General features: G+C 70.8%; 50 protein-coding genes (2 of these 50 running past the window's edge). 20 read left to right on the forward strand and 30 right to left on the reverse strand.

Annotated features, from left to right (window positions below; genetic code table 11):
* The 4 genes from MZC64_RS34605 to arc all read right to left on the reverse strand — a co-directional run.
* On the reverse strand, window positions 1–1,276 hold the 5' portion of the coding sequence (locus MZC64_RS34605; RefSeq protein ID WP_247763819.1) for an FtsX-like permease family protein. The gene continues 1,247 nt to the left of window position 1, outside the view; only the first 1,276 of its 2,523 coding nucleotides appear in the window; it begins with the start codon at window positions 1,274–1,276; the stop codon falls past the left edge of the window.
* Between the two features lie 2 nt (window positions 1,277–1,278).
* Window positions 1,279–2,052 carry an ABC transporter ATP-binding protein gene (locus tag MZC64_RS34610; RefSeq protein ID WP_247763820.1) on the reverse strand — a complete coding sequence of 258 codons (774 nt, stop codon included), beginning with the start codon at window positions 2,050–2,052 and terminating at the stop codon, window positions 1,279–1,281.
* A 263-nt stretch (window positions 2,053–2,315) separates the two neighbouring features.
* Entirely contained in the window at window positions 2,316–2,975 is a 660-nt protein-coding gene (locus MZC64_RS34615; RefSeq protein WP_247763822.1) for a hypothetical protein, read from the reverse strand.
* An 84-nt stretch (window positions 2,976–3,059) separates the two neighbouring features.
* Window positions 3,060–4,850, reverse strand: coding sequence for a proteasome ATPase (gene arc / locus MZC64_RS34620; protein ID WP_247763823.1), 1,791 nt, complete (start codon window positions 4,848–4,850; stop codon window positions 3,060–3,062).
* Between the two features lie 435 nt (window positions 4,851–5,285).
* Here arc and MZC64_RS34625 point away from each other — a divergent pair, with 435 nt between their 5' ends.
* Both MZC64_RS34625 and MZC64_RS34630 read left to right on the forward strand, forming a co-directional pair.
* Complete coding sequence (locus MZC64_RS34625; RefSeq protein ID WP_247763824.1) at window positions 5,286–5,762, forward strand: hypothetical protein; 477 nt, start codon at window positions 5,286–5,288, stop codon at window positions 5,760–5,762.
* Between the two features lie 36 nt (window positions 5,763–5,798).
* On the forward strand, window positions 5,799–6,722 hold the full coding sequence (locus MZC64_RS34630) for a hypothetical protein (RefSeq protein WP_247763826.1): 924 nt from the start codon (window positions 5,799–5,801) through the stop codon (window positions 6,720–6,722).
* A gap of 562 nt (window positions 6,723–7,284) precedes the next feature.
* On the opposite strand, the gene MZC64_RS34635 is transcribed toward MZC64_RS34630, so the two are convergent.
* Both MZC64_RS34635 and MZC64_RS34640 read right to left on the reverse strand, forming a co-directional pair.
* Complete coding sequence (locus tag MZC64_RS34635) at window positions 7,285–8,115, reverse strand: tRNA (adenine-N1)-methyltransferase (protein ID WP_247763828.1); 831 nt, start codon at window positions 8,113–8,115, stop codon at window positions 7,285–7,287.
* A 93-nt stretch (window positions 8,116–8,208) separates the two neighbouring features.
* Entirely contained in the window at window positions 8,209–9,342 is a 1,134-nt protein-coding gene (locus MZC64_RS34640; protein ID WP_247763830.1) for a site-2 protease family protein, read from the reverse strand.
* 84 nt (window positions 9,343–9,426) lie between these two features.
* Between MZC64_RS34640 and MZC64_RS34645 the strand changes: the two genes are divergently transcribed.
* Together MZC64_RS34645 and MZC64_RS34650 are read left to right on the forward strand one after the other, a co-directional pair.
* Window positions 9,427–10,362, forward strand: a complete 936-nt coding sequence (locus MZC64_RS34645) for a RecB family exonuclease (protein WP_374205818.1) — start codon at window positions 9,427–9,429, stop codon at window positions 10,360–10,362.
* 156 nt (window positions 10,363–10,518) lie between these two features.
* Complete coding sequence (locus MZC64_RS34650; RefSeq protein ID WP_282106353.1) at window positions 10,519–11,322, forward strand: N-acetylmuramoyl-L-alanine amidase; 804 nt, start codon at window positions 10,519–10,521, stop codon at window positions 11,320–11,322.
* A 57-nt stretch (window positions 11,323–11,379) separates the two neighbouring features.
* Here MZC64_RS34650 and hisG read toward each other — a convergent pair whose 3' ends face one another.
* The 4 genes from hisG to MZC64_RS34670 form a co-directional block, all read right to left on the reverse strand.
* Window positions 11,380–12,225 (reverse strand): ATP phosphoribosyltransferase, encoded by an 846-nt coding sequence (gene hisG, locus MZC64_RS34655; RefSeq protein ID WP_185006699.1) that lies wholly within the window; start codon window positions 12,223–12,225, stop codon window positions 11,380–11,382.
* A gap of 27 nt (window positions 12,226–12,252) precedes the next feature.
* Entirely contained in the window at window positions 12,253–12,516 is a 264-nt protein-coding gene (locus MZC64_RS34660) for a phosphoribosyl-ATP diphosphatase (protein ID WP_247763833.1), read from the reverse strand.
* 66 nt (window positions 12,517–12,582) lie between these two features.
* The gene (locus MZC64_RS34665; RefSeq protein ID WP_247763835.1) at window positions 12,583–14,343 is read right to left on the reverse strand and encodes an FAD-dependent oxidoreductase; all 1,761 of its coding nucleotides are present in this window, start codon (window positions 14,341–14,343) and stop codon (window positions 12,583–12,585) included.
* Window positions 14,344–14,414: 71 nt separating this feature from the next.
* Window positions 14,415–14,999 (reverse strand): TetR/AcrR family transcriptional regulator, encoded by a 585-nt coding sequence (locus MZC64_RS34670; RefSeq protein ID WP_247763836.1) that lies wholly within the window; start codon window positions 14,997–14,999, stop codon window positions 14,415–14,417.
* A 132-nt stretch (window positions 15,000–15,131) separates the two neighbouring features.
* Between MZC64_RS34670 and MZC64_RS34675 the strand changes: the two genes are divergently transcribed.
* Entirely contained in the window at window positions 15,132–16,298 is a 1,167-nt protein-coding gene (locus MZC64_RS34675; protein ID WP_247763837.1) for an APC family permease, read from the forward strand.
* 4 nt (window positions 16,299–16,302) lie between these two features.
* Window positions 16,303–16,824 (forward strand): hypothetical protein, encoded by a 522-nt coding sequence (locus MZC64_RS34680; protein ID WP_247763839.1) that lies wholly within the window; start codon window positions 16,303–16,305, stop codon window positions 16,822–16,824.
* 78 nt (window positions 16,825–16,902) lie between these two features.
* On the opposite strand, the gene MZC64_RS34685 is transcribed toward MZC64_RS34680, so the two are convergent.
* Window positions 16,903–18,087 (reverse strand): MFS transporter, encoded by a 1,185-nt coding sequence (locus MZC64_RS34685; protein ID WP_247763841.1) that lies wholly within the window; start codon window positions 18,085–18,087, stop codon window positions 16,903–16,905.
* Window positions 18,080–18,811, reverse strand: coding sequence for a DeoR/GlpR family DNA-binding transcription regulator (locus MZC64_RS34690; protein ID WP_247763842.1), 732 nt, complete (start codon window positions 18,809–18,811; stop codon window positions 18,080–18,082). The genes MZC64_RS34685 and MZC64_RS34690 overlap by 8 nt, the downstream gene beginning before the upstream one ends.
* 147 nt (window positions 18,812–18,958) lie before the next feature.
* Here MZC64_RS34690 and MZC64_RS34695 point away from each other — a divergent pair, with 147 nt between their 5' ends.
* Together MZC64_RS34695 and MZC64_RS34700 are read left to right on the forward strand one after the other, a co-directional pair.
* Window positions 18,959–19,675, forward strand: coding sequence for a sugar isomerase domain-containing protein (locus tag MZC64_RS34695; RefSeq protein WP_247763843.1), 717 nt, complete (start codon window positions 18,959–18,961; stop codon window positions 19,673–19,675).
* A gap of 111 nt (window positions 19,676–19,786) precedes the next feature.
* Window positions 19,787–21,403, forward strand: a complete 1,617-nt coding sequence (locus tag MZC64_RS34700; RefSeq protein ID WP_247763845.1) for a penicillin-binding transpeptidase domain-containing protein — start codon at window positions 19,787–19,789, stop codon at window positions 21,401–21,403.
* A 91-nt stretch (window positions 21,404–21,494) separates the two neighbouring features.
* On the opposite strand, the gene MZC64_RS34705 is transcribed toward MZC64_RS34700, so the two are convergent.
* The 4 genes from MZC64_RS34705 to MZC64_RS34720 form a co-directional block, all read right to left on the reverse strand.
* Window positions 21,495–23,369, reverse strand: a complete 1,875-nt coding sequence (locus MZC64_RS34705; protein ID WP_247763846.1) for an ABC transporter ATP-binding protein — start codon at window positions 23,367–23,369, stop codon at window positions 21,495–21,497.
* 92 nt (window positions 23,370–23,461) lie between these two features.
* On the reverse strand, window positions 23,462–24,280 hold the full coding sequence (locus MZC64_RS34710; protein WP_247763848.1) for an enoyl-CoA hydratase/isomerase family protein: 819 nt from the start codon (window positions 24,278–24,280) through the stop codon (window positions 23,462–23,464).
* A 69-nt stretch (window positions 24,281–24,349) separates the two neighbouring features.
* Window positions 24,350–24,562 carry a helix-turn-helix domain-containing protein gene (locus MZC64_RS34715; RefSeq protein ID WP_086780855.1) on the reverse strand — a complete coding sequence of 71 codons (213 nt, stop codon included), beginning with the start codon at window positions 24,560–24,562 and terminating at the stop codon, window positions 24,350–24,352.
* 183 nt (window positions 24,563–24,745) lie between these two features.
* Window positions 24,746–26,377, reverse strand: a complete 1,632-nt coding sequence (locus tag MZC64_RS34720) for an ABC-F family ATP-binding cassette domain-containing protein (RefSeq protein ID WP_247763850.1) — start codon at window positions 26,375–26,377, stop codon at window positions 24,746–24,748.
* Window positions 26,378–26,593: 216 nt separating this feature from the next.
* Here MZC64_RS34720 and MZC64_RS34725 point away from each other — a divergent pair, with 216 nt between their 5' ends.
* Both MZC64_RS34725 and MZC64_RS34730 read left to right on the forward strand, forming a co-directional pair.
* On the forward strand, window positions 26,594–27,388 hold the full coding sequence (locus MZC64_RS34725; protein ID WP_247763851.1) for an SDR family oxidoreductase: 795 nt from the start codon (window positions 26,594–26,596) through the stop codon (window positions 27,386–27,388).
* A 3-nt stretch (window positions 27,389–27,391) separates the two neighbouring features.
* On the forward strand, window positions 27,392–27,754 hold the full coding sequence (locus MZC64_RS34730; protein ID WP_185006722.1) for a GntR family transcriptional regulator: 363 nt from the start codon (window positions 27,392–27,394) through the stop codon (window positions 27,752–27,754).
* Window positions 27,755–27,806: 52 nt separating this feature from the next.
* On the opposite strand, the gene MZC64_RS34735 is transcribed toward MZC64_RS34730, so the two are convergent.
* The 5 genes from MZC64_RS34735 to MZC64_RS34755 all read right to left on the reverse strand — a co-directional run bounded on the left by MZC64_RS34735 (window position 27,807) and on the right by MZC64_RS34755 (window position 34,196).
* Entirely contained in the window at window positions 27,807–28,697 is an 891-nt protein-coding gene (locus MZC64_RS34735; protein WP_247763852.1) for an alpha/beta fold hydrolase, read from the reverse strand.
* On the reverse strand, window positions 28,694–29,755 hold the full coding sequence (locus tag MZC64_RS34740) for a tartrate dehydrogenase (protein WP_247763853.1): 1,062 nt from the start codon (window positions 29,753–29,755) through the stop codon (window positions 28,694–28,696). Before MZC64_RS34740 ends, MZC64_RS34735 begins: the two co-directional genes overlap by 4 nt.
* A gap of 805 nt (window positions 29,756–30,560) precedes the next feature.
* Window positions 30,561–31,091, reverse strand: a complete 531-nt coding sequence (locus MZC64_RS34745; RefSeq protein ID WP_247763855.1) for a hypothetical protein — start codon at window positions 31,089–31,091, stop codon at window positions 30,561–30,563.
* 218 nt (window positions 31,092–31,309) lie between these two features.
* A complete protein-coding gene (locus MZC64_RS34750) occupies window positions 31,310–32,200 on the reverse strand; it encodes a LysR family transcriptional regulator (protein ID WP_247763856.1) in 891 nt (296 codons plus the stop codon).
* A 19-nt stretch (window positions 32,201–32,219) separates the two neighbouring features.
* The gene (locus tag MZC64_RS34755; protein WP_247763858.1) at window positions 32,220–34,196 is read right to left on the reverse strand and encodes an acyltransferase family protein; all 1,977 of its coding nucleotides are present in this window, start codon (window positions 34,194–34,196) and stop codon (window positions 32,220–32,222) included.
* 66 nt (window positions 34,197–34,262) lie between these two features.
* Here MZC64_RS34755 and MZC64_RS34760 point away from each other — a divergent pair, with 66 nt between their 5' ends.
* The gene (locus MZC64_RS34760) at window positions 34,263–34,655 is read left to right on the forward strand and encodes a hypothetical protein (protein ID WP_247763860.1); all 393 of its coding nucleotides are present in this window, start codon (window positions 34,263–34,265) and stop codon (window positions 34,653–34,655) included.
* On the opposite strand, the gene MZC64_RS34765 is transcribed toward MZC64_RS34760, so the two are convergent.
* The 3 genes from MZC64_RS34765 to MZC64_RS34775 form a co-directional block, all read right to left on the reverse strand.
* Window positions 34,652–35,323, reverse strand: a complete 672-nt coding sequence (locus MZC64_RS34765) for an acVLRF1 family peptidyl-tRNA hydrolase (protein ID WP_247764036.1) — start codon at window positions 35,321–35,323, stop codon at window positions 34,652–34,654. The two genes, MZC64_RS34760 and MZC64_RS34765, sit on opposite strands and share 4 nt — an antisense overlap.
* Window positions 35,320–35,877: a hypothetical protein gene (locus MZC64_RS34770; protein WP_247763861.1), complete on the reverse strand. Its 558-nt coding sequence runs from the start codon at window positions 35,875–35,877 to the stop codon at window positions 35,320–35,322. Before MZC64_RS34770 ends, MZC64_RS34765 begins: the two co-directional genes overlap by 4 nt.
* Window positions 35,878–35,999: 122 nt before the next feature.
* Window positions 36,000–38,723: a S8 family serine peptidase gene (locus MZC64_RS34775; protein WP_247763862.1), complete on the reverse strand. Its 2,724-nt coding sequence runs from the start codon at window positions 38,721–38,723 to the stop codon at window positions 36,000–36,002.
* Between the two features lie 325 nt (window positions 38,724–39,048).
* On the opposite strand from MZC64_RS34775, the gene MZC64_RS34780 reads away from it, so the two are divergent.
* On the forward strand, window positions 39,049–40,011 hold the full coding sequence (locus MZC64_RS34780) for an isopenicillin N synthase family oxygenase (RefSeq protein ID WP_247763863.1): 963 nt from the start codon (window positions 39,049–39,051) through the stop codon (window positions 40,009–40,011).
* Between the two features lie 21 nt (window positions 40,012–40,032).
* On the forward strand, window positions 40,033–40,590 hold the full coding sequence (locus MZC64_RS34785) for a DUF3558 domain-containing protein (protein WP_247763864.1): 558 nt from the start codon (window positions 40,033–40,035) through the stop codon (window positions 40,588–40,590).
* A gap of 12 nt (window positions 40,591–40,602) precedes the next feature.
* Here MZC64_RS34785 and MZC64_RS34790 read toward each other — a convergent pair whose 3' ends face one another.
* Both MZC64_RS34790 and MZC64_RS34795 read right to left on the reverse strand, forming a co-directional pair.
* Window positions 40,603–43,218, reverse strand: coding sequence for a S8 family serine peptidase (locus tag MZC64_RS34790; protein WP_247763866.1), 2,616 nt, complete (start codon window positions 43,216–43,218; stop codon window positions 40,603–40,605).
* A 202-nt stretch (window positions 43,219–43,420) separates the two neighbouring features.
* The gene (locus MZC64_RS34795; protein WP_247763867.1) at window positions 43,421–44,995 is read right to left on the reverse strand and encodes a deoxyguanosinetriphosphate triphosphohydrolase family protein; all 1,575 of its coding nucleotides are present in this window, start codon (window positions 44,993–44,995) and stop codon (window positions 43,421–43,423) included.
* 131 nt (window positions 44,996–45,126) lie between these two features.
* On the opposite strand from MZC64_RS34795, the gene MZC64_RS34800 reads away from it, so the two are divergent.
* Complete coding sequence (locus MZC64_RS34800; protein ID WP_247763869.1) at window positions 45,127–45,831, forward strand: SDR family oxidoreductase; 705 nt, start codon at window positions 45,127–45,129, stop codon at window positions 45,829–45,831.
* Window positions 45,832–46,055: 224 nt separating this feature from the next.
* The gene (locus MZC64_RS34805; RefSeq protein ID WP_247763870.1) at window positions 46,056–46,574 is read left to right on the forward strand and encodes a lytic polysaccharide monooxygenase auxiliary activity family 9 protein; all 519 of its coding nucleotides are present in this window, start codon (window positions 46,056–46,058) and stop codon (window positions 46,572–46,574) included.
* Window positions 46,575–46,697: 123 nt separating this feature from the next.
* Here MZC64_RS34805 and MZC64_RS34810 read toward each other — a convergent pair whose 3' ends face one another.
* Together MZC64_RS34810 and MZC64_RS34815 are read right to left on the reverse strand one after the other, a co-directional pair.
* On the reverse strand, window positions 46,698–47,027 hold the full coding sequence (locus tag MZC64_RS34810) for a multidrug efflux SMR transporter (protein ID WP_247763872.1): 330 nt from the start codon (window positions 47,025–47,027) through the stop codon (window positions 46,698–46,700).
* A gap of 131 nt (window positions 47,028–47,158) precedes the next feature.
* Window positions 47,159–47,995, reverse strand: a complete 837-nt coding sequence (locus MZC64_RS34815) for a kelch motif-containing protein (protein ID WP_247763874.1) — start codon at window positions 47,993–47,995, stop codon at window positions 47,159–47,161.
* Window positions 47,996–48,196: 201 nt separating this feature from the next.
* Here MZC64_RS34815 and MZC64_RS34820 point away from each other — a divergent pair, with 201 nt between their 5' ends.
* Complete coding sequence (locus MZC64_RS34820) at window positions 48,197–51,982, forward strand: AAA family ATPase (RefSeq protein ID WP_247763876.1); 3,786 nt, start codon at window positions 48,197–48,199, stop codon at window positions 51,980–51,982.
* An 82-nt stretch (window positions 51,983–52,064) separates the two neighbouring features.
* On the opposite strand, the gene MZC64_RS34825 is transcribed toward MZC64_RS34820, so the two are convergent.
* Window positions 52,065–52,772 carry a GntR family transcriptional regulator gene (locus MZC64_RS34825; protein ID WP_247763878.1) on the reverse strand — a complete coding sequence of 236 codons (708 nt, stop codon included), beginning with the start codon at window positions 52,770–52,772 and terminating at the stop codon, window positions 52,065–52,067.
* Between the two features lie 121 nt (window positions 52,773–52,893).
* Between MZC64_RS34825 and MZC64_RS34830 the strand changes: the two genes are divergently transcribed.
* From MZC64_RS34830 to MZC64_RS34845, 4 genes are read left to right on the forward strand one after another with little or no spacing between them, the layout of a single operon-like run.
* Entirely contained in the window at window positions 52,894–53,514 is a 621-nt protein-coding gene (locus MZC64_RS34830; protein WP_247763880.1) for an allophanate hydrolase subunit 1, read from the forward strand.
* On the forward strand, window positions 53,511–54,425 hold the full coding sequence (locus MZC64_RS34835; RefSeq protein WP_247763881.1) for a biotin-dependent carboxyltransferase family protein: 915 nt from the start codon (window positions 53,511–53,513) through the stop codon (window positions 54,423–54,425). The genes MZC64_RS34830 and MZC64_RS34835 overlap by 4 nt, the downstream gene beginning before the upstream one ends.
* Window positions 54,422–55,747 (forward strand): MFS transporter, encoded by a 1,326-nt coding sequence (locus MZC64_RS34840; protein ID WP_247763882.1) that lies wholly within the window; start codon window positions 54,422–54,424, stop codon window positions 55,745–55,747. Before MZC64_RS34835 ends, MZC64_RS34840 begins: the two co-directional genes overlap by 4 nt.
* A 31-nt stretch (window positions 55,748–55,778) precedes the next feature.
* Entirely contained in the window at window positions 55,779–57,053 is a 1,275-nt protein-coding gene (locus tag MZC64_RS34845; protein ID WP_247763884.1) for a pyroglutamyl peptidase, read from the forward strand.
* A 39-nt stretch (window positions 57,054–57,092) separates the two neighbouring features.
* Here MZC64_RS34845 and MZC64_RS34850 read toward each other — a convergent pair whose 3' ends face one another.
* Window positions 57,093–57,671, reverse strand: partial view of a JmjC domain-containing protein gene (locus tag MZC64_RS34850; RefSeq protein WP_247763885.1) — the final stretch only. It continues 594 nt past the right edge of the window; only the last 579 of its 1,173 coding nucleotides appear in the window; the start codon falls outside the window, past its right edge; its stop codon occupies window positions 57,093–57,095.

The following is a 57,671-nucleotide window of genomic DNA, read 5'->3' on the forward strand; positions in this document are numbered from 1 at the left end:
GACTGCCCGTGCCGCCCGGTTTGACGAACAGCAGACCGACCGCGGCGAGGGTGAACAGGCCCATGAACACGATCCGCGCCGTGCTGCGCCCGCTGCCGGCCTCACTGACCCGCGCCGCGCCTAGCGCGGCCACCGGCGGCACCTTGGTGCCCTGGATGGCCGGTCCGACCGCCGCGATCACGGTGACCACGGTCGCGGCCAGCACGCACCACACCAGGCTGAGCCAGGAGACCTGCAACGACGGCAACGGATCGTCGACCTGGGTGTTGATGATCCCCAGCGCCCCGTAACCCAGCGCCAGCGCCAGTCCGGCGCCCAGCAGTCCGGCGACGAACCCGGAGATCCCGGCCTCGGTGAGCAGCGCGCGCAGCACCTGCCTGCGGGAGGCGCCGACGCAGCGCATCAGCGCGGTGCGCCGCCGCCGCTGCGCGACCACGATCCGGAAGGTCGAGGCCACCACCAGCGCCGCGGCCAGCATGGACAGGCCGGTGAACACGCTCAGGATCATCAGCGCCTGATCCGCCGCGCTGCCCAGCCGATCGGTGTCGATCTTGCGCTGTTCGGCCCCCGTCCGAACAGTGGACATGGCCGGTCCGAACTTGGCCTTGACCGCGGCCACCAGCTGCTCCGGCGAGGTGCCGGGCGTGGCGGTGAGTTCGTAGGTGTACCAGGAAGAACGCGGTTCCAGGGCCCGCACGGTGGCCGGCGGGGCGACCAGGGTCCGGTCCGCGCCACCCTTGAGCTTGACCACGCCGGTGACGGTCAGCGTGGCCGCCTTGGCGCCGCGCTCACCGGCCAGCGTCACGGTCGAGCCGATCTTGAGGTCATCGCGCTTGGCCGCGGCCTCGCTGACCCCGACCTCGTTCAGCGCCACCGGCATCTTGCCGCTGAGCAGTGCGGCCCGCGCCAGCGCGCCGGGCGTGTCCGCCACCACCCGCCAGGACTGACTGCTGTCGGTGGGACTGGCCAGGTAGGCCGCGCCCTCCGGCGCCACCTCGGCCACGCCGGGGATCGCCTTGATGTCGGCGGTGTAGTCGGTGCCGGGCTTGTCCGGGTTCTTCGGGTCGTACTCGCTCTTCGGCGAGAGCACCGCCGCGGCCGCCTCCGGCGTCTTGGAGGCGGAGTTGGTCAGCGCGACCCGCATGGTGTCGGTGAACATCAGCGAGGCCGCGGCGAACATGGTGGCCACCACCACGGCCAGGCCGGTCAGCAGCAGCCGGGTGGGCCGCTGCTTGATCTCCTGGATCACGGTGCGCAGCAAGGGCGAACGCGCCACCGTCACACCCCCAGCTTGCGCAGCGCGTCCAGCACGGAGTCCGCGGTGGGCTGGTAGATCTCGCCGGCCAGCTTGCCGTCGGCCAGCAGCACCACGCGGTCGGCGTAGGAGGCGGCCACCGGATCGTGCGTCACCATGACCACGGTCTGCCCGAACTGGTGCACCGACCGCCGCAGCAGGTCGAGCAGCTCGTGCCCGCTCTTGGAGTCCAGGTTGCCGGTCGGCTCATCCGCGAAGATCACCTCCGGCCGCGACACCAGGGCCCGCGCCACCGCGACCCGCTGCTGCTGACCACCGGAGAGTTCGGAGGGCCGGTGGCTGAGCCGGGCGGAGATGCCCAGGATCTCCACCAGTTCGCCGAACCAGTTCCGGTCCGGCTGCTTGCCGGCCAGTTCCAGGGGCAGCAGGATGTTCTGCTCGGCGGTAAGCTGCGGCAGCAGGTTGAAGGACTGGAAGACGAACCCGATGCGGTCCCGCCGCACCGTGGTCAACGCCTTGTCCGACAACGAACTCAGCTCGGTCTCGCCGAGGAACACCGACCCACCCGAGCCGGTGTCCAGCCCGGCGAGCAGGTGCATCATGGTCGACTTGCCGGAACCGGAGGGCCCCATGATCGCGGTGAACCGTCCGGCGTGGATCTCCAGATCAACCCCGTCCAGCGCGCGCACGGCGGCCTCACCACGCCCGTAGACCTTGACCAGGCCGACCGTCCGGGCCGCGACCCGCAGATCGGCGCCCCGGTGCAGCGGTGGAGCTGACGTCACGAATTCCTCCATTGTCCGATTGGGACGGTTCGAACCCCAGACCGTCCCAAGTGGACGGCAACCGGCCATGAGTCTGCTGCGCCCCCACCCCGCCCGCCACCGGTGCAACCCCGGACTTACCCCGAGATACCCCCGAAAGGTCGTACGGGCCCTGTGGTCCCAACCACTCCGGAGTGTTGGCCGAACTCGTACGCCGAGTTGGCCAAAGTCGTACGCCCCGTTGGCCCAAGTCGTACGCCGAGTTGGCCCAACTCGTACGCTGGGCCCGCGGGCCGCTAGCCGCCGAGCAGCTCGCGCAGCACCGGCAGGCTCTCCCGGTACCGCCGCGCGTACCGCTGCGCCTGCCGCCCCCGCCAATACGGCCCCCCGTTGTACCGGGCCGTCAACTCCGCCCCCTGCTCCTCCGTCAGCTCCCCCGCGAACCCGGCCTCCCGCCGCAACCCGGCCAGGTGAATCGCCGCCACGTAGATCCCCTGCCGCGGCTCCTTCAGCGTCGCGATGATCTCCCGCCGCTGCCCCGCGCCCAGCGTCCCCGGGTCATAGCCCAGCGCCTCCGCGCCGCGCCGGACCTGGATCGCCATCGGCCCGTAGGAGGTGTAGTCCGGGTTCCCCGCCGCCCGCCCCGGCAGCAGCCGCTGCGGCACGTTCCGGCGCAGCCAGTCCACGAGGTCGTCCAGGACCATCGGTTTCTCGCCGACCTCCTGGTAGGCGACCCCGGCCAGCACCTCGGGCGGGAGGTCGTTGTCCTTGGCCGCGACCTCGATGATCTCGCGGTTCTCCCGCAACCAGCGGGCCCGGAACCGGGTGCGGCCCTCGCCGAGGCGGCACCACCACAGCAGGCAGTGCCAGGTGCGCCAGGTGATGGTGCCCCCCGGCAAGGCGGTGGCCCGGTCCCGCACCTGGCGCAGAACGGGCGAGATGTCCGACTCGCTCACGGGTTCCACGGTAGCGAAAGTGATCACGCCGGAAGGCCCGGCCACCCCCTAGGGGGATGACCGGGCCTTCGGGTGTCCGTGGTGTTACAGGTACTGGCCGGTGTTGCTGGCGGTGTCGATCGCCCGTCCGGCTTCCTGGTTCTTTCCGGTCACCAGGGTGCGGATGTAGACGATGCGCTCGCCCTTCTTGCCGGAGATCCGGGCCCAGTCGTCCGGGTTGGTCGTGTTGGGCAGGTCCTCGTTCTCGGCGAACTCGTCCACGATCGCGTCGTGCAGGTGCTGGACGCGCAGACCGGGCTGCTTGGTGTCCAGTACCGCCTTGATCGCGGCCTTCTTCGCCCGGTCCACGATGTTCTGGATCATCGCGCCGGAGTTGAAGTCCTTGAAGTACAGGATCTCCTTGTCACCGTTGGCGTAGGTGACCTCCAGGAAGCGGTTGTCCTCCGTCTCGGAGTACATCCGCTCCACCGTGTGCTGGATCATCGCCTGGATGCACGTCGACCGGTCGCCGCCGAATTCCAGGAGGTCTTCCTCGTGGATCGGCAGGGTGGAGGTCAGGTACTTGGCGAAGATGTCCTTGGCCGCCTCGGCGTCCGGCCGCTCGATCTTGATCTTCACATCGAGCCGCCCTGGCCGCAGGATGGCCGGGTCGATCATGTCCTCGCGGTTGGAGGCGCCGATCACGATCACGTTCTCCAGGCCCTCGACGCCGTCGATCTCGCTGAGGAGCTGGGGAACGATGGTGGTCTCGACGTCGGAGGAGACGCCGCTGCCACGGGTGCGGAAGATCGAGTCCATCTCGTCGAAGAACACGATCACAGGGGTGCCCTCGGATGCCTTCTCCCGAGCCCGCTGGAAGATCAGGCGGATGTGCCGCTCGGTCTCCCCGACGAACTTGTTCAGCAGCTCCGGGCCCTTGATGTTGAGGAAGTAGGACTTCGCCTGGCCGTCGGTGTCACCGCGGTGCGCGGCGACCTTCTTCGCGAGGGAGTTCGCCACCGCCTTGGCGATCAGCGTCTTGCCACAGCCGGGCGGGCCGTAGAGCAGCACGCCCTTGGGCGGGCGCAGCTCGTACTCGCGGAAGAGTTCGGCGTGCAGGAACGGCAGCTCCACCGCGTCGCGGATCTGCTCGATCTGCTTGAACAGGCCGCCGATGTCCTCGTACCCGATGTCCGGAACTTCTTCCAGCACCAGGTCCTCGACCTCGGCCTTGGGCACCCGCTCGTAGGCGAAGCCGGCCTTGGAGTCGACCAGCAGGGAGTCGCCGGGCTTGAGCGGCTGCTCGAGCAAGGGCTCGGCCAGCCACACCACCCGCTCCTCATCGGCGTGCCCGACGATGAGCGCCCTGGCCAGGCCCTCGCCCTCGTGCAGCACCTCGCGGAGCGCGCACACCTCACCGGTGCGCTCGAACGAGCCGCCCTCCACCACGGTCAGCGCCTCGTTCAACCTGACGCTCTGACCGAACTGGAGGCTCTCCGCTTCCACGGCCGGCGACACCGCGACCCGCATCCGGCGACCCGCGGTGAACACGTCCACCGTGGAGTCCTCGTAGCGGGCCAGGAAGACGCCGTAGCCACTGGGCGGCTGCGCGAGGCGATCGACCTCTTCGCGCAGGGCCAGCAGCTGACCGCGGGCTTCCTTCAGCGTCTCGACCAGCTTGGCATTGCGTTCTGTGAGCTGGCTCACACGAGTTGTGGCCTCGGCAAGTCGCTGTTCCAGCAGCCGCGCGTGCCGAGGCGACTCGGCGAGCTTTCGGCGTACCAGGGCCAGCTCGTCCTCAAGGAACCGAATCTGTGCACTGAGTTCAGCGGCCGTGCCACCGCTGATCCGCTCGCCACCCTCGTCGGGCTGGCTGCCGGGACGATCGTGCTGCATGTCGGCACCCCTCCTCCCGTGCTCTGTCCGTTCACGGTACCGGCGATCACCGACAACAACGTTGTTCTACATGGCAACCGGGCGTGGCGAAAGGTCACAACCGCCCACTCGGCCGGTCGAACTGCTCCATCTCGGTGTAAGGACCGGGCGGTCACCCACTACGGTGCGTCGGGTAGAGGTCGGTCAGCGCCCGAATGGGCGGATCGGCGGCGCGAGCGGTACCCATAGGAGATCCTGATGTCCGTCCCACCACCTCGGCCGGGACCAACGGGCCGGCAAGTTGGCTGGGGACAACAGCCCGGCGGCTACCCACAGCAACCGGTTTTGCCACCCCGCACTGGACCGGAGCAACGACCGGGTGGACTTTCCGCAGCGTACCAATATCTGGGACGAAAACTGCGGCAGCCGAAGCCGGCTCCCGAGGCCGGTTCCCCGGTGCAGGGCCCGCATACCGGCTACCCCCTGTCGCCGGGCCGGCACACCAACCCGCTCGCCTGGGTGATCGGCGGCGCGGGGGTGGCGGTGCTGGGCCTGGTGACCATCCTGGTGCTCGGTTTCACCGGCAACACCGGCTTCGCCACCGCGGAGGCGGCGGTGCAGGCGTACGTGAAGTCGGTGAACGAGGACATCGGCAACCCGGACCTGTACTGCCCCGCCTACCGCAAGCAGGCCGAGAGCGACGCGGCCAGGGCGCGGGAGCGTTTGGGCGCACGGAGCACCGCGACTGCCAGTCAGGTAACGGAGAACGGGACATCCGGTAGCGCTGTGGTCACGTTGGAGGCGCAAACCGCGGCCGGGTCATTGAGAATCAGGAACAAGCTCGCGCTGACCCAGGACGAGGGCTGGACGATTTGCGGGATCACCCCGGAAATCGACTTCCCCCGGCCGACGCCACCCGGCTCCGGCGGCTGACGAACGCGACACCACCGACGACGAAGGAGCGCCGAGGTGACCTACCCCCCGCAGGGCCCGTACGGCCAGGACCCGTATGGCCAGCAGCCCGGCCAGCAGCCGGACCCGTACGGGCAGCAACAGCCCGGGTACGGCCAGCAGCAGCCCGGGTACGGCCAGGACCCGGGGTACGGCCAGCAGCAGCCCGGCTATGGCCAGCAACCCGGGTACGGCCAGCAGCCGGGGTACGGGCAGGACCCGTACGGCCAGCAGCCCGGCTACCCGCCCAGTGGCGGCTTCCCGCAGCAGGGCTACGAGCAGCAGCCGCAGTTCGGCGGTCCGCAGTACGCGGCCTACCAGGCGGCGCAGGGCCAGCCCCCGAAGAAGAAGACCGGCATCATCGTGGCCGCGGCGGTCGCGGGCGTGGTGGTGCTCGGCGGCGGTGGCGCGGCGCTGTACTTCCTCAACCAGGGTCCGGACCCGCGCGAGCAGGCGACGGCCGTGCTGGCCAACTACCAGCGCGACTTCGACAAGAGCGTGCTGGACATCAACCCGGACAAGGACTACCAGCCGTACCTGTGCGCGGAGGACATGAAGAACCTGCGCGAGCGGCGGGAGATCGTGGAGAAGAACCGGTCCTCCAGCACCGCGACCCAGACCAGGACCACCACCGCGCACAACAGCAAGGCCACCATCACCATCACCGCGGTGGAGGCCAACGAGGACGCGGGCACCGGCACGGTGAAGGTGGACCAGGTCAGCACGGGCACCAGCGGCAAGGAGAGCAAGCAGGAGCGCAGCTTCAAGCTGGTGAAGGAGAACAAGGAGTGGCGGATGTGCGGCCTGATCGCGGCGGCGGAGAAGCCGGGCGGCGGCTCGGGTAGCAGCGCGACCCCGCGCCCGAGCATCTCGATCCCGCGGATCACCATCCCCAGCTTCACCATCCCCAGCCTGAGCCTGCCCCCCATCCCCACCAACTAACCCCGCTCCGCCCCGTACGACAACGGCCAACACGCGGTGCGTACCGCGTGTTGGCCGTTGTCGTACGCCGAGTTGGCCGTTATGGACGCCGGATTGGCCGTTATGGACGCCGAGTTGGCTGTTGTGGGACGGGATGGGGGTGAAACCCCACGACGAGGGTTCTCGTGTCTTCTCCGTACGGCCTGGAGCATGCAGACCACACCTCGCCGAGTGGCCCCTGCAACACAATCCGCCGCCAAAACCACCCAACGCGACCGGGGCCACTCGGTGAGGTGTGGTTGGCTGGCGGAAGGCCGTGCGGAGAAGACACGAGCCCTCGGAGCCACGCTGGATCCGGCCCCGGCAGCACACCCAGCCCCGCAACCTGCTCATCCCGGGGTTTGATCCGCCCCACCCCTCCGGTGGTCTGCCCGGCCGGCGAGGCCATCCTTTTTTGATCTTCACCCACAACGGCCAACACCGTGTACGACAACGGCCAACACACCGTCCACAACGGCCAACGTGGCGTACGACAACGGCCAACACGCGGTGCGTCCCGAGTGTTGGCCGTTGTGGGCGGGGGTCAGCTCTTGCCGGAGCGGCGTTGGGGCTTGGGGGTGACCACGCCCTCGGCCAGGCGGCGGGCGGTCAGCAGGAAGGCGGTGTGGCCGACCATGCGGTGTTCCGGGCGGACGGCCAGGCCGACCACGTGCCAGGGGCGCATCAGGGTCTCGAAGGCCTGGGGTTCGGTCCACATCTCCTGTTCGCGCAGGGCTTCGGTGACCTTGGACAGCTGGGTCGTGGTGGCCACGTAGACGACCAGGACGCCGCCGGGGATCAGTTTCTGCGCGATGGTGGGCAGGACGTCCCAGGGGGCGAGCATGTCCAGGATCACCCGGTCGACCTCGCCGCCGTCGTAGTGGCTGACGTCGCCCAGGGTGAGGGTCCAGTTGGCGGGGAGTTCGCCGAAGAAGCGGGTGACGTTGCGTTCGGCGTGTTCGCGGTGGTCCTCGCGGATCTCCCAGGAGGCGACGCTGCCCTTGTCGCCGACGGCGCGCAGCAGGGAGCAGGTGAGGGCGCCGGAGCCGGCGCCCGCTTCCAGGACCCGGGCGCCGGGGAAGATGTCGCCCCACATCAGGATCTGGGCGGCGTCCTTGGGGTAGATGACCTGGGCGCCGCGCGGCATCGAGAGCACGTAGTCCGACAGCAGGGGGCGCAGGGCCAGGAACGTGGTGCCGCCGACGGAGTTGACCACCGAGCCCTCGGGCTTGCCGATGAGCAGGTCGTGCGGGATGGCGCCGCGGTGGGTGTGGTACTCCTTGCCCTCTTCCAGGACGACGGTGTACTTGCGGCCCTTGGGGTCGGTGAGTTGCACCCGGTCGCCGGGCTGGAACGGGCCGCTGGTGGAACTCACCGGGTCTTACCTCCGCATTACTGGCGCCTCGTGCGCCCACACTGAACTCAAGCTGGCGCACGATCCTCGCAGATGGCCCTGGGCGGCTACGACCTAGCCCCGGCGTCGGCGCAGCGCGTCCCGCAGGTCCTCGCGGTGCAGCACCCCGGCCGGACGGCCGTCCTCGTCCACGACCAGGAACTGCCAGGCCGCGGTTCCGCGTACCCGGTCGATGATCTCCTCGCCGGGTTCGGAGTCCAGGATGACCGTTTCGGCGTTGATCGGTTCGGCCGCGCGTTCGGCCGGGGCCAGTGGGCTCAGCGCGGCCAGCCGGGCCGCGGCGGTGGCGTCGAGCAGGCCCGCGGCCACGCCGTCGGCGCGCACCAAGACCACTCCCCTGCCCGCTGAGGCGTCCAGGGCGTCGGCGACCGGGCTTTCCGCGGGCAGCTGGAGCACCGGGCGGACCAGGTCGGCCAGGGTCAGACCGGCCGGCCAGGTGCGCTGGTGTTCGTTGGCCATCTCCGCGCCCGCGCCGAGCACCACGAACCAGGCCATCAGCACGCAGACGGCCAGCCGCAGCCAGCGGTCGGGGGTGTTGCCCGCCAGGCCCATCACCGCCCACCAGATCATCGCGGCGGCCACCACGCCCGCGCCGATCACCGCGACCCTGGTGCCGGTCATCCGCTTCCCGGTGGCCGCCCAGACCAGCGCGCGCAGCACCCGGCCGCCGTCCAGCGGCAGGCCGGGCAGCAGGTTGATCACCGCGACCGCGGCGTTGGCCACCGCGAGCTGGGCGATCAACAGCCACAGCACCCCGCCGCCGGGGACCAGCAGCAGGCCGAGTCCGGCCAGCGCGGCCAGTCCGACCGACACCGCGGGCCCGGCCGCGGCGACCCAGCCCTCCTGACCCGGCTTCGTCGGTGTGCGCATGAGTTCGGCGGCCCCGCCCAGCAGCTGCAGCCGCACCCGCCGCACCGGCAGGCCCAGCCGCAGCGCCACCACCACGTGCCCCAGCTCGTGCAGCAGCACCGAGGCGGCCAGCAGCACCGCGAACACCCCGGCCATGATCGCCGAGACCACCAGGCTGGTGCCGGGCACGATCATCTCCACCAGCGGCGTGTACAGCACCACGATCACCGCCGCGAGCAGCCACCAGGAATGCGCGAGCAGCACCGGCACGCCACCGACCCGGCCCAGCAACAGACCGCCGTCACGCAGGCGCGGCCGTCGGCCGGGGAGGGTGGTCACGAACGGTGAGCCTAGACATCCCGGTGTGGTGTCGGGGTGACGGCGCACCGGCGGTGGTCGGCAGGGCTGTCGGGGGTCTGGCTTATGGTGCGGAGTGTGACGGACAGCGCGCGGGATGCGATCTCCTCGACCGAGCCGGCCCTCGGTGAGTCGACGGTGCCCGCGCCACGCAGGCCGGTGCGCAGGCTCGCGCTGTCCCCCTCCCGCGCCAGCGACTTCAAGCAGTGCCCGCTGCTCTACCGGCTGCGCGCGGTGGACCGGCTGCCGGAGAAGGCCACCAAGGCCCAGGTGCGCGGCACGCTGGTGCACGCGGTGCTGGAGGAGCTGTTCGCCAAACCCGCCGCCGAACGGGTGCCTGCCACCGCGTACGCGCTGGTCGAACCGGCCTGGCAGAAGTTGCAGCAGGAGCGGCCCGAACTGGCCGGGGAGCTGTTCACCGGCGCCGAGGACCCCGAGCAGGAGCCCTGGCTGGCCTCCGCGCGCGGGCTGCTGGACTCCTACTTCGGCCTGGAGGACCCGCGCCGGTTGCAGCCGGAGGCCTGCGAGCTGCTGGTGGAGACCGAGCTGGACAACGGGGTGCTGCTGCGCGGCTACATCGACCGCCTGGACGTGGCCCCCACCGGCGAGATCCGGGTGGTCGACTACAAGACCGGCAACGCGCCCAGGGAGATCGGCGAGGCCAAGGCGCTGTTCCAGATGAAGTTCTACGCGCTCGCGCTGTGGAAACTGCGCGGCGTGGTGCCCAGGCAACTCCAGTTGATGTACCTGGCCAACCGGGAAACGCTGAAATACGCCCCGGACGAGGCCGAACTGCGCCGCTTCGAGCGCCTGGTCTCGGCGATCTGGCAGGCCATCCTGACCGCGGGCCGCACCGGCGACTTCCGGCCCAGCCGCAGCCGGTTGTGCGACTACTGCAACCACAAGGCGCTCTGCCCGGAGTTCGGCGGCACCCCGCCGGCCTACCCCGGCTGGCCCGAGCCTGCCGCCGACGCGGAGACGGTGCTGGACCGAACGGACTGACCCCATTGCTGCCCCATTGGGCATGGGTTCGGCCATTTGCCTAATCTTTCCGCGAATTCGCGCGCGCCTCCTAGATCAATTCGCTATAACGGAGTCATCGATCGCCGGTGGCCCGATATTCCCTCCGGCGAAATTCGATCATTGCCAGGGGGACAATTGATTCCGTCACCACATCACAGCGGGCGCGGGGGCGCCCGGGTCCGGCTGGTCGTCGTGCACACCGCCGAGGGCATCCGCGATGCCAGGGACCTCGGCCATTTCTTCCAGGGAAAGAAGAAGGCGTCCAGCCACGTCGGCATCGACGACAAGCGGATCGAGCAGTACGTCAGCTACGACCGGGCAGCGTGGACCCTGCTCTCCGGCAATCCGATCAGCGAGAACGCCGAGCTGTGCGGGTTCGCCAGGTGGAGCCGCGCGGAGTGGCTGCAGCATCCCCGGATGCTGGAGCAGTGCGCGCGCTGGATCGCCGAACGCTGTCGCGCGCGGGGCATCCCGCTGCGCAAGCTCACCCCGGCCCAGGTCGCGGCCGGCGAGTCCGGTGTCATCGGGCACCACGACTGGACGGTGGGCAAGAAAGAGGGAGACCACTGGGATCCCGGACCACAATTCCCCTGGGACTTGGTCATGGCCAAGGCCGGGGGTCAGTCAGGGGAGGACGATTTGCCATCACCGAAAGAGGTCGCCGCCGCCACGCTGGACATGCCATTGGGCCCCGGCGCCGACCCGCAGTCGCTCTCGGCTTTCGTGGTCAAGAACCGCGATGTCGCCGAGAAGCTGGATGAACTGCTCGGCCTGCTGCGCCCCGGCATCGAGGGCGTCCGGCACGCGGGCCCGCTGGCGAACCTGATCGCCAAGGCCGCCGAGAACGAGGGCCTGCCGGAGGTGGCGGAACTCTCCGACGCCGACCTGGAGATGCTGGCCAAGGCCGCCGCGGCTGAGCTGAGCCGCCGCAAGGCCTGACAAAACCAACGCTGCCCCGATCCGCCGAGCTGGCGGACCGGGGCAGCGTCGTGTTGATCAGAGTCGGCAGGAACGGATGTCCGAGGTCAGGACCGCCTTCGCGCCCAGAGCCGCCAGCCGGTCCATGATCAGGTTGGCTTCCTTGCGCGGCACCATCGCCCGCACCGCCACCCACAGCGGATCCGCCAGCGGCGCCACCGTCGGCGACTCCAGCCCCGGGGTCAGGTTGACCGCGTCGTCCAGCAGCGAGCGCGGGCAGTCGTAGTCCAGCATCAGGTACTGCTGGGCGAAGACCACGCCCTGCACCCGGGCCGCCAGCTGCGCCTTCTCCGGGGTCTCGGCGGAACCTGCGCGTTCGACCAGCACCGCCTCGGACACACAGATCGGGTCGCCGAAGGCCACCAGGCCGTGCTGGCGCAGGGTGCGGCCGGAGCCGACCACGTCGGCGACCGCGTCGGCCACGCCGAGCTGGATGGAGATCTCCACCGCGCCGTCCAGGCGGATCACTTCGGCGCTGACGCCGTGTTCGGCCAGGCTGGCCCGGACCAGGCGCGGGTAGGCGGTGGCCACCCGCTTGCCGTCGAGGTCCTTGACCGACCACTCCCGGCCCGCGGTGCCCGCGTAGCGGAAGGTGGAGCCGCCGAAGCCGAGCGCGAGCCGTTCGGTGACCGGCGCGCCGGAGTCCAGCGCGAGGTCCCGGCCGGTGATCCCCATGTCCAGCTCGCCGGAGCCGACGTAGATGGCGATGTCCTTGGGGCGCAGGAAGAAGAACTCGACGTCGTTGACCGGGTCGAGCACGGTCAGGTCGCGCTGCTCATGCCGGCCCCGGTAACCCGCCTCGGCAAGCATCTCGCTGGCGAATCCGGACAGCGTGCCCTTGTTGGGCACCGCGACACGCAACATCTGTTCTACTCCGTGGTCGTGGTGGTGTTACAGATACCGGTAGACGTCGTCCAGGGTGAGCCCCCGGCCGATCATGAGCACCTGGAGGCGGTAGAGCAGCTGGGAGATCTCCTCGGCGAGTTCGTCGTCGGACTCGTGTTCGGCGGCCAGCCACACCTCCCCGGCCTCTTCGAGGACCTTCTTGCCCTGGGCGTGCACCCCGGCGTCCAGCGCCGCGACGGTGCCGGAGCCCTCGGGCCGGGTCTGCGCCCGCTCGGAAAGCTCGGCGAACAGCTGGTCGAACGTCTTCACGGCACTGAATCCTTCCATCCCGGCCCGCCCGGCACGATCGCTGGGGGCACCGGTGTGACCAGTGGCTCAGCCCTGGTCGAACAGGTTGGGCAGGCCGGCGCGGTAACGGCGGGTGTCCTCCTCCTGAAGTCCACGCAACTCTGGGGCGCGGAACAGGGTGAACAGCCTGGCCCTCGGCGCACTGGACCCGGTCTCGTCCAGCACCGCGTTCGCGGCCAGCCTGCCTGCCTCGTTGGCCCCCTCCATGGTCGCCAGGTTCACGATGTTGCGGACGTAGTCGGCGGCCAGGAACAGGTTCGGGATGGCGGTGGCCGCCTCCGGCCGCAGCGCCCAGGAGCCGACCGGGTTGATCAGCAGCGGCTCCTCGCTGTGCGCCCCGCCGGGCGAGCCGAGGCCGGTGATCGCCGGGTCCAGGAACCAGGAGTGCAGGTCAGCGGGCCGGAGCAGGTCCTCGCCGGTGTCCTCCAGACTGGCCGACAGCTGCGCCCACACCTCGTCGAAGAGCTGCTGCTTGGTGCAGAACCGGGCCGGTTTGCCGTGCACGATCCCGGGCGCCTCCCAGTTGGAGATGATCACGGACAGGCAGTCCCGGACCCCGCCGTCGCCGTAGCGGGTGAGGTCGCCGCCGCGCCAGAACTGGGCCTGGCTGACCGAGGTCAGCGACCACGGCGTGTCCAGGTAGCTCACGTGCCCGTGCACCAGCGGCAGCTTGCGCCGCAGGTAGAACATGAGCCCATTCATCCACTCGGTGCGCAGCTCGCCGACCAGCCGCAGCCGGGGGTCGGCGGCCAGCACCTCCGGCCCCCACAGCGCCAGCGAACGCTCGGCCGGCACCGCGCTGATGTAGTGGTCCGCGCTCACGTGAACGCTCCCGGCGGCGGTGCGCACGGTCACGCCGCTGATCCGGCCACCGGAGACGTGCAGCCGTTCCGCGGCGCCGGTCTCGAACCGCACGCCGAGCGAACGCAGGTGAGCCAGCCACGGGTCGATCCAGGCCTCGTTGGTCGGCGCGTTGAGCACCCGGTCGGCCGGACCGTCGTTGCCGCGGCCGAGCAGGTTGTTGAAGAACGCCTCGGTGAACAGGCCGACGGTGTGGGTGCTGGCCTCCTCGGCGCGCGCGGCCACCAGCATCCGGGTGAAACCGATGCCGAAGATCCGCTGGTACTCCTGGGACATCCGGCCAGCGCCGAGGAAGTCCCACCACGCGGTGCGCTCCCACTGCCCGAGCCGCCGCTCGTCGCCGCTGGTGAGGTAGACCACCAGACGGTTGGCGAAGTGCGCGGACTCCCAGGGCGGCAGCCGCAGACCGGTGTCCAGCAGGGCGATCAGCGCGGGCAGCAGCAGCACCGGGTCCAGGCTGGGCAGCGCCAGTTTCAGCGGCACGAACAGGTCGAAGCGGGTGCCCATCCGGGACAGCCGGAACACCGAACCGGACACCAGGTTGTCGTGCACGCCGTTGCGGTTGCCCGGGAACGGGATCCGGCGCAGCGTGTCCGGCAGGTTGCGGTACCAGCCGGGGAAGAACCGGAAGCCGTGCTCGCCGGGCAGGTCCGGCCTGCCGCCGGAACCGGTGCCGGGCACCGGGATGCTGCGGGCCTTGCCGCCGAGTTCCTTGCGTTCCAGCACGGTGACGGCGAACCCGCGTTCGGCCAGTTCGTGCGCCGCGGTCAGGCCGCCGATGCCGCCGCCGAGGACGAGCACCGTGCCCGCTGATCTCCGGGCCGGTGCGCCGCGGGCCGCCGCGGCTGTGGCAGGCACGCCCAGTGCCGCCGCGCCGCCCAATGCCACGCCGTGGGAAAGCAAGCTACGCCGAGTCAGTCCACCCATGACCACACCCCTGGCAAAAACCCTAGGCGGCGGCGCGGATGAGCGGCCAGTGCCCGATCGGCTGGACCTCCTCAGGCGTGTTCGGCGTGCCCGTCGCGGTCCGTGTCGGCCGGTTGGTCCAGACCGGGCACGACCGCCGCGAACAGCCCAAGTCCCAGGCCGTACGGGTCGTCCATGCCGACCGCGCGCAGGGTGTCGGCGGGCAGCGCGAGCAGCGAGATGGCCACGCCGAGCAGGTAGGCGTCGAGCAGTCCGGCGTCCTTGGCGGTGGTGGCCAGTCCGGCCGCGTGGTGCACCTCGGCGATGGCGGCGGCGTTGGCGCGCACCATCTCGCCGAGCGCGGCCCGCACCTCGGCGCTGCGCACGCCTTCCAGGTACAGCTCGAACATGGCCAGGATCTGGGTCCGGTCGCCCTGTAGCGCGCGGTGCAGCAGCGCCGGGTACAGCTCGCTGACCTGGCTGGGGGTGACCCCGGCCGGGGTGGTGTCGCGCAGCTGCTGGACGGCCTCGCCGTGTTCCTGGGCCATCCGGCGGGCCGCGGCGGCCAGCAGGGAGTCGCGGGTGGGGAAGTAGTTCTTGGTGGTGCCGACCGGGACGTCGGCGGCACGGTCGACCGCGCGGTGGGTCAGCCCTCGGCCGCCCTCGCGCGCGAGCACCTCGATCGCCGTGTCAGCCAGCAGTTCCCGACGCGTCGACCTGCGCTTTCCGTCTCCCCGACCCGTATTCACAACACGTTCATCTTAGTACTCGGTATCCGATCATGACCAGCCAGGGTGGATCATGTCCCCGTGACCGCACCCCTGGCCCGCCGCCTCGGCACCGCTGACGCGGTGACCATCGGCCTGGCCGCGATGATCGGCGCCGGGGTGTTCAGCGCCCTGGGCCCGGCCGCCGCGGCCGCCGGCGCCGGACTGCTGCCCGCACTGGCCATCGCCGCGCTGATCGCCTACTGCAACGCCACCTCCACCCTGCGACTCGCGCTGCGCTACCCCACTTCCGGCGGCGCCTACGTCTACGGCCGGGAACGCCTCGGCCCGCTCTGGGGCAACCTGGCGGGCTGGTGCTTCGTGCTGGGCAAGACCGCCAGCTGCGCGGCGATGGCGCTGACCGTCGGCCAGTACCTGTGGCCTGATCACGCCCGGCTGGTGGCGGTGGCCGCGGTGCTCGCGCTGACCACGCTCACCTACTTCGGCGTGCACCGCGGCGCCAAACTGGCCAGGGTGATCGTGACGATCGTGCTGATCTGCCTGGTGGCACTGGGTGTGCTGGCCCTGACCACCGGCGCGCCGCAGGCCGAACGGCTCGTCCCGCACAGCTCCACCGGAGTGCTGACCGCGGCGGCGCTGCTGTTCTTCGCCTTCGCCGGGTACGCCCGGATCGCCACCCTCGGCGAGGAGGTCCGCGACCCGCGCCGCACCCTGACCCGCGCGGTGCCCCTGGCCCTGGCCATCGCGCTGGCCGTGTACACGCTGCTCGCGGTGGCCGCGCTGGCCACCGTGGGCGCGGCGGGCCTGGCCGCCTCCCCCGCCCCACTGCGCACCGTGCTGGAAGTCACCCCACTGCGCGAGTTCGGCTGGGTGATCTCCATCCTGGGCGCGGTCGCCGCCCTCGGCGCCCTGCTCGCGCTGGTGCTCGGCGTCTCCCGCACCGCCCTCGCGATGGCCCGCGACGGAAACCTGCCAAGGCCGCTGGCCGCCGTGCACCCACGGCACCAGGTCCCGCACCGGGCCGAGGTGGTGGTGGGCCTGCTCGCCGCCACCGCCGCCGCCACCCTGGACCTCAGGCAGGCCATCGGCCTGTCCTCCTTCGGCGTGCTGCTCTACTACGCGGTGGCCAACGCGGCCGCCTGGACCCTGGAACCGGAGTTCCGGCCGGCCCGCTGGATCCCGATTGCCGGACTTGTCGGTTGTGTCCTGCTCGCCGGTGTGCTCATCTGGGGTGGTGGTGCGTGGTGAGCGAATGCTGGTCTTGTCCGGACTGGCGATGGGGGCCCTCCTGGTGGCCTGCCTGCTGGCGTTGATCGCCGCCCCGCACCTGCGCCCGCACCTGAGTTACGCCGACGGCACCGTCCCCGGCGAGGTCGCCACCTACAGCTGCCAGGCCGCCATCGGCCTGGACGGCCTGCTGCCCTGCCCACGGGAGAAGGACTACCGCTGGGACCTGGCCGCCAACAGCGACCTGAGCACCACCTGGACCACCAGCCGCAGCGACACCAGCATGCTGGCCGGCGTGCTCACCCAGGACGAGTCGGCCTGCCCGGACAGCCGCATCGCCTGGACCCTGACCGCCAACGGCCGCACCAGCACCGGCTCCCTCTCCAGCACCGACCGAGCCACCCTGGTGACGCTGTCGTTGTCCGAACCCCAGGACCGCATCACCCTCACCCTGCGCCGCCTGGACTCCGCCCCCTGCGCCACCGCCCTGGAATGGCGCCAAGCCGCCCCCGAGGCTCCGTGGCTAGGTTTCCTCTGGTCGTGGTAACCCACTCCGCCCACCGAGTTGGCCCAACTCGTACGCCCACTTGGGCAAAATACCCGTACCAGTTGGGCCAACTCGGCGTCAGACTGCCTTGCCGCGCAAGGTGAAGCGGGCGCCGACGACCACGCCGACGCACAGCAGCGGGAGCACGAACAGGGCTACCGGCAGGGTGAATGCCTGGGCCAGGCCGCCGATCATCGGGGGGCCCAGGAGGAAGCCGGGCCAGGCCGCCGCCGAGACCGCCGCGATGGCCTGGGCCGCGTGCCGGCCGGGCAGGGCGGCCGCGCTGCTGAAGACCACCGGCACGGCGCAGGCCACGCCCAGGCCGAGGGTGGCGAAGCCGAGCAGGGCGGCCCAGGGGTGGCCGATGAGCAGGGCGGCGGTGAAGACCACCACGGCCACCGAGGCCAGGGTGCCGACCACCGCGCGGCCGCCGAAGCGGCTCACCCAGCGGTCGCCCATGGCGCGGCCCAGGAACATGCTCAGGGCGAAGGCGCTGAAGGCGAAGCCGGCGAAGGCGGGCGAGGTGCCCAGGTTCTCCTTCATGTACAGCGCCGACCACTCCGCGGCCGCCCCCTCGCAGAGCACCGCGGCCAGCATCAGCGCGCCCAGGGCGAGCAGTTTGGCGTCCTTGAGCGGGAAGGAGACGCCGCCCTTGTCCTTGCGTTCGTGTTTGGCCGAGCGGTCGCCGTCCAGGGCCAGGCCGGTGGTGGCCGGGACGAAGATCAGCGCCAGCACGCCGACCAGCAGCATCTGCGTGGTCAGCGACAGGCCGAAGGCGATGGCCAGGCCGCCGAGGGCGCCGCCCGCCGCCGCGCCCAGGCTCCAGCAGGCGTGGAAGCTGGACATCACCGAGCGGCCGTACGCCCGCTCCACCAGCACCGCCTGCGCGTTCATCGCCACGTCCAGGGAACCCTGGAACGCGCCCCAGACCGCCAGCGCGATGAACAGCCCGGCCAGCGAGTCCGCCAGGCCCAGCAGGCCCGCGGACAGGCCGTAGCCGATCGCGGTGATCACCATGACCTTGCGACTGCCCAGCCAGGACACCAGGGCCCCGGTGCACAGGATCGCCAGCAGCGCGCCCACCGGTCCGCCGAGCAGCGCGATCCCCAGCTGGCCGTCGCTGAGCGCGAGTTTGGCCTTGACCAACGGGATGTAGGGCGTCCAGGTCGCGAACACCATCGCGTGCAGGGTGAACACCCCGGACAGCATCAGACGGGCGGTCCGGGCAGCTCGCGCGGGGGCGAGAACGCCGGTCTCAGACACAATGCACCTCCACTCCAGCTTTGCGTAGTTGGTCCAGTTCGTCCTCGGGTGCGGCGGTGTCGGTCACCAGCACGTCGAGCGCGTCCAGCTCGCACACCCTGGCGAAGGCCCGCCGCCCCAGCTTGGAGGCGTCCACCGCGGCCACCACCCGCGCCGATGCCCGCACCGCGGCCCGCTTGACCTGGGATTCGGCCAGGTCGAAGGCGGTCACCCCGTCCCGGCCGCTGACCCCGCAGCAGCCCAGCACCAGGGTGTCGAAGCGCATCCGGTCCAGCGCGTACTCGGTGAGCGGCCCGATGAAGGCCTGTTCGGGTTTGCGCACGTCCCCACCGGGCAGCACCTGGTGCACATGCTCGGCGTGCTCGAAGGCGGTGGCGATGTGCAGGGACAGCGGCAGCACGGTCAGCCGCAACGACTGCGCCGCCCTGGCCGCCTCCAGCGCGGTGGTGCCGCTGTCGAAGACCACGCTCTCCCCGTCGTCGAGCAGCCCGGCCACGGCCAGCCCGATCCGGCGCTTGGCGTCCACGTGCTGACGGCTGCGCACCGCGAACGGCGTCTCCTCACCGGCCAGCATGCTCACCGCGGCGCCGCGCACCCGGCGCAACAGCCCGTCCCGCTCCAGCGCGTCGAGATCCCGGCGGATGGTCATCTCCGAACACTGGGTGAGTTCGGCCAGCTCCACTACCGTGGCCCGGGAGCGCTCCCGGAGCGCCGTCAGGATCATTTCGTGCCGTTGCACACTCTCCACGCGTTCATACGAACACAGACCCTGTTCGCCGCGCAACCGGTTTCAGAAAGAACGTGGGATGAACGGATCTTGACACAGGCGGCAGAGTGGTATGGACCACTTGTCGTTTCATGGAGGAGCCCCATGGGATACGCAGCCACCGTGCACGAGCACCTCCAGCGAGTGGAGGAGGCCAACACCGAGGCCGTGGCGCAGGTCGTCGGCCTGCTCCTGGACGTCGTGCGCGCGGACGGCCTGATCCACACCGCCGGCGCCGGGCACTCCCTGGCCGCGGTGGCCGAGACCTTCTACCGCGCCGGCGGTCTGGCCTGCGTGCGCCCGATCTACCACCCGGAACTGCTGCCCATGCACGGCGCGCGGGCCAGCACGGTGGCCGAGCGCCGCTCCGGCCTGGCCGCGGAGACCCTGGGCGAGAAGCCGTTCGGCCCGGACGACCTGCTGATCGTCTTCTCCACCAGCGGCGTCAACCCGTACCCGGTGGAGCTGGCCAAGACCGCGGTCGCCGCCGGCCGCCCGGTGGTCGCGGTGACCTCCCGCGAGGCCAGCGCCGCCGCGCCCAGCCGCTCCGGCACCACCCTGGCCGCCGAGTCCACCGTGGTGCTGGACAACCTGGTCCGGGTCGGCGACGCCAGCTACCCCGCCGACTCCCCCGCCACCGCCCCGCTGTCCTCGCTGGCCAACGGCTTCCTGTGGAACCTGCTGCTGGTCGGCCTGCAGGACGCGGCCACCGCGGCCGGGATCCGGCTGCCATTGTGGCGCAGCGCCAACATGGTCGGCGGCGACGAGGCGAACAAGGACCTGATGGCCCGCTACCTGCCCCTGGTGCCGGTGCTCGAATAGCCCAGTGGCGGAGCGAAAGTAGAACTACCTATGGAGTACGCGCTCAAGTCCTGAATAGTGTCCCCGGGGCGGGCCGGTGGCAGTGCCCGCCCGGGGACAGGGGGGCTTTACGTGGTCAACAGGCGTGCGCGAAATTGGTTACTCACCGGCGGGGCGGTGGTCACGGCGGCCGCCGCGGTCGCCGGAGTGCTGGTGTTCTGGGGTCCGGAGGGGGAACAGGAGAAGCCGGGCTCGTCCACGCCGGGACGCGCGCCGGTGCTCGCCGCCGAGGCGGCCGGCGGTTTCCTCTCCGCCTTCGGCAACAACGACATCGGCAGCTCGGCCGGGCTCACCGACAACCGCGCCGCGGCCGAGCCGGTGCTCAAGGCGCTGCGCAACCCGGCCCAGGACACCCGGCCGGAGAAGGTCACCCTCAAGGTCAAGTCCAAACCGGCCCCCACGCCGGAACAGACCGAGTTGAGCGTGCCGTTCACCGCACGCTGGGACTTCAGCGGCGGGCGGGCGTGGGAGTACGAACACGCACTGCCGCTGCGCAAAGAGAACGGCAACTGGGCGGTGCGCTGGGCCCCGGAGGTGCTGCACCCGCGGTTCGCCGCCGGCCGCACGCTGTCGATGACCACCGCCAACGCCGAGGGCGAACTGATCGGCGGCGACGGAAAACCCGTGGCGGGCAACGATCTCTCGCCACAACTCCTGCCCACGGTGCGCCGCGCGCTGGAGGGCGATCTCCAGGGCGAACTGAGCTGGGCCCTGGTACTCAAGGAACCAGACGGCAAGGTGGCGGACACCCTCGCCGAACGCAAGGGCAAAGCCGCCACCAACGCCGCGATCACCCTGCTGCCCCAGGTGCAGGCCGCGGCCCAGGCCGCGGTGAACAGCCAGAAAACCAACCCCGCCATGATCGTGGCCATCCGCTCCACCGGCGAAATCCTGGCCATCGCACAGAACCCCGCCGCCGACGCCAAGGGCCTGCCCGCCCTGACCGGCCTGTACGAGCCCGGATCCACGTTCAAGGCGGTCACCGCCGCGGCCGTGCTTCAGGCCGGCAAAGCCGACCCCGGCACCGTGCTGCCCTGCCCCAAGGAAGACGTGATCAAGCAGCGCCGGGTCCGCAACGACGACAACTTCGACCTCGGCGAGGTCCCGCTGAGCACCGCCTTCGCCCAGTCCTGCAACACCACCTTCGCCCGCCTCGCCGCGGACCTGCCGACGAACACCCTCCCGGACGCCGCCCGCCAACTCGGCATCGGCGTGGACTTCGACGTCATGGGCATCACCACCAACACCGGCAGCGTGCCCACCCCCGCCTCCCCCGCCGCCCAGGTCGAGGCGAGCTTCGGCCAGGGCCAGGTCCGCACCAGCCCCTTCGGCATGGCCCTGGTCGCCGCCACCGTCGCGGCCGGCGGCCGCAGGCCGGTCCCAGTGCTGGTCCGCGGCCAGAAAACCACCGTCGAAGGCCCCGGTTCCGTACTGCCGAGCGGGGTCGCGACCCAGTTGCGCGGCCTGATGCGCGGCGTGGTCACCAGCGGCACCGCCAAGGCCCTCAACGGCCTCGGACCGGTCCACGGCAAAACCGGCACCGCCCAGTTCGGCGACGGCACCCAGGCCCACGGCTGGTTCACCGGCTTCCGCAACAACATCGCCTTCGCCGTCCTGATCGACGGCGCGGGCAGCTCCAAACCCGCGGTAACCATGGCCGCCCACTTCCTCAAGTCCCACAACGCCTGACCCACCCACCCAAGCCCACCAAGTTGGCCCAACTCGTACGCCCGGTTGGCACAAGTGGGCGTACGAGTTGGGCCAAGTGGTACGGGTCGGGTCAGCTGGCCTGGGGCAGGAGGGGGTCTTCGGCGAACTGGGTTCGGTACAGCTCCGCGTACCGCCCGTCCTTGACCAGCAGTTCGGTATGCGAGCCGCGTTCCAGGATCCGGCCGTCCTCGATCACCAGGATCACGTCGGCCGCGCGAATAGTGGACAGCCGGTGCGCGATGACCAGCGCGGTCCGGTTGGACAGCGCCTCACTCAGCGCCTCCTGCACCGCCGCCTCCGAACTGGAGTCCAGGTGCGCGGTGGCCTCATCGAGGATGACCACCCGAGGCTGGGCCAACAGCAACCGCGCGATGGTCAGCCGCTGCCGCTCCCCACCGGAGAGCCGGTAACCCCGCTCCCCCACCACCGTGTCCAGCCCATCCGGCAGCGTGGCCACCAGATCGGCCAGCCGGGCCTGCCGCAACGCGGTCCAGACCTCCTCATCCGTGGCCGCCGGACGCCCGTAACGCAGGTTCGCGCCGATCGTGTCGTGGAAGAGATGCCCGTCCTGGGTCACCACACCCACGGTGTCCCGGATCGCGTCAAACGAAAGCTCCCGGACGTCCACATCGGACAGTCGAATGGACCCGGCGTCCACGTCGTAAAGCCTTGGCACCAAAGAGGCAATGGTCGACTTTCCCGCACCCGAGGACCCCACCAGCGCGATCAGCTGACCCGCCTCGGCCCGGAAACTGATGCCGTGCAACACCTCCTGACCGCCACGCTTATCCAGGGTCTCCACATCCTCAAGGGAGGCAAGGGAAACCTGGCTCGGCGCGGGGTAACCGAAGCGCACGTCCTGGAACTCCACCGACACCCCGCCCGGCGGCACCGTCCGCGGCCGCTCCCGTTCGGTGATCGACGGCGCCAGGTCCAGCACCTCGAAGACCCGCTCGAAGGAAACCAGCGCACTCATCACATCCACTCGCGCGTTCGCCAGCGCGGTCAGCGGCGAGTACAGCCGGGTCAGCAGAAGAGCAAGGGAGACAACGGTTCCGGCCGCGAGCTGGCCCTGGATCGCCAGCCAGCCACCGAGTCCGTAGACCAGCGCGAGCGCCAGGCTGGACACCAGGGTCAGCGCGGTGACGAAAGACATCGTGGTCATCGCGTTGCGCACGCCGATATCGCGCACCCGCGCCGCCCGCGCGCCGAACTCCTCGGCCTCCTCCCGCGGCCGCCCGAACAACTTCACCAGGGTCGCCCCCGGCGCGGAGAAGCGTTCGGTCATCTGGTTGGTCATGCCCGCGTTGTGCCCGGCAGACTCGCGCTGCAGGTCGGCCATCCGCCGCCCGACCCGGCGGGCGGGCAGCACGAACACCGGCAGCAGCACCATCGCCAGCACGGTGACCTGCCAGGACAGCGTGAGCATCACGCCGAGCGCGAGGGCCAGCTGGATGACGTTGGTGAGCACCCCGGACACGGTGGAGGTGAACGCCCGCTGCGCGCCGACCACGTCGTTGTTGAGCCTGCTGACCAGCGCGCCGGTGCGGGTGCGGGCGAAGAAGGCCACCGGCAGCTCCTGGACGTGCTCGAACACCGCCCGCCGCAGGTCGTAGATCAGCCCTTCGCCGATCCGCGAGGACAGCCAGCGCTCCACCAGGCCGATCGCCGCGCCGAGCAGGGCGATGGCGGCGATGAGCAGCGCGATGCGGACGACCAGGCCCGAGTCCCCGCCGCCCACGATCGCGTTCACCACCTGCCCGGCCAGCACCGGGGTGCTGACCGCGAGCACCGCGGAGATGACGGTCAACCCGAGGAAGACCAGCAGCTTGCCGCGGTGCGGGCGCGCGAAGGAGAGCACCCGTCGCAGGGTGCCGCGCCGCACCTTCCTACTGGCGGTGTCCTGGCGCATCGCCCCACGCATCAACATCCATGTGCCGTCCACGGCCCCTCCTAGTGCAGGTTCGACCAGCACAACACCGAGGAGTCGTGAACTATTCCATGGTGAAACTATTCAGCTGTGGGACCGGTCAGGCTTCAGGAGCCCGCTGGGTTCATCAGCGCCCGCAGCTCGGCCAGCCTGCGGAGCTGCGCCGATCGCTCGGCCTCGGTCTGCTCGGACAACGACGGGCTGCCCGCCGCCTTGGCCAGCAGGGCGAGGGTCTCCCGGCTCGCCCCCGGCATGGGCGCGAGCAGGCGGGCGACCAGGTTCGTCACCGCGGCGTCCAGCGCGTCCGCCGGCACGACCTCGTTGACCAGCCCGATCCGCAGGGCCTCCTCGGCGCCGACCCGCCGGCCGGTCAGGCAGATCTCCACGGCTCGCGCGTATCCGACACACTGCGTGAGCGGGAGGGTGCCGCCGAGGTCGGGAACCAGTCCAAGACTGGTCTCGGCCATCGCGAACTGGGCGTCCTCGGCCACGATCCGGAGATCGCAGGCCAGGGCGAGCTGGAAACCCGCGCCGATCGCGTGCCCATGCACCGCCGCCACGGTGATGAAGTTCGACTCACGCAGCCAGGTGAAGCCCTGCTGGAACCCGGCGATCACGGCGTGGGAGTCCTCGGACGAACCCGAGACGAGGGACACCAGACCTGGCTGCCCGTCAAAACCCTCCGCGGTGAACAACCGCCGGTCGAGGCCAGCGGAGAAGGCGCGGCCGACCCCGCGCACAACCACAACCCTGACCTCGTCCGGCAGCGCCGAGCCGATCTCGCGCAGGGCCACCCAGGTCGCGGGCGTCTGCGCGTTGAGCACCTCGGGCCGGTTCAGCGTGACCGTGGCAAGCGGACCGTCCACGGAAAGCTGGACACCCCCGCGCTCCAGCAGGCCAGCGTCGATCTTCGAATCATCTGGCATGGGGAACTCGTCGGCTCCTGGATTCTGTTGTGTGGTGGGAAAAATTCGCAGTCGTCGGTTGACCCGACGTCACTTCTTCTTGGTACGCGTGGCGCCGCCCCGGCCCCGCAGTGTCACACCGGACTCGCTCAACACACGGTGCACGAAGCCGTACGAGCGACCGGTGGACTCGGCCAGGGACCGAATGCTCGCGCCCTTCTCGTACTTCTTCTTCAGGTCAGAGGCAAGCTTGTCCCGAGCCGCGCCGGTGATCCGGGCGCCCTTCTTCAGGTCAGTCGCCACCTTGTCCCGCCTTCCGTCCGAGCAGGTGGGTCGATCTACGACCCCTTGGGGGCAATGATCGAACAGGAAGGCAGTAAATGCTAGGCGATCATGGAAAAACGTCGCCAAATGGTACCTGCTTCACCGATAGTTGATCGACGAAGCACGCTAAGTGTAGTCAGCACCGCCCGATCGGCGGTCGCGCTAGGCGAGTTGCACCAGCTCGAGGTAGTCAGCGGACCAGTGATCTTCGGTACCATCGGGCAGCAAGATCACCCGTTCCGGCTCCAAAGCCTCCACCGCTCCGGGATCGTGGGTCACCAGCACCACCGCGCCGGCGAAACTACGCAGCGCGTCCAGGACCTGCTCACGACTGGCCGGGTCCAGGTTGTTGGTCGGCTCGTCCAGCAGCAGCACGTTGGCCGCGCTGGAGACCAGACCCGCGAGCGCGAGCCGGGTCTTCTCGCCACCGGAGAGCGTGCCGGCGGGCTGGTCGAGCTGCTCGCCGCTGAACATGAAGGAGCCGAGCAGGGTGCGCAACTGCTGCTCCGGGGTGTCCGGGGCGGCGTGCCGGATGTTCTCCCACACGCTCGCGCCGTGATCCAGGGTCTCGTGCTCCTGCGCGTAGTAGCCAAGCCGAAGCCCGTGACCTGGGACGATACGTCCGGAGTCGCTCTTCTCCTGGTCGCCCAGCAGCTTGAGCAGGGTGGTCTTGCCTGCGCCGTTGAGGCCGAGCACGACCACCTTGGAACCGCGGTCGATGGCCAGGTCCACGCCCGCGAAGATCTCCAGAGAACCGTAGGACTTGGACAGGTTCTCCGCGGTCAGCGGGGTCTTGCCGCAGGGCGCGGGCTCGGGGAAGCGGATCCGGGCGACCTTGTCGGAGACCCGTTCCTCGTCCAGTCCGGCCAGCAGCCGCTGGGCCCGCTTGGCCATGTTCTGCGCGGCGACCGCCTTGGTGGCCTTGGCCCGCATCTTGTCGGCCTGGGCCATCAACGTGGAGGCCTTCTTCTCCGCGTTGGCGCGTTCCCGGCGGCGGCGCTTCTCGTCGGTGGCGCGCGCGTCCAGGTACCGCTTCCAGTCCATGTTGTAGATGTCGACCTCGGCGCGGGTGGCGTCGAGGAACCACACCCGGTTCACCACGTCGGCGAGCAGGTCGACATCGTGGCTGATCACCACGAGTCCGCCGTCATGCGCCTTGAGGAAGGAGCGCAGCCAGGTGATGGAGTCGGCGTCGAGGTGGTTGGTCGGCTCGTCCAGCAGCAGGATGGTGGCCGACTTGGCGCCGCCGCCCCCGCCGTCGGAGGCCGCGAACAGGATCCGGGCCAGCTCGACCCGGCGGCGCTGACCACCGGACAGGGTCTGCAGCGCCTGCTCCATGACGCGCAGCGGCAGGCCGAGGTTGGCGCAGATCCGGGAGGCGTCGCTCTCCGCGGCGTAACCGCCGAGGGCGGAGAAGCGCTCTTCAAGGCGGCCGTAGCGGCGGACGGCGCGCTCGCGCGCGTTCTCGTCCACCAGTTCGGCCATCTCGTTCTGCGCCTTCTCCAGGTCGCGGGCCAGCTGGTCCAGGTTGCGGGCGGAGAGCACCCGGTCCTTGACCGTGACCGACAGGTCGCCTTCACGGGGGTCCTGCGGCAGGTAGCCCAGTTCCTCGGCGAGCTTGATCTCGCCGGCGTGCGGCTCGCTCTCACCGGCGAGCACCCGCAGGGTGGTGGTCTTGCCCGCGCCGTTGCGGCCGACCAGGCCGATCCGGTCGCCCGGCTGGATGCGGAGGTTGGCGTCGGCGACGAGGATGCGCGACCCAGCGCGCAGTTCCAGCCCGTTGGCTGAGATCAAGGGAAGCTCCAAGGATTTTTGTGGTCGGCCAGGCCTAGCGGTCATCGGCCCGCCGGTTGTCACCGGCGAGCTGTCGAGCGGCCTACAGCGTCAGAACCACGCCACCATCATACCCGGCGCACGCACACGATTTACCGTGCGCCCGCGCACACCTGTGCCGGACACCCCCGATCCGGCTCTCGTACTCGCCGGTAAGTTGACCTAGAGTCTGGGAACATGAGCCAGCCGAACACCCCCGCCCGCACGGACTTCACCGGTAAGACAGCCCTGGTCACCGGGGCCAGCCGGGGCATCGGCCTCGGTATCGCCGAGGAGCTGCTCGGCCGGGGCGCGAACGTGGTGATCACCTCCCGCAAGGCCGAGCAGGTCGAGGCCGCCGTACGGCACCTGGCGGGCACGGTGGAGGACGGCGACAAGCGGGTGCTGGGCCTGCCCGGCAACACCGGCGTGGACGTGGACCGGGAGGGCGCGGTGGACGGCACCCTGGCCCGCTTCGGCTCGCTGGACGTGCTGGTCAACAACACCGGCATCAACCCGGTCTTCGGCTTCCTGATGGACGCCGATCTGAACGCGGTGAAGAAGATCTTCGACACCAACGTGGTGGCCACCCTGGGCTTCATCCAGCTGGCCTGGCACCGCTGGATGGGCGAGCACGGCGGCACCGTGGTCAACATCGCCTCGGTCGGCGGCATCCGCTCCACCGGCGCGATCGCCGCCTACGGCGCCTCCAAGGCCGCGCTGATCCGGCTGACCGAGGAGCTGGCCTGGCAGCTGGGCCCGAAGGTGCGGGTCAACGCGGTGGCCCCGGCGGTGGTCAAGACCAAGTTCGCCGAGCAGATCTACACCGGCCGCGAGGACGACATCACCAGCGCGTACCCGATGAAGCGGCTGGGCACCCCGGAGGACGTGGCCCGCCTGGTGGCGTTCCTGGCCTCGGCCGAGGCGGACTGGATCACCGGCGAGACCGTGCGCGTGGACGGTGGCCTGCTCGCCACCGGGACGCTGGGCTGAGTCGTGCTGCGGGTCGACCCGGACAGCCAGGTCCCGCCCTGGCGCCAACTGCACGACCAGGTCCGCACCGCGATCGCGGCGGGCACCCTGGCGCCCGGCATGGCCTTGCCCACGGTCCGCGGCCTGGCCGCTGACCTTGGCATCGCCGCGGGCACGGTGGCCAGGGCGTACAAGGAGCTGGAGGCGGCCGGGGTGGTGCGCACCGCGGGCCGCAAGGGCACCGTGGTGGCCGACCAGCCCCCCGCCTTCGCCCCTGATGAGTTGCCTGCCCTGGCCGAGGAGTTCGTGCGGCAGGCCAGGTTGCTGGGCGCGGACCGGGTGGCGGTGTTCAACGCGGTCAACAACGCCTGGCCGGTGGACGGCTGACCGCTCGTTCGTCTACCGACCGGTCGGTAGACGGTTGATAAGCGCGCTTTCTTCATTGACTGAAGAAAGCGGCGAGCGCGGCCGCGGTGTCCTCGGGCGCTTCCTCCGGCAGGTAATGGTCACAGGGCAAGCCTTTTCCGCTGACCTGTTCGGCGTACTCGCGCCAGGCGGCGAGTACGTCGTAACTCCGTCCGACAAAGCCCGCCTCGCCCCACAACGCGAGCAGCGGGCACTGGATTCGATTACCCGCGCGCGCGGCCGCGTCGTCGTGCACAAGATCAATTGACGCGGCCGCGCGATAGTCGGCGCAGGAGGCCGCGATCGCGGCGGGATCGCGGAAACAACGCACGTACTCCGCGATCGCGGCCTCAGCGAAGGGCGTGCCCCCGTGGTGCCGGGCGCCCATCCGGGCCCGGATCCAGAACTCGGGATCGTTGCCGATGAGCCGCTCCGGGATGCCATGCCCCGCGGCCAGGAAGAACCAGTGGTAGTAACCGAGTCCGAAGTGCTTGTCCGCGTGGGTGAAGGTGTACCGGGTGGGCACGATGTCCAGCACGGCGAGCCGGGTGACGGACTCGGGATGGTCCAGCGCGAGCCGGTGCGCGACCCGGCCGCCACGATCGTGGCCCGCCACGGCGAACTGCTCGAAGCCGAGCCGCCGCATGACCGCCAGCTGATCGGAGGCCATGGCCCGCTTGCCGTATTCGGCATTGTCCGGTCCGGGCGCGGGCTTGTCGCTGTCGCCGTAACCCCGCAGATCGGTGAGCACCACGCTGAACCGCTCGGCCAGCCGCGGCGCGACCTCATGCCAGATCAGGTGCGTCTGCGGATAGCCGTGCAGCAGCAACAGCGGCGGCCCTTCCCCTGCGGTCACGGTGTGGATGCCGACACCGTCGGCGTCGACGATCCGGCTGGTGAAGCCACTGGGCAGCGGAACGCTCATCGCACGAACTCCAGCAACGCCTTGGTGAACTCCTCCGTGCTCGCGGTGCCGCCGAGATCAGGCGTGCGAACCCCGGTCCGCGCCAACAGCTCCGCCAACGCACCCTCCACAGTGGACGCCGCCTCGACGTGCCCGAGATGCTCCAGCATCAGCGCCGCGGTCCAGATCGCCCCGAGTGGATTGGCGATCCCCCGCCCCGCGATGTCCGGCGCCGACCCGTGCACCGGCTCGAACATCGACGGAAACTCCCGCTCCGGATTGAGATTCGCCGCAGGCGCCAGCCCAATGCCGCCGGCGACCGCCGCGGCCAGATCACTGAGGATGTCCCCGAAGAGATTCGACCCCACGATCACATCAAACCGGGCCGGATCCAGCACGATCTTGGCGCACAACGCGTCAATGTGCTCCTGCTCCCAGCGCACGCCCGGATGGCCCGGCGCGGTCTCGGCGACCAGCTCATCCCAGAACGGCAACGTGTGCACAATCCCGTTGGACTTGGTCGCCGAAGTCAACCGCCCCCGCCGAGCCCCGGCCAACGTGAACGCGTACTCCAGCACCCTGGTCACCCCAGCCCGGGTGAACACGGCTTCCTGCACCGCCATCTCCTCGGGAAACCCCCGGTTGAGCCGCCCCCCGATCTCGCTGTACTCCCCCTCCACGTTCTCCCGCACCACCACGAAGTCCACCGCGCCGGGTTCGGCCCCCCGCACCGGACTGGGCACGCCCGCGAACACCTTGATCGGCCGCAGATTGACGTACTGGCGGAAACCACGGCGGATCGGGATCAACAGACCCCACAACGAGATGTGATCCGGCACCCCCGGGTCGCCAACCGCGCCAAGGAAGATCGCGTCATGGTGGCGAATCCGCTCGAGCCCATCGGCAGGCATCATCGCGCCGAGTTCGCGGTAGCGGGCACAGGACCAGTCGAACTCCTCGTAACTGAAGCGGATGCCGTGGCGGGCGCCGACGGCGTCGAGCACCACGCAGGCCGCCGGGGTGACCTCCCGGCCGATGCCGTCGCCGGGGATGAGGGCGATGTGGTGGTGGGTTGTCATGGTGTCGATGGGATCAGCGGGGTGGGGGCGCGGTCCAAGACTGGTTGCCGGTCAGGGCGATAGGCGGGGGCTATCAGGGCGGGTGGGGTGGCGGGCTCGCGGCGGAGTGGGTTGGCGGCGCGCGGGTGGGTGCGCGGGTGGGCGGACGTGCAGCCGCTTGGACGGGTGTTCAGGCGGGTGGGCAGGCAAGCGCGCAGCGGCGTAGCTCGGCGCGCAGCGGCGTAGCTCGGCGGGTGCGGCGTAGCTCGGCGGGTGCGGTTGGGCGGCTTGATGGCTTGGCTGCGCAGCGGTTTTGGCGGGTGTGAGCGGTTTGCCGAGCGCGGATGGAATCGCTAGCGTGAGTGTTCGCCGAGCGCTGGCGGTTCGCTTGCCACTGATGGTTTGCCCGACGTGGTCGGCTCGCGTAGCGCGGCTAACTTGTGTGGTGCTGGTGGCTCGCGCAGCAGGGGCGGTTCTCCTAGCGCGGGTAACCCGCCAGGCGCAAGTGGCAGCAGCGGTTCACTGGCAGAGGCGGGGTTCTCCAGGCGTGACGAGCGGCTTGAATCACCCGATTGGGTAGGTGATCCAAACGCGAAGGCAACCAAAACGCGGGTTTCTGCGTTCCGCTAGAGAGCGGTGTGCGGGGCGGAGGGCCGAAGGCTCACTCGGGCGACTCGCTCGGTCGGGACCAGGCAACCGTCAGGCCAGGCAACCGCTGGGCATCGGGCAACCGCCGGGCGGGGAGTCGCGGCCGTGCGGTCGATCCGGGATGAGATCGACCGCCGGGTCCGTGTGTTGCTCGGCGAGTTGCCGGGCGGCTCGGGGCTCACCAGAAGTGGGCGACGTCCACCACGACTCGGTTGGGCAGGGTGAATACCCGGAACGGCAAGCGGGCGCGCACGCCCAGGCCGACCAGGGTCTGTCCTTCGAAGGAGCCGGCCCAGGCTACTTGGCGGAAGGTTTGGTAGCCGGTGACGTTGACCAGCTCGGCGCGGTTGGCCGGGTGGTAGGTCAGGTTGCCGTGTTCGTCGTAGGCCGGGGCGTCGACCTTGACCGAGAGGATGGCGCCGCCGCGCAGTGGCACTGGGTTGCCGGTGGGGTCTTCGGTCATTTCCGGGACGTAGCGCACGGTGTAGCCGTCGGCGGGGCCGCGGAGGTCGATGACCAGGCGGTCGTAGCAGTCCTGGCGGCCGGCGCGGATGTTGGTCAGTTCGGCCGTGGTGGTGGGGTTGGCGTGTTTGTCCGTGGAGCCCCAGGCCAGGCCGCAGTAGCCGGGTGTGGCTGAGGCGGTCAGGGGCGCGGTCAGCGCCATGGCCGCGAGTGCGGCCAGCAGTAAGGCCAATCGTCGTGACACCATCTCGTGCTCCCCTCGGGAACCGGAAGTCCGGCTACCCGGCAGACGCCCGAGTCCTTCGGCTCGTTGTCCGGCCGTCGGCGACGTGTCCTGTTCGTGCCCGGAACGTCACCTGGCCCGTTCCGCCACCCACCTGACCTGCTCCGCCGCCCGCCCAACCTGCTCCGCGACCCACTTGGTCTGCTCCGCCGCCTCCTCGGCCGACCTGGCCCGCCGCTTCCTCAGCCGACCTGGTCCGCCGACTCCGTGGCCACGGTCAGGAAAGCCTTGGCTGCGGGGGTGAGTGGGGCGGTTCTGGTGGCCAGGGCCAGGGTGAGGTGCGCGGGGGGTTCCAGGGTCAGGACCAGGGCGCCTGCTCGGTGGGCCAGGTCGGACCAGGAGTCGGCGAGGATGGCCAGGCCGACGCCGCTGAGTACCAGGGGCAGGATGGCTTCGCGGTGTTCGGTTTCGACGACCTGGTGGAGGTCTACGCCGCCGGCGCGGATTTGTTCGACCAGGCGGCGCATGCCGGTGCCGGGTTGGCCGACCACGATTCGTTGGCCGGCTAGGTCTTCCGGGCGGACCACCTGGTCGGGCTGGAAGGGGCCGTCGGGTGGGGCGATGAGGACGAAGCGTTGGCGGCCCAGTGGGATCAGGCGGATATCGGCTGCGGCGGGGAGTTCAGTGGCGCCGAGTAGGCCCAGTTCGGTGACGCCGGTGCGTACCGACTCGATCACCTCGGGGGCGGTGAAGGCGGCGCGGATGGTCACGGACAGGCCGGGGTGGCGGGTGGTGAACTCGGTGATCAAGTGGCTGAGCGGCTGCACTGCCTGGGAAGGCATGGCGGCGATTTCGACCCGGCCGACGGTGAGGCCGGCGGTGGAGGCGACGCTGGCGCGGGCGGTGTCCAGGCCGCGGACTACCTGGCGGGCGGGTTCGACCAGGGCGTGGCCGGCGTTGGTGAGCACCAGGCGGCGGCCGACGCGGTGGAACAGGTCTTGGCCCAGGTCGCGTTCCAGTGCGCGGATCGCCTGGGACAGGGAGGGCTGGGCCAGGTAGAGCGCGGCGGCGGCCCGGTGCACGCCGCCGTGGTCGACGACCGCGAGGAAGTAGGCGAGCTGCCGGGCATCCATGACCTCGACGCTACCGGGCTCAGTGGGTCAGCGCGGGCAGCAACCGGCGGGCGAGCACCGGGGACAGCGAGGCCAGGAAACTGGCGGAGAGGTGGTTGTCGTCCAGGTAGACCTGGATGTTGCCGATCACCGGCGGGCAGCCGTCGGCCGCGCACAGGTAGTCGCTGAGGTCCACAAAGGACACGTTGGCTGGTATGTCCGGGATGGACAGGTAGGGCGGATGTTCCGGGTAGAGGTCGGCGCGGGTGGCCACGCAGTCGGGGGCGTCCGGGCCGAGTTCGTAGGCGCAGGTGGACGGCCAGTGGTCGAAGCGGGGGTTGTCCCGTAGTGCGACCACCGGGATGTTGGCTGCTGCCAGGCGTTTCCACTGTTCGACGAAGCCGGGTGGGGTGACCTCGGTGCGGCCGATCCTTACGTCCCGGCTGGCCAGGGTGAGCACGGCGTCCGGTTTGAGGTTGATGATCTCGGCCGCGGCGGCGGCGTTCCAGTCCACGCAGGGCTGATCGCCGGGCATGGACTCCGACGCGGTGGAGAACGGGCAGAGGCCCTTGAGCATGGCCACCACCCGCCAGTTGCGTTTGGCCGCGATCGGGCGGACCGCGGCCAGGTACTGCTGCATGTGCGAATCTCCCACCAGGACAACGGTTTTCGCAGGTTTGTCCATTGTGGACGTTGAGCACATCTCCAGGTCAGGGTTGCGGGCGGCGCGGGTGCAGTCGAGATCGTCCAGGGTGGCCCAGTCCTGGGGCAGGGCGATCCGGGGTGGCATCGGCGGCAGGTCGTCGGCGCCGCGGTACTGGAAGCCGGGGATCATGGCCTGCGCGCCTGGGTAGTCGCGGCTGCCGATGGTGATCGAGTAGCGGGCGTCGCGCAGGGCCAAGGCCTGCCAGGAGGTGGCCAGCGCGAGCACCGGGACGAGTAGCAGCGCGGCGAATCGGTAGGCGCCCCAACGGGTTGCGGGCAGCAGCCGGGTGGGCTGTTCGACCAGGCGGTGGGTCAGCGTGGCCAGCATGAGCGCGGCGCCGATCACCAGGATGCTGCCGCGCCAGCCGACCTGGTCGCCGCCGCGGGCGACCAGGTAGAGCACCAGCACCGGCCAGTGCCACAGGTACAGCGAGTAGCTGAGGTCGCCGAGCCGGACCAGCGGCCGGGCGGAGAGGACCCGGACCCCGTCCCCGGAGATGATCACCAGCGCGGCGGCCAGGGTTGGCCAGAGTGCGGCGTAGCCGGGGAACACGGTGCCCACGTCGATGATCAGGCCGCAGCTGATCAGCGCGAGGATCCCGAACCAACCGATCGGTCGGCGGAGGCGCTGTGACAGCGTGATCGCGTCCACTACGAGAGCCAGCAGGCCGCCGAGGGCGAACTCCCAGACCCGGGTGAAGGTGTTGAAGTAGGCGAACGGTTGGTCGGTTGCGGTGAGCACGACCGAGTAGGTCAGGGAGGCGGCGGTGAGCATGCCCAGTGCCAGGCCGACCCGACGGCGCAGTCCGCCGCGCCGGCGCAGCAGCAGCGCGATGAGCAGCGGTAGCAGCAGCATGATCTGGGCCTGCACGGACAGCGACCAGAAGTGCTGCACCGGGCTGGCCAGGTCGTTGCGGGCGAAGTAGTCCACCGAATCCGCGCCCAGCCGCCAGTTCTCCAGGAACACCGCGGCCGCGAAGACCTCCCGGATGGTCTGGAACCAGCGTTCCGGCGGCAGGATCAGGTACGCCGCGACCGCGGTGGCCGCCAGCACCACCGCCGCCGCGGGGACCAGCCGGGTGAGCGTGCGGCCCCACTGCCGAGGCAGGTCGAGGCGGCCGCGTTCGGCGGCGCGGACCAACTGGCCGGTCAGCAGGAAGCCGGAGAGCAGGAAGAACACGTCCACGCCGCCGGAGATCCGGTCCGAGTAGACGTGGTAGATCACCACCAGTACCACCGCTAACGCGCGTAACCCTTGCAGCTCAGGGCGATACCCCCGGGTCGGGGTGCCGGTGATCTCGGCTCGGGTCACCCGTCCGAGCTTGCGGGGCAAGTCTGAAGCGGCCCTGAAGAGCGGCCGGTTCACTAGAATCCCGGCATGCTGCCCAAGGTGTCCGAGGACCGACTCCGCGCACTGCACGGACTGGCCGCGGACGTGCGCGACACACTCGCCGAGGCTGGACTGCCGATGACCGGCGACCTCGCACCTGGTCTCCGGGTGGGCGTCCGGGTCGAGGTGGATCCCGCCGACGACGAGGCGGGTGGGGTGTGGGTCGACTGGCACACCCATCCGCGGCTGGCGGAGGCGGCGGCGGACTGTGTCAACGAAAGGCGACTGGACGACCCGGTGCTGACCCGCCAGGGCGAGGTGATGGAGGCGATGCAACAGGCGATGCTGGCGATCCTCACCGCCGCGGGCTTCCAGGCCGGCGACCCGGACCACGACTACCGGCCGTATGAGCTACAGGTCACCGCGGGCCCACGGCCCTAAGGTTCGGTGACCACCACTTCCACCGTGCGAGCGCGTTCGGCGGCGTCGTCGAGGATGGTGCGGCGGGGCTCGGGCACGTCCAGGATGCGGTCCTCGGCGCGGCTCATCAGCTCGGCGATGCGGCGGTCGGTGCGGAGTTCGGCCAGCGCGGCGCGGTCGCCACCCAGCATCACGGCGTCCACAGTGGACAGTTGGGGCACCAGCACCCGGAACACGTCGTCGGCCGCGGCCTGCAACGCGACCCTGGCCTGGCCTTCGCGGCGGCGGGCGAAACGTTGCTGAGACCAGCCGCCCGCCTTGTTGCGGCCGTGCACCTGGCGGCGGTCGGTGGTGGACAGCAGCACCTTGCCGCCCTCGGCGATGCCCAGGCTGTGCCCGCCGAGGCGGACCAGGATCAGCGCGATCCGGCGCGGTCGCAGCAGGTGTGGCAGCAGCGGGTCCAGGTGCAGGCCGGGGCTGGTCACCGGGTCGCCGGGCAGGCCGCCGAAGGGGATGGTCAGCTCGGCGCGGGCGCCGTCGGCGGCGGTGAAGACCGCCTGGTCCGGACCCAGCACCGACTCGGTGACGCCCTGGTGGCGGGTGCCGAAGCGCTCCAGGAACCCTTGCAGGCGTTCGGGTTCGACCTCGACCGCGCGGCCACCGCCGGCGACCTGGCGGACCCGGCTCATCGCGGGGCCAACGCGACGCACAGCGGCAGCGGGTGGCCGCTCTCGGCCGGGGACAGGCATTGCACCGCGGCGAAACCGGCGGCGGTCAGCGCCTCGGCGACCTCCTCCACCGAGAGCACCCGGTGATGGGTGGACACCGAGCCGGCCACCGCCCAGCCCTCCGCGCCGCGGATGAGCTGCACGACGTCCAGACCGTAGGAGCCGCCGTCCTCGGCCCAGTCCCACAGCTGCACGGTGACCTGGCGGTCCGGGCCGGAGCCGGTGACCCGCGGTGGCGGCGCGGTGGGCCGGAACACGCCGAGTTTGGCCAGCTCAGGCACTGCGGCGACGAGCACGCCGCCGGGGCGCAGCAGGCGGCGGATCTGGTTGAGCACGGTGCCCAGGGCGTTCTCGTGGGCCAGCCGGGGCAGCAGGTCGTCGTTGGCGCGCACCGCGTCGACCGGACCACGGACCACCCCGTCCAGGAGATCCATCAGGTCCACGCTGAGATGCCTGCCGGGACCGAGGACCGCGGCGGCCACATCGGCCAGGACGTCCTCTGGCGCGCGAGGCACCGGCACCACCTCCACGGGGGCGACGGGGGCTGGTTGCGAGCCGGTCACGATCGAAACCCTAAGACCACGGCGCCCCGGAGCGACCACTGGGTCACTCCGGGGCGCCGACGATCAACGCAACGTCACTCGTAGCCGTTGATGTGCAGGGACAGCTGCCGCAGGTGACCGACGTCGGTGCGGACGTTGTCCACCACCTTCACCGTCCACACGCCGTCCGCGGTGCCGCGCAGCGTCGGCGACAGCGGCGACACCGGCCGCCAGGTGCCGGTGAACGGCGCCTGACCCGGGGTGACCCCGCTGAACGGCTGAGCAGCGCCGTCGTCGAAGACGACCTGGCAGAGGTTGTTGCCACTGCCGCCCTGCCGCTGGAACAGCGTGATGACCTGGCCGGATGGCGAGGTCAGGGTGCCGACCAGATCGCCGACATAGGTGTGGCTGATGCCGGCGGTGGTCGAGCCCTCGGCGGCCGAGCAGTCGGTGCCGTCCACCGAGAAGGTGACCTTGGAGGCCCGGCCCACGCCGGTCACCGGGATGGTGACCGAGACCCCGGCCGAATCGCCGTCCGGGATCGCGACCGCGTCACCGGCGTAGGCGAAGTTCTTCGCCACCGCCGAGGGCTGGCCGATCGGGATGCTCAGCGAGGTCACCGTCGGCGACAACGAACCGGCGAAGGTCACCCGCGCCGAGATCACCACCGGATCCCCGATCAGGTGCGTGGCGGGCACCGAGATGGAGAACTGGTTGAGCCCGGTCTGCCCGGCCTCGATGGTGCCGTAGTTCTTGGTGCGCGGCGCGATGGTCACGCCCGGCGTGGTCGCGGTCAGCGCCACGCTGACCGAGGCCGCGGTGCCGTCACCGTTGTTGAGCACCGGCAGGAACAGCGAGGCGCTCTCCCCCGGCTCCAGCCAGGCGTCGCCGTCACCGCTGGTCGGGCTGACCGTCGGGGACTGGGCGACCGCCCTGGGCTGCGGGCTGGCCCCGGTGTAGGCCAGCACCTTGTCGGTGAGCACGATGCCCGCACCGGCGCGGTTGTCCACGCCGGGCGCGCCGATGTCCACCGCGGTGCTGGTCAGCGCCTGCCGCACGTCCGCGGCGGGCAGGCCCGGGTTGCCGGAGAGGATCAGGCCGGCGATGGCGGCGGCGTGCGGCGCGGAGGCCGAGGTGCCGTAGAACGGGCTGAACCCGGGGGTCTTGGTGACCACGCCGTCCGCGGCGGTCAGGTCCGGCTTCTGCCGCACCTCGCCCTCGGGCGCGGACACCGGGGTGCCGTCGGCGTTGAAGAACACCCGGCGCGGACCGTCGGAGCTGAAGCGCTCCAGCTTGGCGGTGCCGTCGAAGACACCCGGGTAGGGGCCGGCCGGGTTGGCCGGGTCGCCGATCTCGCCACCGGTGAACGCCTTGGCCGCGGGGGCCGCGGCCACGCTGAAGGCGTTCTTCGCCGCGGAGTGGCCACGGGTCACTCCGGAGGTGGCGAAGCCCTTGAACCCGTCGGCGTCCTTGAACCGGCCGCGCAGCACCGACAGCGAGAGGTACTTGTCCTCACCGCGGTACTTGACCACGGCCAGCCGCTGACCGCCCGCGGTGGTGTCCACCCGCTCGTACGGGCTCTGCAGACCGTCCTGCACGCCCTGGCTGAGGCTGACCACATCCCCGTTGGCGTTCAACAGGTACAGGTCGTAGTCGTTGGTGGAGCGCAGCAGCGGGTCGGCCCAGAACAGGGTGACCGGCTTGGCGCCCGAGCCAGCCGACATCGGGTTGATGATCTGCGTCCCGGCGCCGGGGTCGAAGTCGTGCGCGGTGCCGACGAACCGGCCGATGCCCTTGCCGGAGTCGACGAACTTGCCCTCCCAGTGCCCGGAGGTGCCGTCGGCGAGGTTGCCCTCGTTGCCCGCGGAGGAGAAGAACAGCGCGCCGTTGGCGGTCACGTCGTTGACCGCGGCGGCGATGATGCCGTCCTGGAACGGGGATTCGTTGAAGTAGAGGACATCGTCCACGATGACGTCGCACTTGAGGTCGAAGCGCAGCTTGCGGATGTTGTCGGCGAAGCTGGCGTCGCCGTTGAAGGCGGTGGCGAAACCGAGGGTGGCGCCGGGTGCGACGTCGTGCAGGATCTCCAGCATCGCCGTGCCCTCGTCGCCGTCGCCCTCCTGACCGGCGAGGACGTCGACCGCGGGCAGTTCGCCCTGGGACCGCAGCGCGGCCAGGGAATCCACGCCGTCGGACATGGCGCACAGCTTGACGCCGACGCCGCTGATCTTGAAGTCGCGGCGGGCGGTGTCCGCGGCGTGCACCCGGTCACCCTCGGAGGTGATCGCGGCGACGCCGGCCCGCTGCTGCTTGGCGGCCAGGGCGGCGCGGGTCTGCTCGGCGATCCGCTTGCTCCGCGCTTCCTTGCTCTCACTGGATTTCGGCGCGCCGGCGCGGGCGGTCATCGCCTCACTGGCCGGTTCGATCTGCCGGACGTCCCCGCGCGCGGCCAGCCTGGCCAGCGAGGACAGCGGCAGTTCGGCCCGCACGGTGCGGGTGTCCGGGGAGACGTGCCGGAGCACGCCGCCGAGCTTGCGGACCTCGCCGGTGAGGTCGTCGGACACCTGGTCCGCCCGGATCTCCACCAGCACGGATCCGTTGCCCGCCACCGCGATCCCGGTGTTCAGCTCCGGGGTCGCGGTCAGCAGCGAGCGGTCCTGGCGGAGCCGCTGCTCCACCACCAGTCGACTGTCCACTTTGGACTCAGCCTTGGACTGGGTCGCCTTGACCCGTTGCAAGGTGTTGATCTGCCGCGCGGTCCGCTCGGACAGGCCCCCGTTGTCAGCGGGGTTGCCAGGCGCCGCCACGGCGGGTGTCACGGCGCCCAGTGCCGCTGTCAGACAGGTTGCCCCAGCCACCACGACGGTGGTCAGCCGGGATGGACGTAACCGTGTTCGCACGCGCCCTCCACGTGTTGTGCGTGCCCCGACACACGCGTCGATCACCGGGATCCCCGGCTGATCGGTAAACGTACGGTCACGAAAGCCACTGGTCAGCAGCCGTTCGGGGGAAGTACCACCGGGTGAGACAACAACTCTTACTTGCACGCTTCGTAACGTTTGCCTGGTGGACAAGACCCGGTCCACGGTGTCAACCCGCAAAGTTCCGCCCAACGGCGGAAAGCACTGCTGCTACCGTCCGAACATGAGTGACGCGGTGCCGATCATCGACCTCACGCCCTGGTTCCACGGCGATACCGCCGCCCGCCGTGCGGTGGCTCAGCGGGTGGACATCGCCCTGCAACGATCAGGTTTCCTGCTCATCACCGGACACGGCGTGCCGGAGGCATTGCGGGACAACGTACGCGCCGCGGCCAAGGAGTTCTTCGCCCTCCCGGCGGAGACCAAACGGCGCTACGCGGTCAAGGTCGGCGAACACGGCTGGCTGCCGCCGGGCGCGGAGGCCAACTCCTACGCCGAGGGCGCCGAATCGCCACCGGATCTCAAGGAGAGCTACTCGGTCGGCGCGGACCAGTCCACCGGGAACCCGGAGCTGGACCGGGAATGGTTCGCGCCCAACGTCTGGCCCGCCGAGACACCCGCGTTGCAGGCCCTCGCCGAGGAGTACCTCGGGCACATGCGTCGGCTGGCCGACGAGTTGCTGGTGCTGTGCGCGGTGGCCCTGGACCTGGCGCCGGACTTCTTTTCCGGCCAGGCAACGCATCCCTCGTACACGATGAACATCAACTGGTACCCGCCACTGTCCACTGTGGGCACTCCGGCGCCCGGCCAGTTCCGGATCGGCGCGCACACCGACTTCGGCACGGTGACCATCCTGGACCGCCAGCACGGCGTCGGCGGCCTGCAGGTGCACACCCTGGACGGCGACTGGGTCAACGCGCCGTTCGACCCGGCCGCGTTCACCGTCAACATCGGCGACCTGCTGGCCCGCTGGACCGGCGACCGCTGGCGCTCCACCCGGCACCGGGTGCTGCCGCCGGATGCCAGCGCGCCGGATGAGGAACTGATCTCGCTGATCTACTTCTACGAGACCGATCCGGACGCCCGGATCTCCTCCCTCGGCCCGCCGATCGGCAAGGTGGACTACCCGGAGGTGCGGGCCGCGGACTATTTGCGGGCGAAGCTGGACGCCATCACCATGGACTGACTCGCGCGAGGAGGCGGCACCATGCGCAGCGCCATCCCGATCGTCCTGACCGCGCTGGCCCTGCTGGCCACCGGCTGCGGCGGCGGCACGCCCGGCCCCGGCAGCGCGACCGCCGCGCCGCCGAGCACCGCGGTGCCCCAGCGGCCGCGGGATGTCGCCGCGCACACCGTGCCCGCCTGCGAGCTGCTGACCTCGGCGCAACAGGGCGAGTTCCGGGTCTCCCGGATCGAACCGGGGCCGACCGACGGATCGCAGGACCCGTGGTGCGCCTACGTGGTCGGTCCGGCCGGGCACCGGTTCGTGCTGACCCCGTGGGCCGGCGCCGGGATCGAGAGCTGGCTGGGCATCTCCAGCGCGAAGGCGGCGCTGATCGGGGTCGCCGGATTCCCGGCCGCGCGGGTGAGTTCGGTGGCCGGTCGCGGCGCGCCGTGCGGGGTGCACATCAGCGTGGCCGAGGGCAGGACCCTGGCCGTGACCGGCACCGCGACCCGGCCGGGCATCGGCGAGGACGAGCTGTGCGGACTGACCGAACGGATGGCCGGGGCAGCGCTGGCCACCGCGCTGTCCCGGGCCCGTTAGACCTGGCGGTGCTCACCTTGGCGGGTCGGCGTATCCGGTGAACTCCAGCCGCACCGACCGGACCGCGCCGGTGTCCGCGGCGGCCAGATCGGCCACGGTGAACTTCCAGGTGCCGTCCACCGGTTCGTGGCCGAGCGGGCCGAGTGGTGTGACGGGCCGCCAGCGGCCGGTGAACGGGGCTTCGGTGTCCACCGCCGAGGAGAACAACCGGTGCGCCGCGTCGTCGAAGACCGCCTGACACAGGTTGTCGCCCATGCCGCCGCCGCGCTCGAACAGCGTGACGGTGGCCCCCGACGGCGCGGTGAGGGTGCCGACGAGGTCGGCGACGAAGGTGTGCGCGATACCGGGATCGGTCTCGCAGGCACCGCCGTCCACCGCGAACCGCACGCTGGAGGCCCGGCCGACCCCGCGCACCTCGATCGGCACGGTGACCCCGGCCGGGTTCGCGTCCGGGATCGGCGCCGGGGCGCCGGTGTGGCGGAACTGCCGCACGTCCTTGGCCGGTTCGCCCACCATCAGCGTGAACTCGCCGCTGACCGGCGAGAGCGCGCCGGCGAACCGCACGGTCACCGCCACCCGCAACGGCAGCCCGACCGGATGGGTGCGCGGCACCTCGACCACCACCTCCGACGTGGCCTGCTCCCCCGCCGCGACCGGGGGATAGGTCACCTCGCTCCGGGACAGCACGATCCCGGGCGTGGCACTGGTGACCCCGGCCCGCACCTCGGTGGCGGTGCCGTCGCCGAGGTTGCGCACCGGCAGCTGGAGGGTGGCCGACTCCCCCGGTTCCAGGAATTCGTCGCCGTCGCCGCTGATCGGCCAGGCCTTGGGCTGGCGCGGCACCACCTTGGGTTGCGGGGTGGCGCCGGTGGCGGCCAGCAGCCGGTCCGCCTGCACGAGGCCGTGCCCGGCGCGTGGATCGGGGCCGGGTTCGGCGAGGTCCAGCGCGGTGCGGAACATCGCCTGCCGGACCTGCGCCGCCGGCATGCCGGGGTTGCCGGAGAGCACCAGCGCGGCCATCGCGGCGGCGTGCGGGGCCGAGGCCGAGGTGCCGAAGAACGGGCTGAAACCGGGGGTGGCGGTCTGCACGCCATCGGCCGCGGTGAGGTCGGGTTTGAGCCGGTTCTCGGCGCTGGGCCTGCCATCGGGGGTGAAGAACATCCGGCGTGGGCCGTCGGAGCTGAACCGCTCCAACCTGCTGGTGGCGGTGAACAGTTCCGGGTAGGGGCCGCCGGGGTTGGGCGGGTCACCGACTTCGAGCACTCCGCTCCACGGCTTGGCTGCCGGGGTGGCTGCCACGCTGACCGCGTCCTTGGCTGCGGAGTGACCGCGGGTGACTCCGGTGGTGGCAAAGGGTTTCAGGCCAGCCGAGGCGGTGAACCGGCCGCGCAGCACCGACACGCCGAGGTAGCGGTCCGCGCCGCGGTACTTCACCACCGCCAGCCGTCCGCCACCGTAGCCGACGTCGGCCCGCTCGTACGGATCCTGTCTGCCGTCCTGGATGTTCTGGCTGAACCCGACCACATCGCCGTTGCTGTTGAACAGGTACAGGTCGTAGTCGTTGTCCGAGCGGCCCAGCGGATCGGCCCAGAACAGCGTGGCTGGGCGGCCGCCGGAGCCCTGGGACAGCGGGTTGAGCACCTGCGTCGCCGAGCCGGGGTCGAAGTCGTGCGCGGTGCCCGCGAACTTGCCGATGGTGCGGCCCGAGTCGACGAAGTTCCCTTCCCAGTGCCCGGCGGTGCCCTCGGCGAGGTTGCCCTCGTTGCCGGCGGAGGAGAAGAACAGCGCGCCGTCGGCGGTGACGTCGTTGACCGCCCTGGCGATGATCCCGTCCTGGAATGGGGATTCGTTGAAGTACAGGACGTCGTCCACGATCACGTCGCACTTCAGCTGGAACCGCAGCGCCCGGATGTTGTCGGCGAAACTGGCGTCGCCGTTGAACGCGGTGGCGAAGCCCAGCTCCGCCTTGGGCGCCAGGTCGTGCAGGATCTCCAGCATGGCCGAGCCCTCGTCACCGGCCCCGGCCTGCCCGGGCAGCACGTCCACCGCGGGCAGTTCACCGACGGCCTGGAGAGCGGGCACCGAGTGGATGCCGTCGGAGAGCGCGCAGATCTTGACCCCGGTCCCGTTGACCCGGAACCGTTCCCGCGCGGTGTCCACCGCGTGCGTGCGCACCCCCTCCGACCGGATCGGCTCGGCGGCGCGGGCGGTCCACGCCTCACCGGAGGGTTCGATCCGGCTCACCTCGGGCCGCGCGGCCAGGGTGAGCAGCCGGTCGCGGGGCACTTCTGCCCGTACGGTGCCGTTTTTCGCTGACTGGTAACGGATTCCGGCGCCCAGCGCGGCAAGCAGGTCCGGCCGGATCTCGCTGACCCGGAGGTCGACCAGCAGCGCGCCGGGCTTGGTCTCGGTGATGCCGGTGCGCACCGCGGGCAACGCGGCCGCGAGCGATCGGTCCGCGCGCAACCGGTTGTCCAGCAGCAGTCTGCTGTCCAACTTTTGTTCCACTGTGGACAGTCCGCGCTTGACCTCGGCCAGCGCGCTGATCTGGTCCCAGGTGCGCTGCTGGGGACCCGGTTCCACCGCGGCGGCGGGCGCGGCGGAACCGAGCAGTAGCGCGATCAGCAAGGGGGCCAAGGGTTTTCGGGCAGGACGAAACAGATCGGTGGCGTTCACCAGGAACTCCCGGGATGGATTCGTCGAGTGACCTCAACGTAGAACCCGTCCCGGGTCGACACGACCGCCAGCCGCCGCGCGGAATTCGTCCGAAATACCGCGCCAGCACGAACAGCCGCACAAACGACACCGCGCGGCCGGGTGCGGTGCGCCGCTAGAGCACGAAGGCGTCCGTCCACAGCTGCCCGGTGCGCCCGGACAGCGCCTCCAGCATGGCCACCGCCTGCGAATCGGTCAGTGAGGCGACAAAATCCACCACCGCCCGCCCGCGAGCCAGTCGACGCAGCGAGTCCCGGCCCTCCGGCAGTTCACCGGTGGCCCCGGCCAGCACCTGCGGCCGGGTCCGGGCCAGCTCGGTGTACTCCCCCTGCGCCAGCTCCACCAGGTCGTTGAGCCTGCGCGGCAGCCGGGAGCGCTCGTAGCGGTCGCTGAGCCACTGGTCCAGGGCCTCGACGAGGGAGGTCAGCAGCCGGGCCTGGCCACGCTGGTGCAGGGCCAGGTCCGGGCGGCCCAGCACGAAGCGGTGGTGCACGAACTTGAGCACCTGCACCTCGTGCCACTGGTCCGGGGCCAGTGCCACGTGCGCGGTGCGGGTGGTGGGTTCGGCGAGCATGGTGACGCCCTCGACCAGGCGGGCGGTCCAGCGCACCGAGAAGTCCGCGACCAGCTGCTCCGCCTCGACCGAGCCGTCGAAGGGGGTGGAGAGCAGGCCGTCGACCAGGTCCCGGCGCACCCTGGCCACCGCGGCGGCGAACGCCTCGTCGTCGACCACCCAACCGTCCTTCTGGTGCAGTCGGCGGCGCAGCAATTCGAGGGACCGGCCGGGGCGGCGGGTCTGCGCGTGCAGGTCGGCGCGGCTCATCCCGGCCAGGTCGAGCTGCTCGCGCTGCCAGACGTCGAGTTCGGCGGCCACCGTGGCGTGTTGCAGCACGCCGACCCGGTGGAAGTCCTCCAGGTCGTGGATGGCGTAGGCGATGTCGTCGGCGGTGTCCATCACCGAGGCCTCGACGCTCTGCTGCCAGTCCGGGATCCGGCCCTGGAAGGGCAGCCGGGCCTGCAGCATGTCGTCGATCTCGGAGACGTAGACGGAGAACTTGGCCGAGCCGGTGCCCGGCGCGTCCGCGGGCTCACCGGCGCCGCGCGGGGGCTGCGGCATGGTGCGCGGGTGCGGATCCGGATGGGACAGCCGGGTCCACGGGTACTTCAGCATCGCCGCGCGCACCGCCACGGTCAGGTCCAGGCCGACCGCGGCCGGGCCGCGCACATCGGTGGTGGTGACGATGCGGAAGGACTGGGCGTTGCCCTCGAACCCGTCCGGCAGGCCGAGCCGGTGCCGGGCGAGGCGGTCCAGGACCTGTTCGCCGAGGTGGCCGAAGGGCGGGTGGCCCAGGTCGTGCGCGAGCGCGGCGGCCTCCACCACGTCCGGTTCGCAGCCGCCGAGCTTGTCCACCAGGTCGGCGTGGAAGGGATTGCGGCGCAGGCGTTCGGCGATCGCGCGGGCCACCTGGGCGACCTTGATGCTGTGCGTGAGCCGGTTGTGCACCAGCAGGCCGGAGCCGGACGGGCTGATCACCTGGGTGACACCGCCGAGGCGGGCGAAGAACGGGCTGGCCGCGACCCGGTCCCGGTCCACCCGGAACGGGCTGGCGGCCAGGTCCAGTGCCGCGGGAACGGTGCCCTGGTCTCCGGAGCGGCGGAGCGCTCGCGCGTCGGTGGCGTGATCGTGCATGCGACGACGGTAGACGCTCGGTGGCCGGTTCGCCCCGTTGTATGGGCGCAGCGGCTGATCGGATTGGGCTCACCGGGTCGAACAGCCTTGCAGACCTGGTATTTCGTCAATTCTTGGCGGATTCTCGATCTATGGAGCTGAGCGGAGCGCGGATTCTCGTGGTGGGTGCCACCGGTGTCCTCGGTGGCCGGATCAGCCGTGGGCTGGCCGACCGGGGCGCGAAACTCGCGCTGGCCGGACGTGATCGCCGAAAACTCATCGCGCTGGCCCGCGAACTCGGCGGCTGTCAGTACAAACGCTTCGACGCCTACGACGTCGAGGGCTGTCCCTGGCTGGTGCGCGATGCCCATCAGGTGCTCGGCGGGCTGCAGGGGGTGGTGGTGTGCTCGGGCATCGTGGCCTTCGGCACCGCCGAGAACACCCACGATGTGGTCTCCGAGCAGCTCTTCGCGGTCAACACCCTGGCGCCGATCGCCATCCTGCGCACGGCGTTGCCGGTGCTGCACCGGGGTTCGGCGATCGCGGCGATCACCGGCGTGGAGTCCGACCGGCCTGCCGCCGAACTGGCCACCTACTCGGCCAGCAAGGCCGCGCTGTCGGCCTGGCTGGCCGCGGTGCGCGAGGAGCAACGGCCGCGCGGGGTCACCGTGCTGGACGCGAAACTGCCGCACGTGGACACCGGCATGGGTGAGCGCGCGGCCGCGGGTCGCCGGCCGAACCGGTTGGGGCGTGGCGCGGATCCGCAGTACGTGGTGGATCGGATGCTGGACGCGCTGGCCGGCGGAGCCGAGGAGATCCGGGTAGGGCCGGACGGCCGGACTTTGGAAGCGGCGTAGCGCACTCCAGGCATCCGACGGGTGGATCACCCGGTGACGGCAAGTCACCAACCGGTTCACCCGTCTGTCGTATGTCGACTCATCCCAACGTTTGCCAAGATGAATCTGGTCTAGACCACACCTGGCGAACGTTGATTCCACTTCGCCGCCGCCACGGTCCGCACGCAGGGCCGCACAACCTCGGAATCTTCCGTTCAGTCGCCTCCACCCTGTGAAGGAGAGACATGAGCGTGAAAAGCAAGCTCGTCGCGGCCGCCGCCGGACTCGGGATGGTGCCGGCGATGCTGGTTGCCCTGCCGGCCACGGAGGCGAGCGCGCACGGCTACATCGCCAACCCGCCGAGCCGTCAGCAGCAGTGCGCCGCGGGCACGGTGTCCTGCGGAGACATCAAGTACGAACCGCAGAGCGTGGAAGGCCCCAAGGGCCTGCGCAACTGTCACGGCAACGTCGGCCGCTTCGCCGAGCTGAACAACGACGGCAAGGGCTGGCGGGCCACCTCGGTGGGTCGCAACGTCAACTTCAACTGGCGCCTGACCGCCCGGCACCGCACGTCCACCTGGGAGTACTTCATCGGCGGCACCCGCATCGCCTCGTTCAACGACAACGGCGCGATCCCGGGCGCGACCGTGTCGCACAACGTGAACCTGGGCAACCACACCGGCAGGCAGAAGGTGCTGGCCGTCTGGAACATCGCCGACACCGCGATGGCCTTCTACAACTGCGTGGACCTGCAGGTCAGCTGATCTGGTGACGCGGGAGCGACGGCGGAGACGGGACCGCCGCCGCCCCCGCGTCCCACTTGGGCCAACCGGTACGCCCAGTTTGGCCAAACCGGCGTACCAGTTGGCCCAACTCGTCGGCGGGGGTCAGCTGTGGGTGGCGCTGCCGGAGAAGCCCATGATCATGACGCCGGCGACGACCACGCAGATGCCGGTGATGGCCATGGCGTTCAGTTTCTCGTTGAACAGGAGGCTGGCCACGACGGCGGTGCCCGCGGTGCCGACGCCGGACCAGATCGCGTAGGCGATGCCGACGTTGATCTGTTTGAGGGCGAAGGCCAGCAGGGTGAAGGCGATGCCGTAACCCAGCACCACGAAGATCACCGGCAGCAGCCGGGACAAACCGTTGCTGGCCCGCAGGGACAGCGTCGCGGTGATCTCGGCCAGGATCGCTCCGGCGAGCAGGAGCCAAGGCATGGGCGACCTTCCCCAGGTGTGACCGCGGCGGTCGGTGACAGAGATGATCAGACTAACCCCGCGGGGCTGGGCGCCGGCTGCCCGCAGGTCCGATGTGGTCGCGCTCTCTCGGCAGGCAGTGTGATGGCGGGTCAGGCGAAGCGGAAAATCTCCGCGTCGGCGGTCAACGGGAACTCGCCCGCGGCCGGGATCGCCTCGCCGGCCGTGCCGCTGCCTGCCACCAGCACCCCGCCGGCCACCAGCACCCCGCCGGCCACCAGCACCCGGCCGTCGGTCAGTTCCACCACGCCGAAATGCGCCCGCGCCACCCGCAGCGCCGCCTTCGGCCCGGTCCCGGCCACCAGCACCCCGCCCGCGGCCAGGGCCAGCGCGCGATCACCGGTGCGGCCGACCTGCTTGGCCTCAGCCAGGCTGCGTGGGCCCGCGTCCGCGTCGTAGTGCTCGGTCCTGGTCCACAGGCCCGAATCCGGGTCGTACAGCTCGGCGGTCTCCAGCATCGTGTACCCGCCGGCGCGGGTCGTGCTGCCACCGGCCAGCAGCACCCGGCCGTCCGGCAACAGCGTCGCGTGGTGGAAGAACCTCGGCTCCGCCATCGACCCGGCCGAGGTCCACGCCCCGGTCGCCGGGTCGTACAACTCGGCGCTGGCCAGGCCCCGTGCCGGGAACTCCCGCGGCCCGGTCAGCCCGCCCGCCACCAGGATCCGGCCATCGGCCAGCACGGTCGCGGAGTTGCGGCGGCGCGCGGTGACCAGCGGGGCCAGCTCGGACCAGTCCTGCCGCACCGGGTCGTAGCGGAAGACCTCGGCACGCGCGGTCCGGAGGCCGTCCTCGCCGCCGACTGCCACGATCGCGCCGTCGGTCAGCCGGACCAACCCGTCGGAATGGCCCCACCAGGCTCTGGGGGACGGCAGGGGAACGGCGCTGGTCCACTCCCCCGCTGCGCAGTCAAGCACCGCAACGCTTCCCATGGGAGAACGGTGCCAGGCCGCCAACCGGGTGACATCGTGTTCGCCCCAGGTCCTCCCTTTCGGGCAGGGTTTCACTTTCGGCCGCCGGACTGACCCGTTCGGCCGCCTCAAGGGGCAACCTCACTCGGGTGTCAGGGGCGCTGACTACTGTGGTGGCACACGCGGTCACGATCCGCGCTGGATTTCCTGGGGGTGTCATCGGTGGCGCTGGAGCCTGACCTCGGCCTGGTGGGGCGGGACAGCACGGCCGCGTTGCTGGCCTCCCTCATCGACCGCAAGGCGCGGCGGCCACTGCCCATCGTGGTCGCCTACGGGCCCGGCGGCAGTGGCAAGACCACCCTGCTCGACCACCTCGAACGCCGCTGCCGCCCCGATGTGCCGCTGGCCAGGGTGGACCTGGACGAGACCGGGTCCAAATCCTGCCGGGACGTCCTGGACGCGGTCTTCGGCCAGCTCCGCCGCTACCAGAACGCGCACTTCGGCCGGATGCGGCTGCCCCGCTACGAACTGCTCCGACTGGCCCAGAGCACCGCCGCCGAACCCGAGGAGGACGGCGACCCGCACCGCCGCGCCCGCCAGCTCCTCGCGCACCGGCTCACCGGCCTGCCCCGGATCGCCGACGTGGTCGGCTCACTCGCCGAGTCCTCCCCCGCCCCGCACTGGCTCACCCGCCTGGTCCGGCCGCTGCTGAGCTGGCTGATCACCCTGGCCGTGGTCGCCCCGCCGAAGATCCGCTGGCTGCTCGCGCCCCGCCGGTTCGCCGCCACCTGGCGCTGGTACGAGAAAGTCGCCGGGGAAGGCGTGCTCGGCCTGGCCAAGGGCTGCAAGGTAGACGAGGTCATCGGGCAGATCTGGCACCTGCTGCGCAGCGAGGAACGCCGGGACCGCCTGGTGGTGGACCGGCTGCTGGTGGCCGCCTTCCTGGCCGACCTCGACGGCGCCTACAAGGGCCACCGCCGACGCCGCCGCCGGGTCAACTGCGTGCTGCTGCTCGACGGCGCGGACCTGTTGTCCCCCTTCGAGGTCAACCTGTTCCCACCCGGCCGCACCGCCCCCGAACCCCCGGTCAGCGACCTCCTGGAACTGCTCGCCGAGGCCAAACTGCGCCACCCCGAGGTGCCGCTGCTGGTGGTGGCCACCAAACAGGCCACCCCCGACCAGCAGGACATCCCCCCGCAGGACACCGACGAGTTCGACCCCGGCGACGCCGCGCACGCCCGCTACCACGGCTGGCGGCAACGCTTCGAGACCGCGCGGGCCAACCACGGACCGGCCGGCGCCGCGGTGCTGCCGGTGCGCCTGCGGCCGTTCACCCTGGAACAGACCCGGCAGTTCCTGCACGAATGGAACCGCAGCCGGGACAGCACCATCCGCTCGGCCGCGCTGGTCGCCGAACTGCACGAGGTCACCAAGGGCCACCCCCTGGCCGTCCGGCTCACCACGCAGGTGGTGGACCGGCTGTTCCGCCGGGACCGGGTGATCCCCTCGGTGCGCGCGGTTTTCGCCCAGCGGGTGCCCAGGGACGAGGCCGGGGCCGAACCGGACGAGAAGGTCGGCGACTACCTGCTGGTCCGCTTCCTGCAACGCTTCCGCGGCTCCGACGTGCCCGAACGCGCCCAGACCCGCCGCCTGCTCACCCGCCTCGCCGCCCCGCGCCGACTCGATCTGGCCACCATCCAACGACTGGTCCCGGACCGGGACGCGGAGGAGATCTGGGGCAGGCTGTCCACCTACAGCTTCGCCGACCGCAGCGCCGACGGCCGCTGGATCGTGCTGCACCCGCTGCTGCGCGAACTCCTGGGCGCGCAACTGCTCGCGCACGGCGCGGGCGCGGAATACCCGTACGAACACGTGCACCGCGAACTGCGCAACCACTACACCATGCTGGGGCGGCAGGGCGATCGGCTCTACCACGCGCTGGCCCTCGGCGACACGCACGTGGTGGCCAGCCACCTGTCCTCCCGGCTCACCCGCGGCGACAGCCGGTGGGTGGCCGACCTGGAGGTCATCGCCGAGGCGCCGGGCTGGCGACACAGCCGGCAGTTGCGCAGCAGGCTGAACTGGCCGCGGGTGCGCCGGGTGGAGGAACTGCTGATCGCGGTGTGGAAACTGCGCTCCAGCACCTCCACCGTGCGCCGCAGCGCCGAACTCTTCGACGACGTGCTGCGCGCCTACCGCAACCTCGACGCCGCCGGGCAGCCCGCGGTGGCCGACCAGCTTTCCTTCTACCGCAACCAGGTCCGGCTGGCCGAGGACAACTCGATCGCCGAACCCGGCCCCGCGCTGCCGCCCTACAGCACCGGCGAGGACCGTCACCCCTACCCCGCGGTGTGGCCGCCGCCGCACACCCTGCGCCGGACCGCGGTGGTGCTGGTGGCCGTGCTGCTGCTCGGCTACGGCGGGGTATACCTGCGGCACCAGCTCACCCACTGCGACCGGGACGGGTTCTTCGCGCCGGGGCGGGTGCTGGACTCGGTGTTCGACCCGAGCCTGATGCTGACCAAGTCCGCGCAGGGCGAGTGCTACGGCGTCACCGACGGCATCGGCAACTTCATGCACGACGCCAACGAAACCTTGCCCGACGACATCGAGGTCGCCGAGCTGAGCAGACTGATCGCCGAACAGAACGACCAGGTGCGCCGGGAGGCCGCCCGGCCCGCCGCGGACGACCGCAGGCGGCCGTACGTGACCCTCGTGGTGGCCTCGATGTTGAGCAGCGCCAACGAAGTACCGCGCCGGGACCTGTCCGCCGGCGTGAACGAGTTGCGCGGCGCCTACCTCGCCCAGCGCGCCTGGAACCGGTTCAACACCCCCACCATCAAGCCACCGTTCCTGGTGCGCCTGGTACTGGCCAACTTCGGCGGCAACTCCGAGTTCGCCCAGCACACCGCGGAGAAGATCCAGTCCCTTGTGGACAGTGACCCGACGGTGATCGGGGTCAGCGGCATGGGCCAGACCCGCGACTCCACCATCCGCGCCGCCGAGATCCTCGGCTCGGCCATCGGGCCCTGGCAGGGGATTCCGATGGTGGCCTCCGCGCCCACCGGCAACGCCTTCAGCGGCAAGGACTACTTCTTCCGGATCGCCCCGCCCAACCAGCGCCAGGCCGAGGCGGCGATCTCCTTCGCCGCCAACGAATCCCGGCTACGGGACAGCCAGCCGTTCCTGCTGCACGACCCCACCGACCGCTACAGCGCCGAACTCAAGGACGACTACGTGCGGACCCTGCTGCGGCTGCGCAGCCGTCTGGGTGAGCCGGTCGAGCAGACCTACGAGGCAGGCAAGAGCAACACCGGCAACCTGCTGGCCACCCGGGTCAAGGAGATGTGCGAGATCGCGGCCCAGCGCAAGCGCAAGCCGCTGCTCATCTACTCCGGCCGGGCCAACGAGATGCCCACCCTGCTGGAGAAACTCGACGACTCCGCCTGCGACCGGGACACCGTGATCCTGGGCGCCGACGACCTGTCCCAGCTGGAAACCGCGGGCTACACCGACCTGGCGGGCAACGAACAGCAACGCGCCCGCCGAGTGTCCTATGTGGACGGAAGGCTGTTCTTCACCACGCTGGGCCCCACCGAGGACGGCTGGCGCCGCATCACCGGCGGCCATCCGCCTGCCGAGGCCGAGCAGTTCTTCACCCAGCACGCCGACGCGCAGAAGGAGCAGGGCGAGCAGGCCAGGGCCTTCCGCTCCGGCCCCAACGGCCACGTGATGCTGGCCTACGACGCGGTGAACCTGTTCCTGGACGCCATCGAACGCGCCCGCACCGACACCGCCCTGCCCGACCGCGCCAAGCTGTACGCCGCCCTGCGCGCCACCACCGGCGCAAACCTGTTCCGCGGCGTCACCGGCCCAGTCGACTTCGGCCAAGCCGACCCGGAGCTATTGCGCCGCGGCGCGGACCCCCGAGGCAAGCAGGTCATCGTCCAACAGGTCATCGCCGACGGCAACAACCTCCGCTCCGCCTTCGTCCGCGCAGTCACCTAACCCCCGTACCACTTGGGCCAACCGGTACGCCCACTTTGGCCAAATCGGCGTACCAGTTGGCCCAACTCGCCGGGCGGGGTGTTCAGGGGGTGGTGGGGTCGGGGGCGAGGGGGGCGTAGGCGCGGACCAGGGTTTGTTCGGCTTCGTCCAGATAGGACACGAGCAGGGCCTCGGCGTGTTCGGTCGCGCCCTCTTCCAGCAACTCCAGGATGTCGCGGTTGCCTGCCATGAAGGGGACGTGGAAGGCCTTGGGGTCGTTCATCACCAGGAAGACCAGGCGGAGTTCGGCGAGTAGCTGGCGCATCAATTCGTCCAGGCGGCCGCTGTCGGCCAGGGCCACGATGGCCTGGTGGAAGCGCATGTTCGCGGTGCCGACGTCGCGCCAGCGGCGGTCGGTGGCGGCGCGGTCGGCTTCGGCGACGGACTCGCGCAACGCGGTCAGGCCGTGCTCGGGAGCGTTGGCCAGGTTGCGCACGCCGGCGGACTCGACCACCCGGCGGACCCGGTAGAGGTCGACCACGTCGGCCACGGACAGGGTGCGCACGAAGACGCCGCGGTTGAGCTGGTGGGAGAGCAGGCGTTCGTGGCTGAGCAGCCGGAATGCCTCGCGCAGGGTGTTGCGGGAGACGCCAAGCGCCTGGCCGATGGCCTCCTCGGAGAGCCGTTCGCCGGGCTGGAAGAAGCCGGCGATGATCCGGTCCCGCAGAATGCCCGCGACCCGCTCGGCCGTGGAGCTGCGTCCCAGCAGCCCGCGATCAGCCGTCAGGTCCGCCAGGGGCGCGTCGCTCACCGTGTCCTCCTCGTTGCGCTCTAGAAAATCATGGCACACGGGTCTTGTTCTTTTGTTGAACAATCCTTATGTTGACTCGTACCACATCATAGGGTGACCCAGGACACATCGGGGGTGGACAGTGCACGCGGACATCCGACGGTTCGGCAGCTCAGCGGCACTTGTCGAGCTGCCCGACAGCGCGGCGGCGCACGCTCTGCACGCGCTGCTGACCGCCCAGCCCCCGGCCGGGGTGCTCGAACTGGTCCCCGCGGCCCGCACCGTGCTCGTCCGGTACGACCCGCGTGCCACGAACTTCACCACGCTGCGCGAGCACCTGGACCAGCACGCCCCACCACCCGGGATGCGCGCGCCCGCCACGACGGTCGAGGTCCCGGTGCGCTACGACGGGCCGGATCTGGGCGAGGTCGCCGAGCTGACCGGGCTGGCCGCGGCGGAGGTGGTGCGGCGGCACCTGGGCGGGGAGTACACGGTGAGTTTCTGCGGGTTCGCGCCCGGCTTCGCCTACGTGACGGGCCTGGATCCGGCGTTGCGGGTGCCGCGGCGAGAGACCTCCCGGACTCGGGTGCCCGCGGGCGCGGTGGCCATCGCGGACGAGTTCGTCGGCATCTACCCGCGGTCCAGCCCTGGCGGGTGGCGGCTGCTGGGACAGACCGACCTGGTGCTGTGGGACACCGCGCGGGCCCGGCCCGGGTTGCTGACCGCGGGCACCCGGGTGCGGTTCCGGGAGGTGGCGGCATGAGCGCGAACCAGGGGCGCGGCGGGATCGAGGTCCTCGACGCCGGTCTGCTCACCCTCGTCCAGGACCTCGGCCGCCCCGGGCTGGCCGCGATGGGGGTCGGCCGCTCCGGCGCCGCCGACCAGCCCGCGTTCACCCTCGCCAACCGATTGGTCGGGAACGCCGAATCCGCCGCCGCCCTCGAACTCACCCTCGGCGGCGTCCAGCTCCGCTTCCACCGCGGCGCCTGGGTCGCGCTCACCGGCGCACCCGCCCCACTGCACCTCGGCACCCCCTGCATCGGCGCCCCGCGCGGCCCGCGCACCGCCGCCGCGAACGCGCCGCTGTACGTCCCGGCCGGGACCACGCTGCGGATCGGCCGCCCGGAGCGCGGACTGCGCAGCTACCTCGCCGTGCGCGGCGGCCTCGACCTGCCACCGGTGCTCGGCTCCCGGGCCAGCGACCTGCTCTCCGGCATCGGTCCGGAACCACTCGTCCGGGGGGCCTACCTACCGATCGGTCGGGAGACCGTCGGTGACCCGATCGTGGATCTCGCGCCGGTCGCGGAACTGCCCGCCGAACCGGTACTGCGGGTGCTGCTCGGCCCGCGCCAGGACTGGTTCACCCACAACGCCGCCGCGGCCCTGTGTTCCGGTCCGTACCAGGTCACCCCGGCCAGCAACCGGATCGGCGTCCGGCTGGCCGGCCCCCGCCTCGACCGGGCCCGCCCTGGTGAACTGCCGCCGGAGGGCATGGTCGGCGGCGCGCTCCAGGTTCCCCCGAACGGGCAACCCGTGCTGTTCCTCGCCGACCACCCGGTGACCGGCGGTTATCCGGTGATCGCGGTGGTCATCGAGCAGGATCTGCCCCAGGCGGCGCAGGTCCGGCCCGGACAGCGAATCCGATTCCAGTGCACCGAAAGGACTAGCCGATGAGCAGCTCACCGCCCACGTCGACCGCCCGGTCCGGCCGCAAGGTGATCGCGGCCAGCCTGATCGGCACCTCACTGGAGTGGTACGACTTCTTCCTCTACGGCACCGCGGCCGCGCTGGTCTTCCCCAAGTTGTTCTTCCCGACCAGCGATCCGCTCACCGGCACCCTGCTGGCCCTGACCACCTACGCGGTCGGTTTCATCGCCCGCCCGGTCGGCGGCGCCATCTTCGGCCACTTCGGCGACAAGGTCGGCCGGAAGAACGTCCTGGTCATCACGCTGCTGCTGATGGGCGTGGCCACCTTCGCCATCGGCCTGCTGCCCACGCACGCCCAGATCGGCGCGCTGGCCCCGATCCTGCTGGTCACCCTGCGCTTCCTGCAGGGCCTCGGCCTGGGCGGGGAGTGGGGCGGCGCGGTGCTGATGACCATGGAGCACGGCGCGGCGAACAAGCGCGGGCTGAACGCGAGCTGGCCGCAGGTCGGCGTGCCCGCGGGCAACCTGCTGGCCGCCGGGGTCATGTGGATCATGTCCGCCTCGCTGTCCAACGAGCAGTTCCTGGACTGGGGCTGGCGGGTGCCGTTCCTGCTCTCCGGGCTGCTGGTGCTGGTCGGCTTCTGGATCCGCCGCACCATCTCCGAAAGCCCGCTGTTCACCCAGGTCGAGCAGACCGAGGCCAAGGCCAAGCTGCCGCTGTTCGACGTCTTCCGCGAGCACCCGCGCGAGCTGCTCACCGCGATCGGCGCGCGCATCGGCACCGACGTGGCCTTCTACACCTTCACCCTGTTCATCCTCACCTACCTCAAGGACGTGGTGAAGGTGGACCGGCAGGTCGGGCTGAACGCGGTGCTGGTCGCCTCGGCCTGTCAGCTCGCGCTGATCCCGTTCTTCGGCGCGCTCTCGGACCGCTACGGCCGCCGCCCGGTGTACCTGGCCGGCGCGGTCGGCGCGGCGGTGTGGGTGTTCGCCTTCTTCCCGTTGCTGGCCACCGGATCCACCGCGTTGATCATCCTGGCCACGGTGGTCGCGCTGGTGGCGCACGCGGCCATGTTCGGCCCGCAGGCGGCGTTCATCTCCGAGCTGTTCAGCACCAAGCTGCGCTACACCGGCGCCAGCCTGGGTTACCAGCTGGCCGGGGTGCTCGGCGGCGCGCTCGCCCCGCTGATCTCCCTGGCGCTGCTGGAATCCACCGGCAGCTGGGTCGCCATCGGGATCTACGTGGCCGCCGCCCTGCTGCTCACCATCGGCGCGCTGATCGTCGCGCCGGAGACCAGCCGGGTGGACATCGCCGCCGATCCGGCCCTGGACAAGCCCGCACGCACCTGATCGGGTGCGAGGTAACTGTGAAGGAGGCGAGTTGAACACGTTGATCCGCCGATCCCTGACCGGCGCACTGGCCGTGGGCGCGCTGCTGGCCGCCGCCCCGCTCGCGGTGGCGGCCGAGACCGCCGCCCCGGCGAACTGCTTCGACCGCGCCGCGCCGATCCCGGTGGAGGAACAGCGGCTCACCCTCGCGGTGCCGCAGGAGATCCTCGACCGCAGTGGCTTCGACCAGCGCGGGCCGAAGTTCGAGAAGTCGTTGTGCCGCACCAGGTCGCTGCGGGTGGCCAAGAGCCTCGCGCAGACGCAGAGCAGGCAGCTGTGGCAGGCCGCGGTGGACCGGGTGCAGGGCCGTGGCCCGGCCGGTGGCGATCTGGTGCGCAGTGACGACCGGCCGCTGTACTGGGCGCGGTTGCAGCTCACCAGGGCGCTGCGCCAGTGGCAGCCCGCCTTCACCCTCTCCGCCGCCGACCGCAAGGCCTTGGTTGACGCGGTGGAGACCGGGTCGCGCGGCCAGGACTCGATCGAGCTGCCCGCCGGGAACCGGGTGAAGCGGGTGGTGCTGACCGGTTTCGACCCGTTCCAGCTCGACGGCGACATCCGCCGCACCAACCCCAGCGGCGCGACCGCGCTGGCCCTGGACGGCACCTACATCGACACCCCGTCCGGGCGGGCGCGGGTGGAGACCGCGGTGTTCCCGGTGCTGTGGACGCCGTTCGAGGCGGGCATGGTGGAGCAGACCCTGTTGCCGCACTTCAAGTCTGGCCGCAAGCAGGTGGACCTGTTCACCACGGTCAGCCAGGGCCGGGCGGGCCAGTTCGACATCGAGCGCTACAACGGCCGCTGGCACACCGGCGCGGACAACAACCGGGAGAACCGGGCTGCCGGCATCCCGATCCCGGCCGGGGTGCCGACGGTGACGCCGCAGCCGGAGTTCGTGCCGACCACGTTGCCGTACAAGGAGATCGTGGCCGCGAAGACCGGTCCGTTCACGGTGCTGGACCGCACCGAGGTGACCGAGATCCCGGCCGGGCAGACCGAGCCGGTGAAGAGCCCGAACGGTCCGACGCCGGGTTCGGTGGCCCGTGCCGGTGGCGGCGGTTCCTATCTGTCCAACGAGATCGCCTACCGGGCCACGCTGTTGCGGGACGCGGTCAAGGCGAAGGTGCCGGGCGGGCACGTGCACACGCCGATCCTGTTCTTCGACCCGGCCAACCCGGACAAGGTCTCCGATCCGGTGCTGGAGAAGAACCGGGCCGACATCGTGGCCCAGGCCAGGGCGATCCTCGCGGTCGCCGTCGGCACGCTCTGAACTCCCAGCGGGCGCCGGGATCACCGGCGCCCGCTGGTGTCAGACCCGGCGCAGCAGCCGGGTTTTCTCCAGCATGCCCAACAGGTCGCGGGCTTCTTCCTTGCTCAGCCCCGGGGATTCGCGCAGCACGTCCGGGATGTCCACCGGCGCGCCCGCGGACATGTCGCCCATCCAGCGCAGCGCGGGCAGGAACTCCCGGCGCACCAGCAGGCTGGCGGTCTGGGTTTCCCGGAAACCGTAGGCGGACACCGAGATCCGCGCGGTCTCGGCGTCCAGTTCGTCCACGCCGAACGCGGTTTGCCCGGCGCGCACGAACCGGGTCTCCAGTCCGACCGGCTGCCGGGTGAGCGGTTCCCGGACCAGGTCCCGCGGATCGAGGCGGTCCAGCGCGTCGCGCAGTGCGGCCAGGTCCACGGTGGTGCGGCTGGTCGCTTCCTCCGGGGTCTCGAAATCGTAGATCGACTCCCGCCAGCGTTCGTCCCTGGTCAGCTGGTTCTTGAGGCCGGCCAACAGGAAGTCCATCCGCAGTGGCGGAGTCAGCAGCACGTGCAGGGAGAGCGAGTCCTGGTCGGAGCAGGTCTCGTGCCAGTAGCCGCGCGGCACGTGCAGCACGGCCCC

Source organism: Crossiella sp. S99.2 (assembly GCF_023094165.1).
Classification (GTDB): domain Bacteria; phylum Actinomycetota; class Actinomycetes; order Mycobacteriales; family Pseudonocardiaceae; genus Crossiella.

Coding starts and splice junctions, on each gene's coding strand:
- MZC64_RS34610 (WP_247763820.1), bottom strand. CDS start 2,052: ATGGAGGAATTCGTGACGTCAGCTCCACCGCTGCACCGGGGCGCCGAT.
- arc (WP_247763823.1), bottom strand. CDS start 4,850: ATGCAGCACGATCGTCCCGGCAGCCAGCCCGACGAGGGTGGCGAGCGG.
- MZC64_RS34645 (WP_374205818.1), top strand. CDS start 9,427: ATGGTGCGGAGTGTGACGGACAGCGCGCGGGATGCGATCTCCTCGACC.
- hisG (WP_185006699.1), bottom strand. CDS start 12,225: ATGTTGCGTGTCGCGGTGCCCAACAAGGGCACGCTGTCCGGATTCGCC.
- MZC64_RS34665 (WP_247763835.1), bottom strand. CDS start 14,343: ATGGGTGGACTGACTCGGCGTAGCTTGCTTTCCCACGGCGTGGCATTG.
- MZC64_RS34680 (WP_247763839.1), top strand. CDS start 16,303: ATGCTGGTCTTGTCCGGACTGGCGATGGGGGCCCTCCTGGTGGCCTGC.
- MZC64_RS34690 (WP_247763842.1), bottom strand. CDS start 18,811: ATGATCCTGACGGCGCTCCGGGAGCGCTCCCGGGCCACGGTAGTGGAG.
- MZC64_RS34695 (WP_247763843.1), top strand. CDS start 18,959: ATGGGATACGCAGCCACCGTGCACGAGCACCTCCAGCGAGTGGAGGAG.
- MZC64_RS34710 (WP_247763848.1), bottom strand. CDS start 24,280: ATGCCAGATGATTCGAAGATCGACGCTGGCCTGCTGGAGCGCGGGGGT.
- MZC64_RS34725 (WP_247763851.1), top strand. CDS start 26,594: ATGAGCCAGCCGAACACCCCCGCCCGCACGGACTTCACCGGTAAGACA.
- MZC64_RS34735 (WP_247763852.1), bottom strand. CDS start 28,697: ATGAGCGTTCCGCTGCCCAGTGGCTTCACCAGCCGGATCGTCGACGCC.
- MZC64_RS34740 (WP_247763853.1), bottom strand. CDS start 29,755: ATGACAACCCACCACCACATCGCCCTCATCCCCGGCGACGGCATCGGC.
- MZC64_RS34745 (WP_247763855.1), bottom strand. CDS start 31,091: ATGGTGTCACGACGATTGGCCTTACTGCTGGCCGCACTCGCGGCCATG.
- MZC64_RS34750 (WP_247763856.1), bottom strand. CDS start 32,200: ATGGATGCCCGGCAGCTCGCCTACTTCCTCGCGGTCGTCGACCACGGC.
- MZC64_RS34760 (WP_247763860.1), top strand. CDS start 34,263: ATGCTGCCCAAGGTGTCCGAGGACCGACTCCGCGCACTGCACGGACTG.
- MZC64_RS34765 (WP_247764036.1), bottom strand. CDS start 35,323: ATGAGCCGGGTCCGCCAGGTCGCCGGCGGTGGCCGCGCGGTCGAGGTC.
- MZC64_RS34780 (WP_247763863.1), top strand. CDS start 39,049: ATGAGTGACGCGGTGCCGATCATCGACCTCACGCCCTGGTTCCACGGC.
- MZC64_RS34785 (WP_247763864.1), top strand. CDS start 40,033: ATGCGCAGCGCCATCCCGATCGTCCTGACCGCGCTGGCCCTGCTGGCC.
- MZC64_RS34795 (WP_247763867.1), bottom strand. CDS start 44,995: ATGCACGATCACGCCACCGACGCGCGAGCGCTCCGCCGCTCCGGAGAC.
- MZC64_RS34800 (WP_247763869.1), top strand. CDS start 45,127: ATGGAGCTGAGCGGAGCGCGGATTCTCGTGGTGGGTGCCACCGGTGTC.
- MZC64_RS34805 (WP_247763870.1), top strand. CDS start 46,056: ATGAGCGTGAAAAGCAAGCTCGTCGCGGCCGCCGCCGGACTCGGGATG.
- MZC64_RS34810 (WP_247763872.1), bottom strand. CDS start 47,027: ATGCCTTGGCTCCTGCTCGCCGGAGCGATCCTGGCCGAGATCACCGCG.
- MZC64_RS34815 (WP_247763874.1), bottom strand. CDS start 47,995: ATGGGAAGCGTTGCGGTGCTTGACTGCGCAGCGGGGGAGTGGACCAGC.
- MZC64_RS34835 (WP_247763881.1), top strand. CDS start 53,511: ATGAGCGCGAACCAGGGGCGCGGCGGGATCGAGGTCCTCGACGCCGGT.
- MZC64_RS34840 (WP_247763882.1), top strand. CDS start 54,422: ATGAGCAGCTCACCGCCCACGTCGACCGCCCGGTCCGGCCGCAAGGTG.